This is a genomic window from Komagataeibacter saccharivorans (genome assembly GCF_003207825.1).
Lineage (GTDB): Bacteria > Pseudomonadota > Alphaproteobacteria > Acetobacterales > Acetobacteraceae > Komagataeibacter > Komagataeibacter saccharivorans.
Genome location: NZ_NKTY01000007.1, coordinates 53,804 through 111,474 on the forward strand (window position 1 = coordinate 53,804; position 57,671 = coordinate 111,474).

Sequence of the window (57,671 nt, forward strand, 5' to 3'; positions counted from 1 at the left end):
CGGAACTGGTCAGCCGCGCGGTGCAGGCATCCATCGGCATGCTGACCGCCGCCGTCATGTATGGTGCTGCCTATGGCGGTCTGTTTTCGCTGGTCTTTGCAACCGCTTATGGCCGGATTGGCCGTTTTTCGCCGCGCATGCTCGCTCTGCTTCTGGCCGGGGCGGGATTTCTGGCGGTGGTTGTCGTGCCCGATCTCAAATACCCGGCCAACCCGCCCGGCGTCGGCACGCCGGAGACGATCGGCCTGCGCACGGCCACCTATTTCGAGATGGTGGTCTTTTCGCTATGCGCGCTCGTTCTGGCGGTTCTTTCTGGCCGCGCGCTGGTGGCGCGGCTGGGTGAATGGAGTGCCTCGCTGTGCGGGGCGGCGGTGTTCGTGGTGCTGATCGCGCTGCTGCAATGGGTGCTGCCCGATGTGAACGAGGTGCCGGACAATTTCCCCGCCCTCGTGCTGTGGCGCTTCCGGGAGGCAGCACTGGGCATGCAGCTTGTTCTGTGGGGTAGTCTGGGGCTGATGTTCGGTGTTCTGGCCGAACGGCTGCTTACGCCCCAGGCCGTGCGTCACGGCTGAAATCAGGGACCGGCTGTGCCGTCATCCGCATTGTCTGTGACGGGCGTGACCGTGGTGGGCGTGACGGGAGTACTGTCCTTCATCACGCCGTCCCATAACGCATGCAGCCTGCCATCCATGGCCTCGTCAACGATGGGGTAGGGATGGCTTGCGGCGATATAGCCCGGCTGCTGGTCCCAGTGCAGCGCGGCACGGGCCGCATCATCCAGCGGGGCAAGTGGACTGGCGGGCATGCCCCAGTAACATGATGATGTGGCAAGCCGCGCCTGCGCGGCAGGCGTGCGCAGATACTGCGCGAATGCCAGCGCCAGCGCCTTGCGCTGCGATGTGGCGACAATCGAAATCCCGTGCTGCCAGCGTATGCCGCCCTGCCGGGGCACGGTAAAGGTCAGCTCCGGGCGCCGGGCTGTGGCGGGGGGCTGCGCATCGGCCGTCGCCACTGCGCCGCCTTCGCCCACGCCCGCCGTGGTCCATGCGCCACCGCCCACGACAATATCCACCTGACCATCCGCCAGCGCCTGCTGCACCGTGGCCATGTCCCCTACCAGTGTGGCGCTGGCACGCAGGGTGACAAGCCTGTCCCGCAGGGCGGGCAGGTCGGTATCGTGCAGGTGTGCGGGATCAAGGCCCATGGCCAGCGCGATATAGGACAGGACCGGCAGGTAGCTGTCATATATCGCGATCCGCCCGTGATGGCGTGGCTGCCAGATGGCGTTGATGTCCTCCATATCCGCAGGGTCTACCCGCGTGCGGTTGAAGGCTACGGCATTGAAGCCATATTTCTCCGCCACGGAATACAGCCTGCCGTCATAGGACCCGATTGCCGGATCGGCGATGGAGGCTGGCACTTCGGCTGCGGGAAAATCGGCGGGGTCCAGCGGCTGCAGCATTCCGGCCATGGCCAGACGGGGGGCATCCGTTTCATCCATGATCACCACGTCCCAGTCTCCCGGCCTGGACTGGCGCAGGATGGTGCGGGTGGCATCGCCGCTGTCGATGTCCTTGAAGTGGATGCGTACCCTGTTGGCCTGCTCGAAGGGGCCAAGCAGTTCAGGATCTTCATGATCGCACCATGTCAGCACGTTCAGTACATCATCCGCCGCCCGCGCGGGGCCGTGCGGGAGGGACGCAAGAAGGGTGAAGGCGGTCGTGGCGGCGAACAGGACGCCGCGACGGCTGCATGCGGACATGGGGAAAAACTCCTCAGGGATAAGTACCTAGCATGGACCGGTCATCACGTCCGGTCCAGCGGCCGACGGGACACAGGCCATCCGCGCCGGTCCGTATTCCTTGTCGCCGGGCAATATGACGGCACGATGACGGCGGGCGCGCACCGCGCGCGTTGCATGCATGACACGGCAGCCAGACTGTCCTGCCGCCCTATATTGTCGCGTGCCATGATGGCGGGCTATGGATAGGCGCATGATCGCCGATTTCATCCGCCGCTTTACCCGGCGTCGTTCCACACCACCTGTCCAGTCCCTGCCCGCGCGACGTGCCTCCCGGCAGGTGATCGCCCCTGAAGCGGGTTCGGATGCCGCGCGGGCCATCGCGACCATGTCCGTCACCCCGTCGGGCCGCCTGCGTGAATATGCCCGTACCGCCCGTGGCGTGGGACGGCTGGCCGCCATTACGGTGTGGGTGCCGCTTTCGGTCGGGTTCGAGGCGGTCCTGCTGCTGGTTCCCGGCACGGCCAAGATACGCTGGACGCGCATGGTCTGGGGCGGGCTGTGCCTGCTTCTGTCGCTGCGCATACGCGTGGTTGGCCGCAGGGCGGGCGGCGTGGGGGGCAGGCGTGCCCGGCGCGAAGGCGAACGGCCGGTCATTTACGTCTCCAACCATTCCACATGGCTTGACGTGCCGGTGCTGGGCACCGTGCTGCCATCCAATTTCGTGGCCAAGGGCGATATCGAGGGCTGGCCGATCATGGGGCTGGTGTCCCGCATCGGGCGGACCATATTCGTCAGCCGCCAGCGCAGCACCACGGGCCGCGAGCGGGACGAGATGCTGCACCGTCTGATGGTGGAAGGGGACAACCTGATCCTGTTCCCCGAGGGTACATCGTCGGACGGGTCACGGGTGCTGCCGTTCCTGTCGGCCTTTTTCGCCATCGCCAAGCCGCCGCGACTGCCCGCGGGGAAGGTGCCGGACGAACCGTTGAGCGAGGCCGCCACCATCGCCGCGAAGCCGGGCATGATCCCGCTGATCCAGCCGGTTTCGGTCGTGTACGACCAGCTTGAGGGCGTGCCGGTCAACCGCGCGCGCCGCCCGGTCTTTGCATGGTACGGGGACATGGACCTTGGCCCCCATGTATGGCAACTGGTCAAATGGCGTTCGATGCGCGCGACCGTGCTGCTGCACCCGCCGCTGGACCCGGCGGATTTCCCCAGCCGCAAGGCGCTGGCGCAGGCGGCGTGGCGTGCGGTTTCAGCAGGTGCTGCCGAGCTGCGCCAGAACATGCCCCAGCCGGAAGGCGAAAGTGCCTATGCCTGCCGCCCGCTGGCGGGCATGCTGCCACAGGATCTGGAACGCTGTCGTGACTGATGGATGGCTTATGGTCCTGTGCTGGCGGGGATGGACGTGATATGGCCACCACCCTTCGGATGCAGATGCAGCGGCACCGTACCGCCAGATCCATCATGCGTCTTACGCTTTGTTGCCCGACCATGACGGGACTGACGCAGCGGATGCGCATGTGGTATGGGCTGCCTGCCTGCCACAATTACGAAGCGTGGCTTTAAATGGTGCATCATGCGCCCCGACGATCTGGAGTTTATGGTGGATCAGCCCGAGATTAGCGCCGATGTCCTGCTTTCCGCCATGGAGCAGGCCATCGACCCCATGGTCGTGATTGATGAGCATAACAATATCATCTTCTTCAATCCCGCCGCCGAGGAGATATGGGGTCTTCCGCGTGAACAGGTCATGGGCCAGAACGTAAACTGCCTTGTACCATTACCGGAACGTGCGAAGCATAACGGCTATATCGACCGCAACCGGGAAACCGGAATAGGCCGGATTGTCGGAACATCCCGCGAAGTCGAGTTCCAGCGTTCCACTGGCGAATATGTATGCGGTGAGCTGTCGATTTCCCGCGTGCAACTGACCGGCAGCAGCAAGATCTATTACATCGCCGTCATGAAGGACGTGACGGAACAGAGCCGGCAGCGCAGGATACTCGTCCTGCAGAACGATGTGCTTCAGGCCCTGGCATCCGACCAGACGGTACGCGAAGTGGGCGAACTGCTGTGCCGCCGGGCCGACAGGTTCGTGCCCGATGGCATGGCCGCCCTTATCCTGATCGACAGCGCGCATGCGCTCAAGGTTCTTGCCGCCCCCGGCATGCCGGCCCGGTTCCGTGCCGGGCTCGACAGCATGGTGCTGACCGATGCGCAGGTGGGGGAACTGGGCAGCAGCCCGGCCACCAGCAACGCGGTGGTATGGGACAGCTACCAGTCGGTAGCCCGTTCGCTGGGGCTGGTGCGGTGCTGTTCATCCCCCGTTGTCTCGCGCACGGGAAAGGTGATGGGTATTTTCGCCATCTATCTGCGCGGGGGTGAGAAATCGCATGAATGGGCGGACCGGGTGGTGGCCGCCTGCATGCCGTTCTGCGCGCTGGCGATCGAACAGAACGAGACACGGCTGCATATTGCCCAGCTTTCCAATTTTGACCGCCTGACGGGCCTGCTGAACCGTTCGTCGCTGCATAATGTCATCGAACGTCTGATCCTGCGCGGCGGCAACAGCCGGTTTTCGCTGTTCATGGTCGATATTGACCGTTTCCGCGATATCAATGACGCGCTTGGCCATGTGAACGCCGACCGTTTCCTGATCGAGATCGGGCGGCGCATCCGATCGCAGGTGAAGGATGAATGCATCGTCAGCCGTTCGGGCGGGGATGAGTTCATCATCGTTATCCCCGACTGTTCGCATGAAAAGGCGGAAAAATTTGCCGAAGGGCTGATCAACGCCATCGCCAGGCCCCTGCAGGTGGGGGAAAATACGCTCAGCATTTCCTGCTGTGTGGGCATCAGCACCTTTCCCGAAAACGGGCCGGACAGTGAAACCCTGCTCAGCCTGGCCGACGTGGCCGCCCATCAGGCCAAGGAAGACGGGCGCGGCGTCTACCGCTTTGCGGGACGCGAGAAGAACCAGGTCGCGCAGGACCGGCTGATGCTGGGTTCGGCGCTGCGGGATTCCCTGGCGCGCGGCATGCTCAACCTGCATTACCAGCCGCAGGTGGAAACCATGACCGGCGGCCTGTACGGGGTGGAAGCCCTGTCGCGGTGGCATCATCCCAAGCTGGGCAACATCTATCCTTCCCGTTTCATCGCCGTGGCGGAAGAAACCGGCCAGATCGAGGCCATCGGCCGCTGGTCGCTGAAGGAAGCCTGCACGCAGATGATGAAATGGGATCAGGACGGCGTGCATGTGCCCACCGTTTCGGTCAATCTTTCAGCCGTGCATTTCCGCAATCGTGGCCTGCCCGAATATATCGCCAACCTGCTTCAGTACCATAACCTCACGCCCGATCGCCTGACGGTTGAAATTACCGAGAGCGTGATGATGGACAGCAGCGGTGATACGGAAGAGGTGCTGCACGCCATCCGCAGGCTGGATGTCGGGCTGTCTATGGATGATTTCGGTACCGGCTATTCTTCCCTGTCACGCCTGACGCGCCTGCCGCTGAGCGAAATCAAGATCGATCGCAGCTTCATAAATGATTTTGAACACGATACAAATGCGCAGGCCGTGACCATGGCGGTAATCGGCATTGGCAGCAGGCTTGGCCTGACGGTCGTGACCGAAGGGGTGGAGACGGTGCAGCAGCATAAACTGCTGGAAAAACTGCGTTGCGATGTGATGCAGGGCTACCTGTTCGCCAAGCCCCTTCCACCTGCGGCACTGGAAGAATGGTTCCGTGCGGGGCAGGAGCGTGGATCGTTCATTCTTCCCGGGCAATAGATGGTGCGCCTGCCGGGGTGGCGCATCCGGGTCAGGGGGCGCTACCCATTGTCAGTTGAATTTAATGGATAACGCCCCATTTTCTACTTTGGTTTTCAGACAGGAAGATGGCATTGCAACACGATGATCGGCTGCGGGCACTGACACGTCAGGATGTGGATTTCTGGGCTGATCTGGTTGACAATATCCTGATTGTCGCCATTACCGACAGGCAGGGCGTCATTACATATGCGAATGACCGTTTTTGTGAAATAAGCCAGTATTCGCGTGAGGAACTGATCGGTTCCACCCACAGTATTGTCAATTCCGGTTATCACGACGCCAACTTCTTTCGCGACATGTACCGCACGATCGGCGCGGGTGAACTGTGGCGTGGCAATATCTGCAACCGCGCCAGGGATGGCTCGCTTTACTGGGTCGCGACCACCATCATCCCCAAGATGGATGCGCACGGTCAGATACTGGGCTATGTGGCCAGCCGCTACGAAATTACCGAACTGATGAACACCCGCGACCGTCTGTGCGAACTGGCGGAAACGGATACGCTGACCGGGCTGCTCAACCGTGGGGGCTTCAATACGGCACTGGCCGATGAAATCGCGCATTGTCGGGAAGGCGGGGCGATCCAGCCCGCACTGGTCATGTTCGATCTGGACGGCTTCAAGCAGATCAATGACGTGCATGGCCATCATGCCGGCGATATCGTGCTGCGGGCCGTGGCCTCGCGCCTGATCGAACTGACGCATCCCGATGATCCGGTCAGCCGTCTGGGCGGGGACGAATTCGCCGTGATCCTGAACCGGACGCTGGAAGACATGCCGCTGGACCGCTACCTCGACCGGCTTCAGGCCGTTCTGGAACGCCCGATCGATATCGAGACGGTGACCGTATGCGTCGCGGGCAGTGTAGGTGCTGTGCTGCTTGACGGTAACGATACGATGGAGGACGTGCAGAAAAACGCCGATATGGCCATGTATGCCGCCAAGCGCGCGGGCGGCAAGCAGTCGCAGATGTTTACGCGGACCCTGCGCGAGCGCGCACAGGCGCGCATCACGATCCTGAGCGAGGCGCGCTGCGGGGTGGAACATGACCAGTTCGAGATCTATTACCAGCCCATCCTGAACTGCCGCACCCGGCAGATGGATCAGGTCGAGGCGCTGCTGCGCTGGCATCACCCCGAACGCGGGCTGCTGGCGGCGGAAGACTTTTCCGATGTGTTTACGGATGCGGGTCTGGCGCAGGCCATGGGGCCAAACATGATCGAAGCCTTCCGGCGCAATGTCGCCATGTGGAAGAGTCACGACCTGCCCCCGCGCCAGCTTGCCATCAACCTGTCGCGCATGGACCTGATCCGCGATGATTACGGGCGTGAGTTTGAAGCGGCGCTGCGCCATTCCGGCATGGCCCCGGACAGTTTCGTGCTGGAAGTGACAGAAGCCATGCTGCATGGTCGCCGGGCGGATCAGGGCATCCGCCATCTGCGCGAACTTGCGCAGGCCGGGTTCAATATTGCGCTTGATAATTTCGGCAGGGGGGCAACCGTTCTCAACCACCTGCGCGAACTGCCCTTTTCCCAGATCAAGATCGACCAGTCCATGGTCGCGAACATCGTGGATGACCGGGGCGCATGTATGGTCCTGTCCAGCCTGATCGAGATGGGGCAGGGACTGGATATGGAAGTGACGGTGGAAGGGATCGAGAACCGTGACCAGTTTGATCTGGTCATGGCCATGAAGCCGGAGCGGATACAGGGCTTTTTCATCTCCACCGCCCTGTCGGCCGCCGATATCGTGAAACTGCCCACATATTTTGACTGAACGGGATACCCATGACTGATACCCCCCGCACGGTTGCGGCCCGCATTGGCGATGACCTGCCCCGCATCGATGTTATCGGACTGGCCAATACAAGGCGCATCATGCACGCCGAACGTCATAATGATGGAACGCGCATGCCCCTGTTCATTCCATCGGCATCATGGGCACGCCTGCTGGAACTGCACTGCATGGGGAATGAGGCGCAGGATCGTCCCCGTCTTTCCCCTTCACGGGTGATGGAAGGGCTGGAACAGGCTCTGGGCCGGATCATGACGGAGATCGTCCACCATGACGCGCAGCATGATGAACCGCTGCGCCCGGCTTACAGTGTCGCATCGGACCTGTTCGGGGCGGAGGGACCGGTTGACATCCGCATGGTTGTGGATGGCGCTACGGGAGTAGCCTGCATGCTGGCGGGGCCACCGGCCGATATCGCGGGGCTTGGGCTGGATAACCCGGCGTAAGGTCAGGCGAATTTTTTGTCTGCTCTGGTTTTCCCATCGGCTTACAGCGCGTGCCCGCAATCCTGTTCCGTGGGCGCGGTAGCGGCGGGAACCCTGTAATAGTCCCTGTACCACGCAACGAATTCATCCACGCCCGCCTGCACGGGCGTGGCGGGGGCGAAGCCGGTCAGGGCCTGCAGGGCGGAACAGTCCGCCCATGTGCGCGGCATGTCACCGGGCTGCATGGGCAGGTTGTTGCGGATGGCGGTCCTGCCCAGCGCCTTCTCGATCGCCGCGATGAATGCCAGCAGGCTGACAGGCTGGCCGTTACCGATATTGATGACACGATAAGGTGCTACCGGACTGGCGCCGGGGTCGCTTTCACCGGCCTTGCAGGGTGGTTTCGTACAGAGCAGGCGCACCGCTTCGACCAGATCGTCAATATAGGTGAAGTCCCGCGCCATATCGCCGTTGTTATAAACGTCGATCGGCCTGTCATGCAGCATGCTGTCGGTAAACCGGAACAGGGCCATGTCCGGTCGGCCCCATGGGCCATAAACGGTAAAGAAACGGAATGCCGTGACCGGAATTTTCCACAGATAGGAATAGGAATGGGCCAGTTCCTCCGCCGCTTTCTTGGTGGCGGCGTAAAGGCTGAGCGGGTGGTCGCAGCGTTGGGATTCGACAAAGGGCAGATCCCGGTTCGCCCCGTAGACGGAAGACGTCGAAGCCATCATCAGGTGGTCGGGCGCATGCTGGCGGACCTGTTCCAGCACGTTGTAGGTACCGACAAGGTTGGCATTGATATAGGCGCCGGGGTTTTCCAGGCTGTACCGCACGCCCGCCTGCGCCGCCAGATGGATCACCAGTTCCGGCCTGCACCGTGCAAATGCGTCGCCGACGGCCTGCGCATCTTCCAGCATGAATTCGTTACAGGCAAAGGTGTCAAAGGCGCGTAGCATGGTGTGGCGCTGGCGTTTGAGCGTGACATCGTAATAAGGGGTCATGCCGTCGATGCCCGTTACCTTATGCCCGTCCGCCAGCAGGCGGCGTGCGATATGGTAGCCGATGAATCCGGCAGTGCCCGTAACAAGAATACGCATCCAAAACTCCAGCGGGTACATACGACCCGTGCTGCTTTACCCTGTCTGTTCCATATGTGGTGCTGTGCTGTTTACATTCCCGCCTGACGGTTGGCACGTCTGTAGCCTGAGGGGCAGACGTGCAAATCCCTGCGGTGCCTGTAGCGGCCCGCTTTTCCCGCGGTAGCGGTCACGACATGTTCTGACATACCAGTCCGGTCAGGGGCGGTCAGGTCTCTTCAGGAATATGTGATGGATGCGGGGGGCGGTGCATGCCTGTCGATATCGCGGGAAGCGGATCTGCGAGGATCAGGACCGTGTTCAGCAGGCCCGTCGCCAAAGTGGGCCTGAAGTATATGATGCCGCACATGCTACGCCATTGAATGGCGATGGCCGGGGTGTTTTTGCGATGGTCGCCATGATCGAACGGGTTTACGGACATCCGGTCCGGACTGGCGGAAAAAGGCTATCGACGCACTATCGGTATTCTCTGGTCCATATGGTCCAGACGACACGAAAATGCGGAGCAAAAAAATATAGGGAAATCATGGTGCTGCTGGACAGGATTGAACTGTCGACCTCTCCCTTACCAAGGGAGTGCTCTACCACTGAGCTACAGCAGCACTGTATGCGCGCTTCCTAACTTTTCCTGTCCCGGCTGGCAACCCCTTATTTGCCGTGTTCTGACTAATTGGGGCTGCTGGCCGGTTGGAAGGGCGTACTAGTCGTCGCGATGGATGCGTTCCATGCGTTCATGGCGTTCCTGCGCTTCGATCGACAGGGTGGCGATCGGGCGGGCTTCCAGCCGTTTCAGGCCGATGGGTTCGCCCGTTTCCTCGCAGTAGCCATAGGTGCCTGCCTCAACCCGCTGAAGGGCCTGGTTGATCTTGGAAATCAGCTTGCGTGCGCGATCACGCGTGCGCAGTTCCAGCGCCCGGTCGGTCTCGACGCTGGCGCGGTCGGTAATATCCGCTTCGTGAATACCGCCTTCAGACAGGCTGGCCAGCGTCTCATCCGCTTCCTTGAGCAGATCGGCCCGCCATCTCAACAGCTTCAGGCGGAAATATTCCACCTGCTGCGGGTTCATGAACTCCTCATCCTCCGAAGGGCGATAATCGGGGGGCAATGTAATCATTATGACAGATCCCTGCGCCGTGGTTCCACATGGCGGCCACTGGCCAGCCAGTCGGGAACGGGGCGGCTTATACTAGCAAGGGGCGTGCGCGCCAAGCCTTTAACGCAGTTTCATGCGGGTTGACGTGCAGTGGAAGGGGCGGGTGAAGCCGCCTGCGATCCGGTCGCAACCGGGGTTGGGGTGGTGCCAGTCTGCTTCGTGCGACGGACCGGTTCGGGGTAGGTCGTCTCCCATCCACCGCCCAACGCATTGTACAGGCGCACAAGATTGCCCGATATGGTGGCCCGGCTGGTGGTCAGGTCGGATTGCGCGGACAGATACTGGCGCTGTGTATCCAGCACGGTCAGGTACGTGACCATACCGTTACGATACTGGTCCTGTGCCAGTTGCAGGGCGTGACGGCTGGCATCGGCGCGCTGGGCCAGGTTGTCGTTGCGGATCTGCTCGTCCGTATAGGCGGTAAGGGCGTTGTCCACGTCGTGCCATGCACCCAGCACGGTCTGCTGGTACGAAATGGCGGCTTCCTTCTGCGCGGCCTTGCGCAGTTCAAGCTGTCCACGCAGCCTGCCACCCTGAAACAGGGGCAGCGTGATGGAGGGGCCGACATTCCACGCCTTGGCGTTCCAGAACCCCAGATCGCGGAAGGACAGGGACTCGAACCCAAAACCCGCATTGATGGTGACGCGGGGATAGAACTCGGCCACGGCCTCGCCCACCTGTGCGATGGCCGCGTGCAGGTTGGCTTCCGCGCGGCGGATATCGGGGCGGCGGCGGGCCAGTTCGGACGGTACGCCCACCGGCACGCGCGGCGGCACGGGGGGAATGGCCGATGCGGTCAGCAGTTCATCGGACAGGGCGCGCGGCGGCTCGCCCATAAGCAGGCTCAGCGCATTGACCTGCACGGTAAGCTGCTGCCCAAGCTGGGGGATCTGCGCCAGCGTATTTTCATACTGCGCGCGGGCCTGCTCCACTTCCAGATTGCTGGCCAGTCCCTTGCTGTAACGCTGCTGGTTCAGGTCCAGCATGGATTTCGCCACATCGCGGTTTTCCATCACGATGCGTAGCTGTTCCTGCGTGTTACGCAGTTCCATGTAATCGCGCGCCACTTCGGACTGGCGGGAAATCAGCATGCCGCGCCGGGCTTCGTTCGTGGCCTGCGTTTCGGCGGCGGCAGCTTCGTACTGGCGGCGCACGCGGCCCCACAGGTCAACTTCCCATGTGGCGTCGATGCTGTCGCGCCACTGGTTGAACAGGGGAATCTTGGCCTGGCCGGGAGAGGGCGCATACTGGGAAAATACAGGATTATTGCTTAGTTGCGGATCGCTTTCCACATCGGTCACGATACGCTGCAGCATCTTGGTGCTGTACTGCTGGCGCGCGTACGAACCGGTAGCCGACATGGCAGGGTAGCGTTCTGCACCGGCAATGCGCAGTTCCGCGCGGCTCTGGGCCATGCGGTACGCATAGCGGCGTACGTCAAGGTTGTCTGTCGCCACGCGCTGCTCAAGCTTTGTCAGCTCCGCATCGTGGAAAATATTCCACCATGCGGCATCCGGTTCGTCGGACGTGATCTGGCTTTCGACCTTGGGCGGCTGGCCTTTCGCGTCGGTTGCGGCCTGAATCCGGTCCGGGCCGCCATACTGTTTGGGCGTCCACGGTGTGGGTTTATGGAAATTCGGGCCGACCGCGCACCCGGCGGTCACGACCGACAACCCGACCACTGCCGTGCGCCATGAAATTCCCCTACCCACCAACGCGGCCCCCTGTTGTCCCTGTAACAGTTAATATAAATCTGTCCTGCACGGCATGGTTTCGCTACCATGGCATGAATGACCGATCAGTTCGGTCAGTCCCCTAGCCTATCGGCTTTCCTCACGGGGTCAATCGAAAGTACGCACCGACTTGGGAGCAGGATGATTTCAATGGGCGCTACGCCAGACCATTCAGGCCAGATGCAGGCGCAGGACTGCCCGCTTTCCGGTGCCTCCGCTGCCAAGCGCCAGCAGATACTGGCTGGTGCCGCCCGTGTTTTTGCCGAAAATGGATATGAAGGCGCCAGCATGTCCGGCATCGCGCGCGATGCCGGGGTATCGAAGGGGACGCTGTATAATTATTTCGACAGCAAGGCCACGCTCTTCTCCGCCTTTGTGGAAGAATGCGCGTGTGAAAAGATGCCGCTACTGTTCAGCCGGATTGACGAAGGGGCCAACCTTACGGAATCGCTGGAACATCTGGCGGTCGCCATGATCCGGCTGCTGACTTCGCCGCTGTCACTCATGCTCAACCGCATCATCATTTCCGAAGCGGGCAAGTTCCCCACACTGGCCGAAACCTTCTGGAAACATGGTCCGCAGAAGGCGATCAACATCCTGTCCGCATGGCTCATGCAGCATAACGATGCCGGTATCCTGAACATTCCCGACCCGGTTTTCGCCGCCGAACAGTTTTATGCCCTGTGCCAGACCCGCATTGCCGCGCGGGCGCGCCTGCAACTGCCGGTCAATACGGATCAGGCGCATATTGATTTCATCGCCCGTTCGGCCGTACGCACCTTCCTTAACGCCTATCTGCGCGAGGGGCCGCGCCTGCCGCCCGTCGTTATGGAAACGCCCCCGAGCGACTGAGCGCATACCAGTCCATCCGCCGGTACTTATGACAGTTCCAGCCTGAAAAGGGGGACGTTTTCCGGTGTGTACGTCTGCCGGCGTCGCCCCGTGCGGTGCGCGGCCCGGCGCGCCTGCGGGCGCAAGCGTGAAATGGTTTTCTCCCCTCCCGATCCTTCCTGACACTGTTCCCATCCGGGGCGACATGAGGCGCTTGCATGCCCGGTAGCGGGCGCGCGGATAGGCTGCCTGATTTTATGTTGCGAAAATACAACATGTGCCGATTGGCGGCGCATGGCCTGCATTTTCATATTGTTATGTTATATTGTACCAAATAAAGCTGCGCATCCCGAAATCTTCCCTCCGGATGCGAGCCCGTTTCACCATGATGCGCTTATGGTTTTCCTCCCGTTCCCTGCCCCCCGCCATGCTCGTGGCCATGACGGCGCTGACCCCGCCGGGTGCCGCCATCGCCCAGACCGTGACGGCCGCGACCCCGTCCGCCACCACCGGCACGCAGGCGGCGGATACCGGTGTCACGCACCTGTCCTCCGCCCCGGATACAATGACCGTGACCGCGAAACTGGATCGTGCCCGCGTGCAGTTGCAGCCTTCGACAGGGGCGACGGTACATGCCTTCAGCCGCAAGGCGCTTGAAACCATTCCCGGCGGCGACAATGCGGGGCTGAATTCCGTGCTGTTGCAGGCCCCCGGCGTGGCGCAGGACAGTTACGGGCAGATCCATGTGCGCGGCGACCATAACGAGGTGCAGTTCCGCCTTGATGGCGTCCAGTTGCCCGAAGGCATGAATGTATTCGGTCAGACGCTCATGACCCGTTTTGCCGACAACCTTTCCCTGACCACTGGCGCGCTACCGGTGGAATACGGCTTCCTTCAGGCCGGGGTGGTGGACATCACGACCAAGAATGGCTCAACCAACAAGGGGGGCAATGTCTCGATCTATGGCGGTGCGCGGGACTACTTTTTCCCTTCCGCCCAATATGGGGGACAGTTCGGGAAATGGGACTATTTCCTGACCGCCGATTACGTGCATGACCGTGTCGGGATCGAGAACACGACAGCCGCGTTCAACGCGCCGCATGACCTGAGCAACCAGTATCATTTTCTGGGCCATTTACGGTACACGGTGGATGAAAATACCCGTATCAGCCTGATTGCCGGTGTATCGAACGCGCAGTACCAGTTGCCCAATATTGCCGGCCAGCCGCTGTTTGGTGATGATTATACCCGGTTGCTGCCAGGCGCCCCGTCCAGCGGCAACCTGAATGAACGCCAGAAGGAAATCACCGATTTCGGTATCCTGTCCCTACAGAAGGATATCGGGGCGTTCAGCCTGCAGACATCGGTTTTCTCGCGCTACAGCAGCCTTGGCTACAGCCCCGACCCGAATATGGGTGATCTGGCCTATATGGGTATCAGCCAGCATGCCGAACGCTCGGTCATGTCCACCGGCACCCAGAGCGACGTGACATGGCGCGTCCGGCCTGACCATACCATCCGCTTCGGCTTTCAGGTCTTTGCGGAACGGAACATAACCAAGGCGGATGCAACGGTATTCGATGCAAATGACCAGCCCGTCAAAATCCATACCGGCAATGGCCGCACGGGCGACATATATGGCCTGTACGTGCAGGATGAATGGCAGCCCCTGCGCAACGTGACGGTCAATTACGGCCTGCGGTTCGATGGTGTGGGCGAATATACCAATGAACACCAGCTCAGCCCGCGCATAAACGTGGTCTGGCGCGCGTGGAAGGGGGCGACCCTGCATGCGGGATATTCGCGGTACTTCACGCCCCCGCCGTTTGAGGTCGTGGGCGGTGCGGACCTGCAGCAGTTCGCCAATACCTCCGCGGCGGCACCCTCAACGGGAAATGGCACGGTCAAGGCTGAACGCGATCATTACTTCGATGCCGGGATCGAACAGGTGATCGTGCCCGGGTTACGCGTCTCCTTCGACGCCTATTACAAGCTGGCCCATAACCTGATTGATGAAGGGCAGTTCGGCGCGCCCATCATCCTGACGGGGTTCAATTACCGGCGTGGACAGGTGAACGGATATGAGTTCGCCACGTCCTATGATCGCGGGCCGCTCTCGCTATACGGTAATCTCGCGTGGTCGCGCGCGATCGGGAAGGACATCACCAGCGCGCAGTTCAATTTCGACCCCGATGACCTAAACTATATCAGCCATCGCTGGGTACATCTGGATCATGACCAGCGTTGGACCGCATCGGCGGGGGGCGCGTACACGTTCTTCCACCGCACCGGCCATCCCACCCGGCTGTCGGCAACCATGGTCTATGGCAGCGGACTGCGGCAGGATACCGATATTCCCAATGGGGGTGTGGTGCCGCAATATGCGACGTTCAACATGTCGGTCGTGCAGTCCTTCCGCGATCTGTTCCACTCCCCCTTCTTCCGCACCACGCAGTTGCGGCTGGATGTGACGAACCTGTTCGACCATCCCTACATGCTGCGCAGCGGGACGGGCATCGGCGTGGGGGCACCGCAGTACGGGCTGCGCCGGACGATCCTGACGGGTATTTCACAGGCGTTCTGATCCACCGGCCACAGGCGCATTGCGCACGGCCTGCGGCATAATGACGGACATAAAAAAAGGGCGGCCCATCGGGGCCGCCCTTTCCATTCAGGGTCAGGGGAAAGAAGGGATCAGGAGTTGATCCGCTCGCCATGCAGGGCCATGTCGAGACCTTCCATTTCCTCATCCGTGGAAACCCGCAGTCCAACCGTCAGGTCCACGACCTTGAGGATGATGAATGTCAGCACCGCGCACCATGCGATGGTGACACCCACGGATTCCGCCTGCGCGATGAACTGCGCGAACGAACCGCTGACGCCTTCCGGGCTGGCGTCGGTGGCGGAAAGCGGTCCGTAGGCGAACACGCCCGTCAGCAGCGCGCCGACAATCCCGCCAATGCCATGCACGCCAAACGCGTCAAGGCTGTCGTCATAGCCCATCATGTGCTTCAGGCCGGTTGCACCCCAGAAGCAGATCACACCTGCCGCCAGGCCGATGACCAGCGCACCGCCCGGCAGCACGAAGCCCGATGCCGGGGTAATGGCCACAAGGCCGCCCACGGCACCCGAAATGATGCCCAGAACCGTCGGCTTGCCGGTCTTCATCCATTCGGCGCACATCCAGGACACGCCCGCGGCGGCGCTGGCGATCTGGGTCGTGGCCATGGCCATGCCCGCGCGGCCATTCGCCCCGGCGGCGGAACCCGCATTGAAGCCGAACCAGCCAACCCACAGCAGGGATGCACCGATGATGGCATAGGTCAGGTTGTAGGGAGACAGGTCATCGACGCCATAGCCCTTGCGCCGTCCGATCACCAGTGCCGCCACCAGACCGGCGATACCGGCATTGATATGCACGACCGTGCCACCGGCGAAGTCAATGGCCCCGATCCGGCTTGCGACCCAGCCATCCGGCCCCCAGACCCAGTGGGCGACGGGCACGTAAACCAGCAGCGACCACAGCACGGTGAACAGGCACAGCGCACTGAATTTCATCCGTTCGGCAAACGCACCCGCGATCAGGGCAGGGGTGATGATCGCGAACGTCATCTGGAACGTCATGAACACGCTTTCGGGGATGGTCATGGTCGTTGCGGCCGATGTGCCCGCCGCCATGGTGAACGGTACATCCGCCCCCTTGGAAATACCGGCCCCCAGACCGTTCAGCATCACGCGCGACAGGCCGCCGATGAAGGCGTTGCCGGAGGTGAAGGCCAGGCTGTAGCCCAGCACCATCCACACCACCGTCATGATGCAGCAGATCGCGAACGACTGCATGAGTGTGGCAAGGACGTTCTTCTTGCGGACCATGCCGGCATAGAACAGGCCCAGACCCGGAATGGTCATCATCAGCACAAGTGCGGTGCTGGTCAGCATCCATGCCGTGTCGCCGGTGTCGATCGCAGGGGCGGGCGCATCCGCCGCAAGGGCGGGCAGGCTGGTGGTCAGGGCGCCGATAACCGCTCCCGCCAGTGCGGCTTTCTTGCCAATCTTCGTGATCACAGTGCGTTTTCTCCGGTTTCCTGTGTTCTGATCCGTATTGCCTGTTCCAGATCCAGGACAAAAATCTTTCCATCGCCAATCTTGCCGGTGCAGGCAGCGCTCTGGATCACTTCGACCACCTTGTCGCACTGGCTGTCCGGCACCGCGATCTCAAGCTTGATCTTGGGCAGGAACTGGATGTTGTATTCAGCGCCGCGATAGATTTCGGTCTGGCCCTTCTGGCGGCCATATCCCTTCACTTCGGTTGCCGTCAGCGCGTCCACACCGATGGAGTGCAACCCCTCGCGTACCTCATCGAGCTTGAACGGCTTGATGATGGCAATTACGAATTTCATTGTGTTCCCTTCCTGCCTTGCCCCTGAAATTTTTTATTGTCTGTAATTCCGTACATGCAACTATATCTCGAAGCAATATGAAGTTGCTACAGTCTTTCAGGCAGGTCGTTCCTTTATCCATGTGTTGCCGTCCTGCACACCTTTTGGGGTGATCCGGGGTTGCGGCGGGGATAAATGCCGGTATTGGAAAGCATCCGTAACGAAAGGCTTCTTTTCAGCGTATGTCCGTACCTTCCGTCCTGCCCCGCAGGATGTTCGTCCCGTCCCACACCACAAGGGGATGCCTTGGCGCCCTGGCCTGCTGTGTGCCGGTTTCTTCCGCGCTGGCGTCGGTCAGCATCACGGCCCGTCCCGCGTCCGAAACCATTCAGGTTCATGCAGCCGCCACCGTGCCGCCCCCGGCCGAGTACCTGCCATCGCCCAGTCCGGTGGGCCAGCCCATCCGCCCCTCCGCCACGGCGTACCGCCATCCATCCGGCCACCGGTATGACTGGGGCGTGTTCAACCGTGACAACGCGGAGGATTCAGGCTTCGGCGCGGTGGGGCTGTACAGCGTCGCACGCTGGGCGGAGGACTGGAGCTTCCTGCGCAACGCAACGAAGCATGATGATCCGTTCGATGTGCTGAAATACGTCCCCATCACCGGGAGTGGCCAGGTATGGGTCAGTTTTTCGGGCGAGACGCGGGTGCGCAACTGGTTCGAGAACCGTCCCCTTATGGGAAGCGCGCATGTAACGGATTCCGGGCGTTTTGCGGTGCGTAACCTGTATGGGGCGGACGTGCATGTGGGCACGCATGTGCGGCTGTATGGCGAACTGGTCAATGCCGATGCCGGGGGATGGGCGGCTTACGGATACGGCAGCACGTACCGCAAGCATCTGGATGCACAGCAGGCGTTTGTTGAAGTAAAGGGACAGGTGGCCGGGGCAAAGGCGGGATTCCTGTTCGGGCGGCAGGCTTTCCTGGATATGCCATCCTATGTTCTGTACTACCGTATGTCTTCCAGCGTGCCGCTGGCGTGGAACGGGTTCAGGACATACGCGGTCTGGTCGCGTGTGCGCGTGGATGCGTGGGATTTCGTCGGCACCGACATCACGCCGCGCGGCATGTTTCATGATACGCAGGATTACGGCACGCGGCTGTACGGGGTGGCGACGACATGGGCGCCACCGGATTTCACCTTTGCCGGGCAGACGGGGTATTCGTTCCTCGACCTGTTCTATCTGGGCACCAAGGTGGGTGGCGCGCTGTCCGCCGTGTCCACTCCCGCCTTTACGGTGCAGTCGGGTTCGGCCACGCGTAACAATTTCGGTGGCCGCTGGCATGGCATTGCAGGCCCGATCGAATTTTCCACCGGAGGGATATGGCAGGGGGGCAGTTTCCGGGCCACCGGGCCGAACAGCCCCGCGCGACCCATCGATGCGTGGTCTGTCAACGCGACGGTGGGCTACCGCATCCCGCGTGACCGGTTCCACAGTTTCATCGCCATGCAGGCGGATGTGTTTTCAGGTGGTGACGCGCGGCGCAATACGATCGGCACCTACGTCCAGCCCTTCAACCCGCAACTGCCTTATGTCGATTCCTCGCTGACCGTATCCGAATCGAACATGATCGATATCGGGCCGGAACTGCGGATGACCTTCTACCGATCGCTCAGCGTGCAGGCGCGCTACCCGGTATACTGGCGGTATTCGACACAGGCGCCCGTGTCGCGACCGGGGTCGCAGTACGCGTTCCAGTATGCGGGGCGGTTTATCGGTTCTGCCCCGCAGGCGACGCTGACATGGACGATCGATCCCCATCTTTCATGGGCGCAGACACTGGCGCGGTTCATGACCTCATCCGCGCTGACGCGCGCAGGTGGCAGCAGCGGGACATATTACATGTCCAGCCTGTCATTGCGCTTCTGAAACCCACCTTGCGCCCCGGCCCTTATCCGGCATACCTGATGCAATCATGACAGCTTCCGCTTCTTCCCCGTCCGCTCCGGCTTCAACCTCGCCATGGCCCGCCATGATGGTGGCGGTCATCGGCACGGGTGTCCTGTCCGGGCTGGGGGGTATTGCGCTGTCCGTAATGCTGCACACGATCCAGCATCTGGCCTATGGCTACGGGCAGGTGGGTGGTCCGCACAACTTCGTACAGGGCGTGAGTGCGGCCCCGCCATGGCGGCGGTTTGCCGCGCTGTGCATGGCGGGCGTGGTGGCGGGTGTGGGCTGGTGGGCGCTGGGGCGTTTTGGCAGGCCACTGGTCAGCATCGCCGCAGCCGTTGGAAAGCAGCCCGGCAGCGGCAGGGTCATGCCGCCTTTGTCTACCGTGGTGCATGTCCTGCTGCAGATCGTGACGGTGGCGCTGGGTTCGCCACTGGGGCGGGAGGTTGCGCCGCGTGAACTCGGTGCCGTGCTGGCCACGGGCACGGGGCGGGTAATGGGCCTTACGGCCGAAGACCGGCGCATCATCATCGCCTGTGGCGCGGGGGCGGGGCTTTCGGCTGTCTATAATGTGCCGCTGGGTGGTGCGCTGTTCATACTGGAAGTGTTGCTGGCCAGTGTGGGGCAGCGCGCCGTGCTGTGCGCGGTTGCGACATCGGCCATCGGGGCGTTCGTGCCGTGGGCGGTGCTGGGCAACGTGCATCAGTATGCAATCGGCCCGATGGCGGTTACGGCCCCCGTGGTGCTGTGGGCGCTGTGCGCGGGGCCGGTCATCGGGATTGGCGCGCAGGGGGTCAAGCGGCTGGCGGGTGTGGCGCAGAATCGGGCGGCGAAAGGCCTTTCGCGCATAGGGTGGTGTCTGTTGGTGTTTCCCGCCCTTGGGGTGCTGACCTGCTTTTACCCGCAACTGCCCGGTAACGGGCGCGGGCCGATGCAACTGGCACTGTCGGCGCAACTCGGGCCTGGCCTTGCGGGTAGCCTGCTGGTGCTGAAGATCATCGTCATCATGGGCGCGTTGCGCGCTGGTGCGGCAGGTGGCCTGCTGACACCCAGCCTGACCATGGGTGCCCTGCTGGCGAGCGTGCTGGCATCGGTATGGAACCTGTGGCTGCCGCCGGTGGAAGTCGGCACCGTGGCCCTGCTGGGTGGTATCGCCTTTCTGGGCACGTTCATGTCCATGCCGCTGACCGCCGTTGCACTGGGTATCGAGTTCACACAGGTCGGGCATGACATGTGGATACCCATTTTCCTGACATCGGCGGGGGCAATGCTGGCCTTCCGCTTCAGTGCGCGGGCAAGGCGCCCGGTGGTGCAGGCGCAGCCCGATGCCCCCGGCAGCGTATCGGCGCGGTCCTGACGGTTACCGGATACAAATAAGGCGGCATCGTTGCCGATGCCGCCTTACCCTGAGGACAGTCGCCGTTTTCGTAATCAACGAACCGTCGCCCTGAATAATTCCACACGCCGCGCGCCCCCACAATCCGGGGGGCGGTCACGTTTCAATGACCGGGCGGCCCTGCGGGACCTGGGCGTATTACGCGGCAAACGGGTCGAAATCACCGTCGTTTTCGCGCACGCTCCACCAGCCTTTGTTCCATTCGGCGTAAGCGGGCAGGGTTTCATCAAACGGGTTTTCGATCAGCGGTTCACCCTTTGTCGCTGCGGCCTTGCCCTGTTCAAAGGCATCCTGCGTGTTCTGTTCGGTCATGTCTGTTCTTCCTGACGTGCGCTGTCTGGCAATGCTGCAGATTTACACCATGCACCCCGCACCGACAGCCCCACGGGGTGAACAGGCGTAATGCGCTATGTGCAGGTGTTCAGCTTATGGTGCCGTAGGTGACATTGCGGTCACGCACCCAGCGGCGGTAGGCGACCGACATGCGATCGGCCATTGTCGGCACCTCCGCCCCGCCGGAAAGCGGCAGGCGGCGTGGGCGCTGGTTTTCCAGGATGATGCGGTCCTGCAGGAAGATGGTCTGCTGGAATTCAACCAGACTATCCAGCGCCGAGACATCATCGATCAGGAACATGACCGGATGCGCGCGGCTGCATTCCTGCGTCATGGGCTGGACGAACAGGGTGATGACATCAAAGCGTTCGGGCTGCGCGGGGCAGGTCTTGTAAAGCAGGGTAATGAACGGTCCCGCCACGCGGTACAGGTATTCGGTCTCGATTCCACCCGTGGCCGAAAGGGCGGCCTGCGGCTGGTAGAAATGGCAGTCCGTGGCCCAGACCTCGTTGCCGTTTTCGCGCATTTCAATGGTGTAGCGCGCAACTTCCGTATTCGGTTCAGCGCCGAGGATGTTGGTATGCACAAACGGGAAATGCGCCATGTCGAGGAAGTTTTCGACAATGCGCGGCGCGGAGGTACGCACCGTGAACACCCCGCAATCCACCACCCTGCGGTCAGGCTCGTCCGCTTCCATAATGGCCGCGATATCGCCCTTTGGCGTGCCAAGGCAGGTCCACAGGCAGCCATAGCGCGCCTGCACCGGCAGCATGCGCTTTTCCGCTACGTCACAGGCAAACGGTTCGCCCCGGCTGTCATGGCCGAAGGTGATGTGCCGGTCCAGCAGCATGGTATCGGTCGGCGTGGTGCGCAGTTGCGACAGCGGGCTGATCACATGCCATTCGCCCAGAACGGTTTCGGCGGCAGAAGGGATTGATGTCATGGCCCGGTTCCTGTTGGGGGTGGATGATCCATTGCGCGGGGCGCATTGCCGTAACGACGGTGTAATGTTAGCTGCACCAGTGATGGCACGCCATATGGTTGCGTGAAAAGATGGGACGGTCGCGCCTGAACGCGCATGTACTGGCCGGGCCGGATGTATAGGGGGAGCGGAAACTGCATGGAAAGATGGCATTCGGTCAGTGTCCTGTCCGACATACGCCCCGGCGAGGTCGCGGGCGTGCGGATCGACGGGCATGAAGTCGTGCTGTGGCGTGAGGATACCCCCGCCGCCAGCCTGCATGCGTGGGAGGATCGCTGCCCCCATCGCGGCATGCGGCTCAGTTTCGGCTTCGTGCGCGGGGATGCGATGGGGTGCCTGTACCATGGCTGGCAGTTTGGTGCCGCCGGGCGGTGCAGGCTGATCCCGGCCCATCCGCAGGTGCGGGTTCCGGCTTCGATCCATGTGCGGGCCTATGGCGTGCGCGAACATGCCGGACTGGCATGGGTCAACATGGAAGGGACGGATGGCTTCCCCGACCATGCCACGCACTGGCCCGATGATGTGCAGCCGGTGCGCAGCGTGCATGTACGCCGTGGCGCCACGCAGTTGCGGCAGGCGATCGGCCTTGAGGCGGTGGATGGCATGGCCTGGCGCGGCTCCGTCGGCCTTGCGGTGCATGAACCCGTCGCGGGGCAGGCCATGCTGCATGTCGTATGCGCGCGGAGCGGGGAACCGGCCCCGACCCCGGTTGCGCTGTCGCACTGGGCGTCGCGCCTGCGCGATGCGGTGGAAAGCGGAAATCCGACCGCGACGATCATGGGAGAACTGGCATGAGCGCGGACAGGGTGCTGTATGACTGGACGCCGGATGTGCGCAGCTACGCCGTGCGTCTTGGTCTGTCGCTTATGGGTGTGGAATGCCGCATGCAGGCGGTGGATATGGACCTGCCCGCCCCGCACCATGCGGATGGCCTGCTGGCGGGGGAATGCCCGCCCGTGCTTGAATGCGCTGGCGTCAGGCTGACCCGGCCCGGCACGATCCTGCATTACATTGCCCGCCAGCCCGATGTGGCGCGGGCATGGCTTGATCCCGCGCATGAATGGGCCATTCTGAACTGGCTGGATTTTGGTGTCAGTGCGCTCGATACGCTGGCATCCGCCCGTGGCGCGGCGCTGGCCACCGCCATGCCGGTTCCGCCCGCGACCGGGGCGCTGGATGCCGTGCTGCGCCGGATGGAAGACCACATGGCCGTGCGTGCAATGGACGGACATGACTGGTTCGCGGCCCCTGCGGCCAGCATTGCCGATGTGATGCTGTTTGTCGTGTTCGCGCTGTCCGCCGATGTGGGGGTGGAGCGCGATACATGCCCGGCATTGCGGCGCTGGGCGCGTGGCCTGCGTGCCCTTCCGGGCTTTGCGGTCATGCCCGGCGTGCCGGATTACGCCTGACGCATGGGTGCCCCGCACGGTAACGGCTGGATATCTGTGCGTTGCCCTGCGTTACGGAATAGGGGAAGCTGGACCGGGTGTAACCCCGGTCACAGGGATTCGCATTCATTGATAATAAGGGAAGAAACCTGAAGTATGAATAAAAAGCTGTTTGCATCCCGTCGGGTTGCCGTGGCGCTGGCGACGGCTGTTGTGGGTGGGGCCGCCGGTCTGTCCGGTGTGGCCATGCCGGCCATGGCGCAGGCGCCGGTTATCGTGGGCAACCAGCTTGCGACCGCGACGGTCGAAAGTGTGGATCATGACGCCGGGATGATCCTGCTGCGGGACAAGGCGGGCAATCTGGACACCGTGCGCGTGGACCCCGATCTGCGCGCCAAGCTGCCGGTGCTGCATGCGGGCGACAAGATCGGCCTGCGTATCGTCCGCACCATTGACGCGTCCATCGCCGCCCCCGGTACGCCGGTGCCGGAATCGACCGAAAATGCAGCGGGCACCCGCACCGGCCAGCATCCGCATGGCATGATGATTTCCTTCAAGCGGGAACGTGTGAAGGTGACGGGCGTGGATACGGCCCGCAACCAGGTCACCTTTGTCGACCCCGATGAAATCACCCGCGTCGTGCTGGTGCGCCAGAAGCCGATGCAGGAATTCCTCAAGACCCTGAAGGTCGGCGATGAGGTCGATACAACCGTGATGGATGCGGTGTCGTTCTCGGTTCTCAGCCGGCTTCCGGCCTGACGGCGGCAAGGGGAGGGCGATGGGCCGCAGGGTAGTCCTCTCCCCATTGCAGCGGGCCGCGCTGGTCCAGAAAGCCCGGAATGTCATGGATGATCCGGGCGGCCTGTTCCAGACAGGCCATGGCTTCGACCTGTGCTGCGGGCCGCTGCGTTATCGCATCGGGCGGACAGAGCATCCCGGCGGCCCGCCGCAGCGCGTTCGCGGTCAGCAGCGGGTTGTGCGCCAGTTCGGAAAAGGCGTCGAGCGCGTCGTAAATCGCACCACGCTGGGCGGGGGTGACATCGGGGCTTGTGGCGATCATGCGCACACGCTCGATCAGCCGCCCCAGCGACAGGGTGGCCAGTGCCGCGTCGATATACTGGTGCATGGCCGCGGGCCTTGCGAAGAAGGACAGGCGCATCGCAAGACGCAGTACCTTCTGTAGCTGAAGATTTTCCCATACCAGCCATTCTTTTCCCTGCCTGCGCCCCGACAGCGCCAGCCTGCGCAGGCTGCGCGTCAGGGAACTGACAAGGCGGGCCGCGTCCAGCCGGTGGTTGGGCGGCAGGATCACACGGAACGACAGCACCAGCATGCCACAGCCCAGAAGCAGCGCCAGCCAGCCGTTCATCAGGCTTATGTCGTTGTAATAGTGGATCGGGTTGTTGATCTGCAGCATGATGGTCGAGAACACGCAGTAGCCGAACGCCCCGATCCCCACCTTGGGATGGAACTGCAGCCACACGCCGGGCAGCAGCATGATGCACAGCGTAAGCCAGAGCAGCGGATAGCCATCAATCTGCGGCAGCAGGTAGATATGGCATAACAGTCCTGCCGGTACCCCCAGCGCGGTGCCCGACGCCATAAGTCCCGCCGCGCGGGAAGCTGATGGCAGGGTGGACAGCAGGCTGGCCGCCGCCACGACATACAGCATCATGGTCGGCCCCGCCGTCCAGTGCAGCACGTACCAGATCAGCGCCGTCAGCATGGTCGTCGTTGCGCCCCGCGCGCCGTTACGCAGTGCGGTCGGCCATTCCAGATAGGGTTGCAGCCGCAGCCGTCGCCCGGCGCTGCCCCGGCGGGAAAGGTCCTGCAGCGCGGTTTCGATCTGGCCCAGCAGATCCTGAATATCGTCAAGGAACAGCAGCGACTGGGGCGAATGGCTGTCACGGGCCTGCGCGATCATGATGGCGCGCGTCTGGCTTATGCGTGCGCATCCCCGGGTCCAGATGGATTCCAGCGGGCTGTCGGCGGTAAGGTCCATGAGATATTGCAGCATGGATACGATTTCGCCATGCACCGCGCGGTCTTCCGCCGTGTTGGACGCCGTGACGGTGTGCGGGTGGTAGGACGCCACAATGCCGGACAGGCGGGCAAGCCCCGCGCGGATTTCGCGCTGGCGCACGCTGATGTCGTAATTGTCGGTCGCCGCGTATTCCACCGCGTCCGACAGCCGCCCGATGCGCGCCAGCATGGCGGCGCGGCTGTCATGGAAGGTGGCGGGCAGCGTGCGGAAAGTACTTGCAGGCGGGGCATCGGGGTTCTGCGCGGGGACCGTGCTGTAACCCTGATGGAAGGACAGGATGTAGCTGACCGTATCGCGGAACAGGTCATGGATCTGGACAAAAAGCGTGTCCGACCGGCGCGGCGATGTCACCATGAATACTGCCGCCGTGGTCACGATCCCCACCACCACCGCCGACAGGCGCGACATGGCGCTGAGGAAGATGCCGTCAGGGTCGTCAAACGCCGGGGCGGAAATGATGACGATGGTATAGCCCGTCAGCACGGCGGCGTAGGCGCGGAACAGCCGCAGGAAGGTCGCGGCCATGCAGGCCAGTCCCACCGTGACCGACAGCCCCATGAAATACAGCGTGGGTGACTGCACGAATACCGCCATGAGCCCCACGCTGATGGAGGCCCCGATAATGGTGCCGATCACACGCCATACGCTTTTGGATACCAGCGCGCCCACCGTGGGATTGGCCACGATCATGACGGTCGTGACCGAACTCATGGGGGACTGGAGCTGGAAGGTGAAGGCCAGGAACAGCGCAATACCGACAGACAGGAGCGCACGCGCACTGTAGGCCGCCGTGGTGCGCATGGCGGCCCATCGGGCGTCGTTCGAAAAACTGCGCATGAGGGTGGACAGCATCTGGGTGCAGGCTCCGGGCTGCGGCATGTGGGCATGGTGATAGAGCATGCCACGGGAAGATAAAGCGGTATGGCGGTCAATATCTATTGTATGACAATTAGTGCCATGTCAATTATAACGATAATATCCATATTATCCCCTCCGGGCAGCCATCACATAAATGGACCATGATCCGCCCCGGCGGGCATGCTATCGGGCGCGGAAGGACTTCCGCAGGGTCGATCATCAGCAGGAGACGCGCATGGCCGAACGTTCACCACTGCCCGATATCGAGGGTACAGGTTTTCAGGACATGCGCATGACGTTCCTGACCATGCGGCTGGCCAATACATGGCGGCTGCTGCTGGATCGCGCCCTGCGGACGGAGGGGATGAGCATGGCGATGATGCGCCCGCTCGCCTATCTCATGATGCTGCCCGCGGGGGTAAGCCAGCGCACGCTGGCGCATGCGATGAATACCGACAGTTCGGCGCTGGTGCGCGTACTGGACCTGCTTGAAAACGAGGGGCTGGTCGAACGCCATCCCGATCAGGATGACCGGCGGGCCAAGAATCTGGTCCTGACCCGGCGGGGCCGGCAGAAATGCGCCGTCCTGCATCAGATCTGTGCTGCGATGGAAACCCGCGTGCTGGAAGGCGTCACGCCGGAGCGGTCGCAGGCGATGATGGATGTGCTTGCGCTTGTCCTGCGCCGGGCCGAGGATGTGATGCAGCATGACGGGGCCTGCAACGACAGCACGCCCTAGCCGCATATCCCTTTCGGTGGGCAGGGCAGGTTTGCCGTGAAATGGGGCGTGTGGGTCAGCGCCCTGCTGTTTATAGGGCAAATTAAAGATACGATGCGGTATCGTTTCATGTTAGGGGTGCCGGATCGCATGCGAAGGAAAGGCTGTTGGGATGAAGTGGCGTGATGGGGCGATCGGTGCGGGACTGGCCGTACTGGTCGCGGCTGGCGGGGCCGGGTGGTACGTGGTCCAGCACCGCGGCGAACTGCCACCGGGGCTTGCGCGCGCCAACGGGCGGCTGGAGCTGGCCCGCATTGATGTGGCGGTAAAATATCCCGGCCGCATCACCGAACTGGATTTTAACGAAGGCGATACCGTCACCGCCGGGCAGGTTCTTGCGCGTGAGGATGACGCCAGCGCCCGCGCCCGCCTTGACGCTGCCCGCGCCCACCTGAACGCGGCCCTGGCCGATGTGGTCCGTGCGGGCGCGGAACGTGATGCGCGGCAGGCGGCGCGCCATCTGGCGCAGACGGATCTGGACCATGCGCGCACCATGTTCCGCCAGCATCTGGTGTCGGACATGGAACTGTCCCAGCGCCAGACGGGTCTGGACACCGCAACCGACGCTGCCGATGCGGCCGGTGGGGCGGCGGATGCGGCGCAGGCCATGGTGGAAGCTGCCCGCGCGCAGGTGGCGGAAGCGGCGGTGGCGGTGGATGACATGACCATTCATGCGCCCGTGGCCGGACGGATCGAATACCGTATCGTGGAAAAGGGCGCGGTCCTGCCCGGTGGGGGGCGGGTGGCCTCGCTGCTGGACCCCACGGATATGTACCTGACCATATTCTGCCCATCGCGGGAGGCGGGACGGCTGCATGTGGGCGATGAGGCGCGCATTGCCCTTGACGCCCTGCATGGGCAGGTGATCCCCGCCACCATTTCCTTCGTCTCGCCAGAGGCGCAGTTCACCCCCAAATATGTCGAGACCGCGACCGAGCGTGACAAGCTCGTCTACCGTATCAAGCTGCGCGTCGCCCCCGCCGTGGCGCAGCGGTATGGCACCATGCTCAAGGCGGGCATGACGGGTGATGGCTACGTCCGCACCGATTCCGCAATGCACTGGCCCGCGGGCCTTGATGTGGCTGACGCGGCGCAATGAGCGTGGAAGGCGCGCTGGACCCGACAGGCATCGCCATTACCGGCGTGACCCACCGCTATGGTCCGGTCCGCGCGCTGGATGATGTGACGCTTGACCTGCCCGGCGGCACGACCATCGGCCTTGTGGGGCCGGATGGCGTGGGCAAGTCCACCCTTCTGGGGCTGATTGCGGGCGTGCGGCGCCTCCAGTCCGGCAGGCTTGCGGTGCTGGGGGCGGACATGGCCGCGCGGCGCGCGCGTGAAGCCTTCCTGCCACGGGTCGCCTTCATGCCGCAGGGGCTGGGGCGCAACCTGTATCCGACCCTGTCAGTGTGGGAAAACATCGACTTTTTCGCCCGCCTGTTCGGCATGGACGCGCAGGCGCGCGATGCGCGTATCCAGCGCCTGCTGGACGCTACCGGCCTTGCCCCGTTCCCCGATCGCGCGGCGGGGCATCTGTCGGGTGGCATGAAACAGAAGGTCAGCCTGTGCTGCGCGCTGGTGCATGACCCGGACCTGCTGATCCTCGATGAACCGACAACCGGCGTCGATCCCCTCTCACGCCAGCAGTTCTGGACGCTGGTTGACCAGTTGCGCGCGGAACGCCCGTCCATGACGGTCATCGTCTCCACGGCGTATATGGAGGAAGCGGAGCGGTTTTCATGGCTGGTGGCGATGGATGAAGGCCGCGTCCTGATCAGTGACCGCACCCCCAACGTGCTGGCGCGCACCGGCACCGGATCGGTGGAGGCGGCGTATATCTCCCTTCTGCCTGAAGGCAAGCGCCAGCAGGCAAGCGGCTTTGTCATTCCGCCCTATGTCGATCCCGGCGGCCCCCCCGCCATCGAGGCCGAACACCTGACCCGCCGCTTTGGCAGTTTTACGGCGGTGAGCGATGTCAGCTTTACCATCAACCGGGGCGAGATTTTCGGTTTCCTCGGCTCCAACGGGTGCGGCAAGTCCACCACCATGAAGATGCTGACCGGACTGCTGGATGTCACCAGCGGCACGGCGGAACTGTTTGGCGAACAGATCACGGCGGGCGACATGAAAACCCGCATGCGCATTGGGTACATGTCGCAGGCGTTCTCGCTTTATGAAGAACTGACCGTGCGCCAGAACCTCATGCTTCAGGCGCGGCTGTACCGCATTCCACCGGCACAGGCCGTAAGCCGGGTCGAGGAATCGCTTGATTCGTTCGAATTGCGTGGCTGTGCCGATGTCAGCCCCGCATCCCTGCCGCTGGGTATCCGCCAGCGCCTGCAGCTTGCCGCCGCGTGCATCAACAATCCCGAAATCCTGATTCTGGATGAACCGACATCCGGCGTGGACCCCGCTGCGCGTGACATGTTCTGGCGGCACCTGATCCGCCTGTCACGGCAGGATCACGTGACCATTTTCGTATCCACCCATTTCATGAACGAAGCGGCGCGATGCGACCGGATATCGCTCATGCATCGCGGCCATGTCCTTGCGGTGGGCACGCCTGCCGAACTGGTGAAAAAGCGCAGTGCGCCGGATCTGGAAACCGCCTTCATCGCCTATCTGCAGGATGCGGAGGCGGTAACGGACGCGCAGGAAACCGCCACGGCGGCGGCCAGACCGGCTCCATCCGCGCGTGCGCGATGGTGGCATGCGGCAGTACGGAAATGGAGCGCGCTGGCAGGGCAGTGGGGTGGCGCGTGGCTGCCGCGCGCCTGGGCCTTCGCACGGCGTGAGGCAGTGGAACTGCTGCGCGACCGTCTGCGCCTCATGTTCGCGCTGGTGGGGCCGCTGATCCTGCTGGTGGTTGCCGCGTCAAGCATCTCCTTCGATGTGGAAGGGGTGGGCTTTACCGTCAGCGACCATGACCGCACCACGATCAGTCATGAACTGATCGACAGTTTCCGTGGCTCCCCCTATTTCCATGAACTGCCGCCCGTCGCTGATGCCGATACGCTGGACCGCACCATCCGTAACGGCCAGGCGCAGATGGCGCTGGATATTCCCGCCGGTTTCGCCCGTGACCTGGAAGCGGGGCGCAGGCCCGAAATCGGGGTGATCATTGACGGCGCGGTGCCGTTCCTCGCCGCCAATGTGCGTGCGTATGCGACCGGCGTGCTGATGGGTTACGCGGGTACGCTGGGGCGGGAAATGCCCGGCACGGCGGGCCTGCCGATTACGGTGGAGCCGCGCTTTTCCTACAATCAGGAATTCCGCAGCATCTATGCCATGACGCCGGGCGTGATCATGCTGGCCCTGATCCTGATTCCCACCATGCTGACCGCCCTTGGCGTGGTGCGCGAGAAGGAAGTGGGGTCCATCGTCAACCTGTATGCCTCCCCCGCGTCGGTGGGGCAGTATCTTATGGGCAAGCAGGCGCCTTATGCGGCGCTTGCGACCATAAGCTATGTCATGCTGGTCATCGTGGCGGTTGTGGTGATGGGGGTGCCGCTCAAGGGGTCGCTGCTGGCGCTGACGGTGGGCGGTGTGCTGTTCGTGCTGTCCGCCACGGGGCTGGGACTGCTGATTTCCACCTTTGTCAGTTCACAGGTGGCGGCCATTTTCGGCACGTCCATCATCTGCCTGATCCCGTCGGTCAATTTTTCCGGCCTGCTGTACCCGGCTTCGACGCTTACGGGCATAAGCCGGATGGTGGGGCTGGGTTTTCCGGCGGCGTGGTACCAGTTGATCAGCCTTGGCTGTTTTACCAAGGGGCTGGGGACCGGCAGTTTCGGGACCATGTACCTGGCCCTGGGCGGGTTCGCGGCCATCTATATGGTGGCTGCCCGCCTGCTGCTGAAAAAGCAGGAAGCCTGAGCCGATGATGCGCTGGCTGGTCAATGTCGGTCTGTTATGCGTCAAGGAACTGCGCAGTCTGGTCCATGACCGCGTGCTGCTGGGGCTGATCGTATTCGCCTTCAGCGCTGGCGTGCTGCTGGTGGCCAATGGCGTGAAGGTTGAAGTCTCCAACGCCACGGTCGCCTTTATTGATGAAGACCAGTCCCCCCTGTCACGCAGCATGCGCGACAGGGTCCTGCCGCCCTATTTCAAGCCGCCGGTCATGGTGGACCGCGCCGGGGCGCTGCGGGGCATGGATGAAGGCGACTACATATTCGTGGTCGATATTCCCCCACGGTTCGAAGCCGACGTGCTGGCCGGTCGCACGCCCGCCGTGCAGATCCGGGTGGATGCGACCGCCATGACGCAGGCGGGGCTGGGCACGGCGTATCTGAACGAGATCCTGCTCAACGCGGTGGCGGACATGCTGCATGCGCCATCCGTGGCCGATCAGGTGCCTTTCACGGCGCAGAGCCGCATCCGCTTCAATCCCAACAGTGAATCGAAGTGGTTCACCTCCGTCATGCAGATCGTGACCAACATCACCATCCTGTCCATCGTACTGGTGGGGGCCGCCGTGATCCGCGAGCGTGAACACGGCACGCTGGAGCACCTGCTGGTGATGCCGGTCACGGCCAGCGAGATCGCGGTCGCCAAGATCGTAACCAACGGTCTGGTCATTTTCGTCGGCGCCATGCTGTCACTGTGGCTGGTGGTGCATGTGTGGCTGGGGGTGCCGCTTGCGGGTTCGATCCTGCTGTTTGCGGTGTGTTCGCTCCTGTACCTGTTTTCGGCAACGGCGCTGGGCATCATGCTGGCGACGGTCGCCCCCACCATGCCGCAGTTCGGGCTGCTGGTGGTGCCGGTCTATGCGGTGGCTTACCTGCTGTCGGGGGCGGCGACGCCGGTGGAAAGCATGCCCGCCGCCATGCAGGTGGTGGTGCGCTTCCTGCCCACGACGCAGTTCGTCAACCTGTCGCAGGCCATCCTGTACCGGGGGGCCGGGCTGGGCGCGATCATGCTGCCGCTGCTCACCGTCAGTATTACGGGTATCGTTTTTCTTGTATTCGCGCTTGCGCGCTTCAGATCCATGTTGGCAAGGCAGGAATGATGGGGAACAGATTGGCGCGGCTGGCCCGTATGGGGGGCATCGCGATGGCGGTCGGACTGGTGGCGGGATGTTCCCCGTTTCACACGCGTGCGCCCGCATCGCGTGTAACGGTACCGGCACGGTTCACGCAGGCACCGGCAACGGCGCAGCCCGCGACGGACCTGACGCGCTGGTGGGAGGCATGGCGTGATCCGGGCCTGACGCAGGCGGTCGAGACGGCGCTTGCCGCCAGCCCGGACATCCGCATGGCGCGTGATCGCGTGCGTGAAGCCCGGGCGCTGCACACGGTGGCCCGGTCCGCGCTGTATCCCACAGTGGGGGCGACGGGTGACATGCTGGGTGGCGGCATGTACTGGCGCAATCCCGATAACCTGCCCGCCAATGATCCGGGTACGGACGGGCATCTGGCGGGTATCGGCGCATCGTGGGAACCGGACCTGTTCGGCGGCCGTCATGCCGATGTAAAAGCCGCCCGGGCGGGGATGCTGGCGCAGGAGGAATATTTCCACGGCGTGCAGATGGTCATCGCCGCCGATGCCGCGAATGACTACCTGCAGATCCGGGGCCTGCAACGCCAGATCGCCCTGACCGATCAGGCTCTCGCCACGCTGGGGCAGTTGCGGGCTTACGGTCAGGCCCGCTTTACGGCGGGACAGGCCACGACGGCGGATGTGACCGCCATTGACCGCAGGCTGTCGGACCTGCGCGCGCGCCGCCCCATGCTGGTGGCACAGCTTGACCTTGTGCGCAGGCGGCTGGCTGTCCTGTCGGGACAGACGCCGGAAGGGCTGCCCGAACTGCCGCCCCCACCCGCGTTTTTCGTGCCTGCCCCACCTGCGGGCCAGATGCCTGATACCGTGCTGGAGCGCAGGCCGGACATCCGTGCGCGCCGCGATCAGGTGGATGCCGCGCTGAACCGGCTGAAAAGTGCGAAAACGGATCTGCTGCCCCGCTTCGGGCTTGAGTTTTTTGGCGGTGACGGGCGGCTGCGTTTTGATGGCATCCCCGGCATTTCCGGCACGGGTGGCCTGATCGCGCTGACGTCCTACCTGCCCATTTTCACCGCCAACCGCATACAGGCGCGCATCCATGCCGCCGATGCCCGGCTGGATGCCGCCGTGGCCGGGTATGACCAGACCATCCTGCGTGCCCTGGCGGAGGTGGAGGACGGGTATGAAAACCGTCTGGCGCTGGATGGCCGCGATGTGGAACTGACCCGCGCCATGCGGCAGGCGGGGCAGGTTGCGCAGGAAATGGCCGGACTGTATGCCGGTGGGCAGCGCACGCTGGGCGATGTGCTTCAGGCGCGCGTGCAGGCGCTGGATGCGCAGGGCAGCGTGCTGGCCAATCAGGATGCCCGCACGGCGGCGACCATACAGCTTGCCCGCGCCCTTGGGGGGGGCTGGCAGCAGGCGACACCCGCCGCGCATTAGGGGTAGCCGCAGGAAAAGGGAAAAGCAGCGATGTCGGTCGGAATGGCCCTGTTACTGGCTGTTGTGGCCATATGTGTCGTTGTTTTCCTGATCGAGCGGGTCAAGCTCAACCCTTTCCTGTCCCTGTTCATCGCGTCCGTCCTGCTGGGTTTTGCCGCGGGCATGCCCGCCACAAAGGTCGTGACATCGTTCGAGAGCGGGGCAGGGGAAGTGCTTGGCCAGATTGCCTCCGTCATCGCGCTGGGCACCATGCTGGGCAAGATGCTGGAAGTTTCGGGTGGCGCGGACCGTATTGCCATGACCGTAGTGTCACTGGCCGGGGCAAGGCGGCTGGACTGGGCCATGATGCTGATCGGGCTGCTGGTCGGGCTTTCGGTCTTCTTTACCGTCGGCTTCGTCATTCTGGTGCCGCTGGCCTTTTCCATCGCGCGGCAGACAAAAATGCCCGTCCTGCATGTCGCCCTGCCGGTTACGGCGGCGCTATCGGTGGTGCAGGGCTACATGCCACCCCATCCCGGCACCATGTTTGCCGTTGCGGCCTATCATGCCGATGTGGGCCGCCTGATCTGGCTGGGCATGGTGGTCAGCGTGCCGGTGGCGATCATCGCGGGGCCGCTTTACACCCGTTTCATCGTGCCCCGCCTGCCTGCCGATGCAGGATCGGCGGTTGCGGGACAGCATGAGCGCGATGTGCCGCGCGATCCGGCCGCGCTGCCGGGTTTCGGGATCACGCTGTTTACCATCCTTGCCCCCATGGTGCTGATGCTGGCGGGATCGGCCGTGCGGTTCATGGGGCCGATGGCGGATGGCTGGGGCAGTGCGCTGCGTTTCGTGGGGGACGCCAATGTGGGGCTGGCGCTGGCGGCGCTCCTGTCCTTCTGGACGCTGGGGCTGCGGCGCGGGCTGTCGAAGGAAAAGATACTCGCCTGTTCCAATGAATGTCTTGGCCCGTTGGCCAGCCTGCTGCTGATGATCGGCGCGGGCGGCGGTTTTGGCGCGGAACTGATGGATAGCGGCATTTCGGATGCGATCGCGCGCGCGGCGGTGGACATGCATGTTCCCCTGCTGCTGCTGTCATGGGGGCTGGCTGCGGGCATGCGGGTGGCTGTGGGGTCCGCCACCGTGGCCATGAGCACCACTGCCGGGATCGTCGCGCCGATCATGGCGCATGCCCATGGTGTCTCGCCTGAACTGCTGGTGCTGGCCACGGGGGCGGGCGCGGTCATGTTCGGCCCGATGAACGATTCCGGCTTCTGGCAGGTGCGCGATACGCTGGGCCTGAGTGTGACGCAGACCGTATGGACGTGGTCGGTTATCGAAACCCTGATCGGGGTCGCGGGACTGGGGATGTGCCTGATTCTGGCATGGTGCGGGCTGTAGGCGGAACCGGGCCGGGCGACCCGCTTAATCCTTCATCAACGCAAGGCAGGGTATGGTCTGCCCGTTCGACCGGGATGCCTACGGAGTGGAAAGGCTCATATCCACAGGTGCGTGCATGGCGGAGAAAGAAAGGGGGAGTTTCAGCGTCACGCAGACATGACAGCACAAAGCGCCTGCCAGAGCGGGCAGTAGCGTGGATCAGTCATTCGAGGAAAAGTAGGTGGTGCCGACACTCGGAATTGAACCGAGGGCCTACTGATTACGAATCAGTTGCTCTACCCCTGAGCTATGTCGGCAAACCTGTGGCGTCTGATAAACGATGGTCTGGCATGATGCAATATCTCAAATGCGGCATTCCCCATTTTAATTTGATCTATATGCTAGAGATGGCATGAGCATGTCATCCTCCTCCCCGCAGTTGCGCTGCGATGATGCCGGGTTGAATCCCGTCCGCCATGTGCGGATTATCGGCGGCCTGTCGGAATGTCCCGGCTGCGGGCTGTACCAGCGCATACCCGACCTGGAACCGGGGCAGCAGGCGTCATGCGTGCGCTGTGGGCAGAAACTGGCGCGCAGGCGGCGCACGGCCCCGCTGGCCGCCCCGCTGGCGTTCTGTATCAGTTCGGCCGCCTTCTATTTCGCGGCACTCGCCTCCTCGCTCATGACGCTGGATGTTTACGGCAGGCAGCGCACGGTCGACCTGCTGACCGGTCCGATGGAACTCATGCACGAAGGCTGGGGGGAAGCGGGCATCCTTGTCGGCGCGGTGACCATACTGGCCCCGGCTGTGGCCATCGGCTTCATGTTCGCCATCCTGTATGCCGGGTCGCGCGCACAGTTGCCGGACTGGGGGCCACGCATCCTTGTCTGGTATGACAAGCTGCGCCCCTGGTCGATGGTGGAGGTGTATATCCTTGGCATCTTCGTCGCCTATACCAAGCTGACGGACATGGCCCATGTCGATGTGGGGCCTGCGGTGTACCTGATCGGCGCGCTGATGCTGACCATGGCGGCCACGGATTCGACGCTGGATACGGAAATGATCTGGCGGCACCGCCGGATCGATTCCCTTACCCGCGCCGAAGGCGACCGGATGGTGGCGGTCGATTATACCCATATTGATGACATTCCCATGCCACCGGTGGACCATCTGGTGGCCTGTAGCGCCTGCGGGCTGGTGGGCGAGCTTGCGCACCCGGTGTCCAACCTGTCCTGCGTGGGGATCTGTCCACGCTGCGAACACAGGGTCTGGCGTCGTCTGCCGCAGACGCTGACGCGCACCACCGCCTTCCTGATCGCGGCCATCGTGTTCTACATTCCCGCCAACCTGTACCCGGTCATGACTTTCATGCGCATGGGCGGCGGTGGCGGGCATACCATCATCGAAGGGGCGATCGAACTGTGGGTGGACGGCATGATCCCGCTTTCGCTGCTGGTGTTCTTCGCCTCCATCACCGTGCCCATGCTCAAGATCCTCAGTCTGGGGTGGATGATCGGGCAGACATGGCGGGGTGCGCGGGGTCATCTGGTCGCCCGCACGCGGCTGTTCCGTCTGGTCGACATGGTGGGCCGGTGGTCCATGATCGACGTGTTCATGATTTCCATTCTGGTCGCCGTCGTGCGTTTCAACGCGATGGCCAGCGTCACGGCCAATGCCGGGATGGTGGCGTTCGCCGCCGTTGTGGTGCTGACCCTGCTGGCGGCCTGGAGTTTCGACCCACGCATCATGTGGGATGCGGCAGGGCGCAACGGTCCCGTAACCGATGGCCTGCCGCCTGCCGTGCTGCGCGCGCGAAAAATGCGTGACGGCACTGCTGCTACATCTTCCCTTTCCCCGGTCGGCCCCGCGCCGGTCAGCATGGAGCCAGATCAGGCGTGAACGACGATTTCCTTTCAAATGACCAGCAGGCCTCCCCGCCACAGGCCCGGACGCGGCGGTACCGTTTCTCGGTTGTCTGGCTGGTGCCGATCGTCGCTATCCTGATCGCGGGCTATCTGGGCTGGCGCGGGCTTACGGGCCGCGGGCCGCTGGTGGTCATAACCTTCGATACGGCGGACGGCCTGACCAGTGGCCAGACCGAGGTGAAGAACAAGGCGGTTCCGCTGGGCACGGTTGATTCCATCCGGCTTAGCGACGACCTGCATCATGTGGAAGTCCGCGTGCGCATGACCTCGGCCGCGGGGCGCATGCTGACGGATCACGCCCGGTTCTGGGTGGTGCGTCCGCGCATCAACGGCGCCAGCATCACCGGGCTGGAGACCGTCATGTCCGGTGCCTATATCGCCATGGATGCGGGCGAACCGGGCGGACGCTACACGACGCATTTCACCGGGCTTGAAGCGCCGCCGGGGGTACGTTCGGACCAGCCGGGACATACCTATACGCTGACTACCCAGTCGCTTGGCTCACTGGGGCAGGGTGCGCCTATCTTCTTCCGTGATGTGGTGGTGGGTGAAGTGCTGGGCTACACCATGCCACCCGAAGGACGCGGGCCGATCCGGGTGCAGATTTTCATCCGCGCCCCGTATGACCATTACCTGCGCACCAATACACGGTTCTGGAACGTATCGGGCGTGCAGGTGGGCCTTGGTCCGGGTGGGCTGAAGGTCAAGCTCCAGTCGCTTCAGGCGCTGCTGTCCGGTGGTGTTGCCTTTGACCCGCCTGATGCGCGCAATGAAAAGAATACCCTGCCTGTCAATCCGGGGGCCGACCCGGTCTTCCAGCTTTATGACAGTGCGGAAGAAGCCAACAGCGCCGGGTATCGCGAACGCATCCCGCTTGTAACCTATCTGACCAGTTCCGTATCCGGCCTGACCAAGGGCGGGCGGCTGACCATGTTCGGTATCCAGGTGGGCATGATCGATGATGTCCGGCTGCAGGTCGATCCCGCCACGGGCCGGGCGCATGTGCGGGTGGCCATGGAACTCCAGCCCGAACGCGTGCTGGATAATCAGGAAGTGCCGCCCGAAGCCATGACCGGACTGCTGCGCATGCAGGTCGCGGCGGGGCTGCGGGCCACGGTGCAGAGCACCAGCATGCTGACCGGTGAATCCGAAATCGCGCTGACCTTCGTGAAGAATGCGTCACCGGAACAGATTTCGATGGAAGACAACGCCATTGTCCTGCCCGGACAGGCGGGCGGCATGGCCGGTATCATGGATTCGCTGTCGGTCATAAGCGACAAGATCGCCGCGATGCCGCTGACGCAGGTTGGTGAAAACCTGAACAACCTGCTGGCCCATGCCGATGCACGCATCAACAGCCCCGATACGAAACAGGCGCTGACGGCGCTGCGTGGTTCGCTTCAGAACCTTCAGGCCATATCGCATGACGCGCGCGCCCACATGCCGCAACTGCTCAATGGCATGGACAGCACGCTGAAGAACGCGAATGCGGTTCTGTCCAGCTATGGCGGCGATACCGATTTCCATCGCAACCTGCAGCAGATGATGCTGCAGCTTAACGAGGCCGCGCGCTCGCTGCGCTTCCTGTCCGACTTCCTGACCCGCCATCCCTCGGCACTGATTACGGGACGATAAGACATGCAACGCCCCATCCGGCATTTCATACATTCCGCGCGGCATCATATGGCGGTGGGGGTCACCACCGCCTGTCTGCTGGCGCTGGGCGGTTGCGGGTCGTCCGATCCGACGCTGTATTCCCTTGCCCCCGTCGCCACCACGCAGCCGGTCATGGCTGTCGCAACGGTGCCCGATGTGATCGAGGTCCGCACCCCCGGCATTCCGCCGTCACTGGACCGGCAGAATATCGTGGGGGTGCAGGATGATTATTCCCTCTCCACCCTGCCTGCTGCGGCGTGGAGCGAACCGCTGGCGCCCATGGTGGGCCATGTGCTGGCAGCCGACCTGCAGCAGCGCCTGCCCGGACGGACCGTGTTTGCCCAGAACGATGCGACAAGCGTTCCCGCGCAGGCATTTGTGGAAGTCGAGATCAGCCGGTTTGCAAGGGATTCGGCGGGGCTGGTCCATCTGACCGGCAGCCTGTCCGTGCATCGGGCGGGCGATGCGGCGCAGGTCCTGTCCGTGCCGCTGGCCCTGACGGCCTCGCCCACGGGGGCTGGCACGCGCGCCATGGTCGCAGCACTGAGCCAGTTGACGGGGCAGGTGGCGGATATGGCGACGGAGCGGTTGCAGGCCCTTCCGCCCGCGCCATCCACGGATACCCGCCCGCAGCCGCATCGTTCCCGATAAGGCGCGTCGTTGTTGGGCCGGGGCAGGGATGCGCCGGTCCACCATCGGCAGGCAATAAAAAAGGCACCCGAAGGTGCCTTTAATCAATTGGATATGGGAAGGATCAGACCTTCTCGACCTGATTGTATTCCAGATCGACCGGCGTGGAGCGACCGAAGATGGAGACGCTGACCTTCAGGCGGCCACGTTCCTCATCGACTTCCTCGATCGTGCCGTTAAAGGACGTGAACGGCCCGTCAGCCACGCGGATCTGCTCGCCCACCTCGAAGGTGACGGAGGGACGGACCCGTTCCACACCTTCCTGCGCCTGCTTCATGATCCGTTCGGCTTCCACCTTGGGGATGGGGGAAGGACGGGTCTTGCTGCCCAGGAAGCCGGTGACCTTGGGCGTATCCTTGACAAGGTGCCATGCCTCGTCGGTCAGTTCCATGTTGACCAGAACATAACCGGGGAAGAACTTGCGCTCCGCATTGACCTTCTGGCCACGGCGCACTTCCGTCACTTCTTCCGACGGGACAAGGATTTCACCAAAATGGTCAGCCAGCCCTTTCTGGGCCGCCTGTTCCGTAATGTGCTGGGCTATCTTTTTCTCGAAGCCCGAATAGACGTGGATGACATACCACCGCTTGGCCATGGCTGAACTCAGCCTCCCAGTCCGAAGAGTTTCCGTACGCCAAGGCCGATCACCTCGTCGACGAGGAAGAAGAATACCGACGCAAGACCGGCCATGGCCAGCACCGCACCCGTTGTCATGAGGGTGGCGCGCCGCGTTGGCCAGGTAATCTTTCTGGCTTCGGCACGGACGTCTTCAACAAATTTCGCGGGACCGACCGACACGAAATACCCTTCCTGCAACGCCACGGCGCACCAACCGGAAATTTCCAGCCGATGCGGGGCCTTAGAACCGGTGCGGACCATTGTGGCCCGACCCATCGGGTGCCAGGCCGGAAGGGGAATGCCCGACCGGAGAATGGCAGGGGTGGAGGGTCTCGAACCCGCAACCTCCGGTTTTGGAGACCGGCGCTCTAGCCAATTGAGCTACACCCCTGCAAAGCCGCCTGCGAATGCCCGAAACATGTGGTGCGGCTTGCGCCGCGCCGTTTCGGGTCGTCCATGCGAACCCGGCACAGGAAGCGGAAAAAAGTATGACTCGCGTCCAAAGTCAAGGGGGCATGAAGGAAAAAGAGAAGTTTTATGTGTTTGCGTCCCGCCGGTGGTTTATGGGCTTGCAAGGCAGGCGGCTGAAACGGTATAGGTCGGGCAACCTTATGAGCGGGCGTAGCATAGTGGTAATGCAGTAGCCTTCCAAGCTTCTGAGGAGGGTTCGATTCCCTTCGCCCGCTCCATATCGCCCTGTATGAAAAACTCTTCCAGTCATGGCTGGAATTTGGACGGTACCCGCCTTGTCGGGCAGTCCGGCACGGTCAGGGGCGATCCTTCATGGTAAAAACCACTTCTTCCGCCGTCCATCCGCGTGTGGTGCTGGGTACCTGCTGCCTCAGCCTGCTGCTGGTCATGATGGACGTAACGGTCGTCAATGTCGTCCTTCCTTCCATCCGCGCGCAGTTGCATGGCAGTTTTTCCACCCTGCAATGGGTGGTGGACGCCTATACCCTCATGGTCGCCAGCCTCATGCTGCTGGTGGGATCGCTTGCGGACCGCTTCGGGCGGCGGCGGATGTTCCTGCTGGGGATAGGTCTGTTCTGTACCGGCTCCGCGCTGTGCGGTCTGGCGCGCAGTGTGGAAATGCTGGTCATGGCGCGTGCGGTGCAGGGAATCGGCGGGTCTATGCTCAATCCCGTGGCCCTGTCGATTCTGACCAATGTCTATGTCGAGCCTCGTGCCCGGGCGCAGGCCATCGGGATATGGGGGGCGACTTCCGGCGTGGCGCTGGCGCTGGGTCCGGTTGTGGGTGGCATTCTGGTGCACTGGGTCGGCTGGCAGGCGGTGTTCTGGGTCAATGTGCCGATCGGGCTGATCGCGATCGGGCTGACGCTGCGCTTCATACCCGAATCCTCTGGCAGCAGGGGGCGCAGCATCGACGCGCCGGGTCAGCTTCTGGCGATCGTGGCGCTGGCCATGGTGACGTCGGGGCTGATCGAAGCGCATAATTACGGCTGGTCATCGCCTACCATTTCCGGATTCCTCGGGTTCGGGCTGTTGTCCATCGCGGGCTTCCTGATCGTGGAGCAGCGTGCGACCTCGCCCCTGATCGACCTGCGGTTCTTCCGTGCATGGCCGTTTTCCGGCGCGATCGTGACCGCCGTGCTGGCCTTTGCCATTTTCAGCGCCTTCCTGTTCCTCAATACGCTCTATCTTCAGGATGTGCGGGGCCTGCCCGCGCTTCAGGCCGGTCTGTGCACCCTGCCATTCGCTTTTGGCAGCATGCTGTGCGCCCCGGTTTCGGGGCGGCTGACGGGGCGCTATGGCGCGCGCCTGCCGCTGCTGCTTTCGGCTGTTGGATTCGGGTCGAGCGCGGTGCTGCTGACCGGGCTGGATGCGCTCACGCCGCTGCCTCTGTTGCTTGTATCCTATGGGCTGTGTGGATGCGGCTTTGGTCTGTGCAACGCACCCATTACCAATTCCGCCATTGCCGGGATGCCCCGGACGCAGGCTGGAGTGGCCGCGGCCATCGCTTCCGCCAGTCGGCAGGTCGGCGCGCTGCTGGGGATTGCGCTGGGAGGCGCGCTGACGGCGACGAGCATCCATTCCGGCGCGGTGCAGTGGGCCAGTTTCCCGCAGGCGACCCATGCGGTGTGGTGGAGCATGATCGTGGCCGCGCTGGCGATTGGCCTGCTGGGGTTTGTGTCCACCGGAGTCCGTGCCCGGCGCAGCGCGCAGGCGGTTGCCGCACTGCTCGATTCAAACTGACGCATTATCACTATGCATAATTTGCATAACTTGAGCGCCATCATTCCAATGCGCTGATTTCTGTTTGTGCGCCATAAAAAACGGGGCTTTGCCTGTTTCCGAAATGCCGTGGCGCATGTATGATCCCGCCAGTCTTCAGCCGGTGGTTGTGGATGTGCATCAAAACGGGCGGTTCCGCGGCATTGGACGATGCTGTTGTATTGCCTGCTCTGTTGCGTGTGCATGCGCTGCGTGCTAGAGCCGCGCCAGCAGCGCACGGGACCGGGGTTTCCGGGCAGGCGGCTGGTGTTTGAATCAAGATTCTGGATTGGAAAAGCGGACAGTGGATTCGGGTGGAACGACCTCAATACCGATCGCCTCCATTGCCAATGGCCTTCCCGGTCGTTACGCGACGGCGCTTTATGAGCTTGCGGCTGAACGCCAGCAGCTTGACCCTGTTCTGGAGCAGGCTTCGCGTCTTGTCGCGATGATTGACGGCAGCGCCGACCTGCGCACCGTCCTGACGGACCGGACGCTGGATATCCGTATCAGCCGCCGTGCGGTTGAGGCGGTGCTGGATGCCGAAGGTTTCAGTCCCCTTATGCGTGATTTTGTTGGCGTGGTGGCGAATAACCGCCGCCTTCCGCGCCTGCGTGACATTCTTGCCGCGCTGGCGGCCATCGCTGCCGGTCGGCGCGGGGAAGTGGTGGCGGATGTCGTCTCTGCCCATCCCCTGACCGACCTGCAGCGTATCCAGCTTCGCAGCCGCCTTGCCGAGGCCGGCTATTCCAAAGTCAATATCCAGGAGCGTGTTGACGCGGCCCTGCTGGGCGGTCTGGTCGTGCGCGTAGGCGCCCGCCTGTATGATACCAGCCTCAGATCCCGCCTTACCCGCCTGCACCATGCCATGAAGGGAGCCGCGTGATGGAAATCCGCCCCTCCGAGATTTCGGATATCCTCAAGCAGCAGATCGCTACGTTCGACAAGGAAGCTGACATTGCCGAGACAGGAACCATCCTGTCGGTGGGTGACGGCATCGCCCGTGTGTACGGCCTGCAGAATGTCGAAGCCGGCGAAATGCTGGACTTCCCCGCCAGCGGCCAGAAGGGCATGGCCCTGAACCTTGAGAATGACAACGTCGGTGTTGTCATTTTCGGTGATGACAGCGCCATGCGTGAAGGCGATACCGTCGCCCGTACCGGCAAGGTGGTTGAAGTGCCCACCGGCAAGGCGCTGCTGGGTCGCGTGGTTGACGGTCTGGGCAACCCGATCGACGGCAAGGGCCCGCTGGTTGGCGATGTCATCCACAAGCGCGCTGAAATCAAGGCCCCCGGCATCATGCCGCGCCAGTCCGTCAGCGAGCCGATGCAGACCGGCATCAAGGCCATTGACGCGCTCGTGCCCATCGGGCGTGGCCAGCGTGAGCTGATCATTGGTGACCGCCAGACCGGCAAGACCGCCATCCTGATCGACACCATCGTCAACCAGAAGGGCGTCAACGCGCTGGGTGACGAAAGCAAGTCGCTTTACTGCATCTATGTTGCGATCGGGCAGAAGCGTTCGACCGTGGCGCAGCTGGTGCGCACGCTGGAAGAAACCGGCGCGATGGAATACTCCATCGTCGTGGCGGCAACCGCGTCTGACCCGGCCCCGATGCAGTATCTGGCTCCCTACGCCGCATGCTCCATGGGTGAATATTTCCGCGATAACGGCATGCATGCCCTGATCGTGTATGATGACCTGTCCAAGCAGGCCGTCGCTTACCGTCAGATGTCGCTGCTGCTGCGTCGTCCGCCGGGACGTGAAGCCTATCCGGGTGATGTGTTCTACCTGCATTCGCGCCTGCTGGAACGCGCGGCGAAGATGTCCGACAAGTTCGGCGCCGGTTCGCTGACGGCCCTGCCGGTGATCGAGACGCAGGCTGGTGACGTGTCCGCCTATATCCCGACCAACGTGATTTCCATCACCGATGGTCAGGTCTTCCTTGAAACCGACCTGTTCTACCGCGGCATCCGCCCGGCGGTGAACGTGGGCGGCTCGGTGTCGCGTGTTGGTTCCGCAGCCCAGATCAAGGCGATGAAGCAGGTTGCCGGCAAGATCAAGCTGGAACTGGCGCAGTATCGTGAAATGGCGGCCTTCTCGCAGTTCGCGTCCGATCTGGACCCGGCCACGCAGAAGCAGCTTGCCCGTGGCGCGCGTCTGGTCGAACTGCTGAAGCAGCCCGAAACCTCCCCGCTTTCGGTTGAAGAGCAGGTTGTGGTGCTGTTCGCTGGCACGCGTGGCTATATCGACGCCGTGGCGGTCGATCAGGTCACGACGTACGAGAAGCGCCTGCTGGATGATGTCCGCACGTCGGGCAAGGACATTCTCGAATCGATCCGGACGCAGCGCCAGCTGACGAAGGATATCGAAAGCCGTCTGAATGATTTCCTGACGACATTCGGCCGTCAGTTCGTCAACTGAGGAAGATCGGGCAACCATGGCTTCCCTGAAGGAACTGCGCGCACGGATTGGCAGCGTCAAATCGACGCGCAAGATCACCAGCGCAATGAAAATGGTCGCTGCGGCCAAGCTGCGTCGGGCGGAAACCCGCGCAGCCGCCGCACGGCCATATGCCGACGCAATGCGCCGCATGCTGGCCGAAGTCGCGCGTAGCGTGGCAGGTGAAGGCGGGCAGCCCGCACTGCTGACCGGAACGGGTCAGGACAAGGTGCATCTGCTGGTCCCCATGTCCAGCGACCGTGGCCTTGCGGGTGCGTTCAACTCCAACATCAACCGTACGACGCGCAATCTGGTGCTCAGGCTCCAGGCTGAAGGCAAAACGGTCAAGCTGCTGCCGGTCGGGCGCAAGACACACGACTTTCTTGAGCGTGAGTTTTCCGATCTCATCATCGGGCACCGTCATCTGGCCGCGGGCAAGGAAATCCCCTTTTCCGCTGCTTCTGAACTGGGTGAACAGATTTCGTCCCTGCTGGACAAAGGCGAATTCGATGTCTGCACGCTGGTTTATAACCAGTTCCGCAATGTCATGACCCAGACGCCGACGGAAATGCAGCTTATCCCGCTGGCGCTGCCGGAAAACGACAATGCCGAACAGGCGGATGTCGCGAGCTACGAGTTCGAGCCGGATGAAGCGACGCTTCTGTCCAGCCTGCTGCCGCGTAACCTGCAGGTCCAGCTTTATGCGACCATGCTGGAAACCGCTGCGGGCGAAAATGGCGCGCGGATGACGGCCATGGATAATGCGACCCGGAATGCCGGCAAGGCCATCGACCGCCTGACCCTGACCTACAACCGTACGCGTCAGACCAATATTACCAATGAACTGATCGAGATCATCTCGGGCGCCCAGGCTGTCTGAGGACCGATCTTCACGCTCACAGGAGCTGTCCCATGTCGGAAACCACAACTCAAGAGGCTCCTGTCTCCACGCAGGCGCAGAAAAGCAATGTCGTTGGTCGCGTAACGCAGATCCGCGGCGCCGTCGTTGACGTGCAGTTCGAAGGTGTGCTGCCGCATATCCTCGAAGCGCTGCACGTCGAGCTGAACGGCCAGACCCTGGTGCTGGAAGTGGCGCAGGAAATCGGCGAGCATGAAGTCCGCTGCATCGCCATGGATACGACCGATGGTCTGTCCCGCGGCACGGAAGTCACCGCCACCGGCAACCAGATCACCGTGCCGGTCGGACCGGGAACGCTGGGCCGTATCCTGAACGTGATCGGTGAGCCGATTGACGATCGTGGTCCGGTGAAGGCTGAAGGCCGTTCGCCCATCCACCGTGCCGCCCCCGCTTTTGACGAGCAGGCCGCCGCAACCGAAATCCTGCCCACGGGCATCAAGGTTGTCGATCTGCTGTGCCCGTACCTCAAGGGCGGTAAGGTCGGTCTGTTCGGTGGCGCCGGTGTCGGCAAGACCGTCATCATTCAGGAACTGATCAACAACATCGCCAAGGCGCATGGTGGCGTGTCGGTCTTCGCGGGTGTTGGTGAACGTACGCGTGAAGGTAACGACCTGTATTACGAAATGCAGGATGCGGGCGTTATCAAGATCGATGGCGACTCGACCGACGGGTCCAAGGTGGCGCTGGTCTATGGCCAGATGAACGAGCCGCCGGGTGCGCGTGCCCGTGTCGCCCTGTCCGGCGTGACCGTTGCGGAATACTTCCGTGATGTCGAAGGCCAGGACGTGCTGTTCTTCGTCGATAACATCTTCCGCTTCACGCAGGCTGGTGCCGAAGTGTCGGCGCTGCTGGGCCGTATTCCGTCCGCCGTTGGTTACCAGCCCACACTGGCGACCGAAATGGGCGCGCTGCAGGAACGCATCACCTCCACCAAGAAGGGCTCGATCACGTCCGTGCAGGCCGTGTACGTGCCGGCCGATGACCTGACCGATCCGGCGCCCGCCGCGACCTTTGCCCATCTTGACGCGACCACGGTGCTGAACCGTTCCATCGCGGAAATGGGCATCTACCCGGCCGTGGACCCGCTGGACTCCACATCCCGCTCGCTCGATCCGAAGATCGTCGGTGACGAGCATTATCAGGTGGCCCGTGACGTGCAGCGCATCCTGCAGACCTACAAGTCCCTGCAGGACATCATCGCCATCCTCGGCATGGACGAACTGTCGGAAGACGACAAGCTGGTCGTTGCCCGCGCCCGTCGTATCCAGCGTTTCCTGTCCCAGCCGTTCCATGTGGCCGAAGTGTTCACCGGCGCGCCGGGCAAGCTGGTTTCGCTGGAAGACACGGTCCGTTCGTTCAAGGCGATCGTGGCTGGTGAATACGATCACCTGCCCGAAGGTGCCTTCTACATGGTCGGTGCGATCGAGGAAGCGGTGGCCAAGGCCGAAAAGATGAAGGAATCGGCCTGACACCACCCCTGACGCAAGGAAGATAGACCATGTCCATTAAGGTCAAGATTGTCAGTCCGGAGAAGGTGCTGTTCGCCCATGACGCCGATATGGTTGTCATGCCGGGGGCCGAAGGCGACATCGCGGCCATGCCGGAACACGCGCCACTCATGCTGACGCTGCGCGGTGGCGTGGTTGATGTTTACGAAGACGGTGCCGTGACGCACCGCTTCTTCGTGGCTGGTGGGTTTGCTGATATCGCGCCGACCCACTGCACCATCCTTGCCGACCGGGCGACCGGACTGGCGGAGCTTTCGGTTGACGACGCCGAAGCCCGTCTGGCGGCACTTGAGAAATCCTATGAGGAAGCGGACAAGATGAACGTGCCCGCGCTGGATATTCTCATGGGCAAGATGCAGTCCGCCCGCGCCGAAATCGACGCGGCGCAGTCTGCCGTTCCGGCCATGTCCATCTGATGGTTTCCCCCGCGCCTTCGGGCGCGGACAGAACCAGTAAAAAAGCGCCCTGTCCGGGGCGCTTTTTTTATGTCCGGATCAGCCGCGCCCGCGATAGCCGGGCACGTCCTGCGCAGGTATCCACACACCTTCCGGCGGTGCGCCGGTCTGCCAGAACACATCGATGGGCATGCCGCCGCGTGGGTACCAGTAGGCACCGATCCGCAGCCAGACAGGCTTCAGCAGGTCAACCAGTGTGGTTGCGATCTGCACGGAGCATTTTTCATGAAATGCACCATGGTTGCGGAAGCTGGTCAGGAACAGCTTGAGCGACTTGCTTTCCACGATCCATTCGTCTGGGATGTAGTCGATGACGATATGGGCGAAATCCGGCTGGCCGGTCACGGGGCAGAGAGACGTGAACTCGGGTGCGGTGAACCGCACGACATAATGCCGCCCGCGTTCGGGGGCGGGAACACGTTCCAGCCGTGCTTCCTCGGGGCTTGCGGGCTGTGTCGTGTTCTGGCCGAGCTGGGTCAGGAACTGGCTGCCATCGTCGGTGGTGGGGCGGGTGTTCATGGGGCATCCGTCAGCAGGGGGAAGGAGATGTGTGGCTGATGCCGTAAGGTCCGGTCTGGCGTCAACGGAAATGCGGGTGGGCGGCATGTGATTTTCCCCGCTTTTGCAAATTGGCGGAGGCATGATAACTGCTCCTCATGGCACGTGTATCCCGACCCGCATTCCCCGCTCCCGCGCAGGTTACCACCACGGCGGAGCTTGAGGCTGTAACCGCGCGACTGCGGCTTGAGCCGTTTGTGACAATCGACACCGAGTTCGTGCGCGAGCGTACGTACTGGCCGGAACTGTGTCTGGTGCAGTTGGCGGGGAAAAACGATGTCGTGGTGATCGACACGCTGGCGCCAGGGCTGGATCTGTCGTCCCTCGGGGCGTTGCTGGATGATGCTGGCGTGGTCAAGGTCTTTCACGCGGCACGGCAGGATCTGGAAATCTTCCTGCATCTGTTCGACCGCCTGCCCACCGCCCTGTTTGATACGCAGGTGGCGGCCATGGTGGCGGGATATGGCGATCAGGTGGGGTACGATAACCTCGTTTCCTCCCTGCTGGGGGTACAGATCGATAAATCCCACCGTTTTTCCGACTGGTCGGCCCGTCCGCTTTCCCCAGCGCAGATCGGTTACGCGGCGGCGGATGTCACCTATCTGCGTCTGGTCTATGGCAGGCTGCTCGAACAGCTTGAAAAGGAAGGGCGGCTTGACTGGGTGGCAGCAGAACTGGATATCCTGAACAATCCCGCAACCTTCCGTCCTGATCCGCTGACATTGTGGGAAAAGATGCGCCCGCGCACGAATAACCGGCGTATGCTGGGTATCCTGCGCGCGGTTACCGCATGGCGGGAAGGCGAGGCGCAGCGTGTCAACGTGCCACGGCAGCGTCTTCTGAAAGACGAGAGCCTGATGGAAATCGCAGCCACGGCTCCCGTTACGGTGGAGGCACTGGCCCGCGTGCGGGGCGTGTCCCGCGGCTTTGCTGAAGGGCGTAGCGGGCAGTCCCTGCTGGAAACCGTGACGGGTGCCATGGCGGAACCGGAAGCGGACCTGCCGCGCATGCCAAAGGGGCGGGGAAAGGATGCGCAGCGCCCGTCGCCCGCGCTGATCGCCCTGCTCAAGGTATTGCTGGCTGCCTGCTGCGAAACCCATCGCGTCGCCCCGAAACTGGTTGCCTCATCCGAGGATCTGGACCGTTTTGCGCTTGATGACGATGCGGATATTCCTGCCTTCCACGGCTGGCGCAATACCGTATTTGGCAAGCTGGCGCGTGAACTCAAGGCGGGCAGACTTATAATGGGCGTCGAGGGCGGTAAGGTAAAACTGATCCACGATTAGGCGTTTATTAACCGGGTTACGGTTTTACCGGGGTTGCGAACAGGTTATGCTCAGAACTGTCCACAAGATTCTGTGGCATGGTAGTTGAGCCGGGCACAGTATAAGCTTAGTTTCGCACCATTCCGCGTAAGGAGTGCAGAACGATGGCGATGGAATGGACCGAGGAGACGATCGCGCGCTTGCGTGATCTGTGGCAGCAGGGTTTGTCGACCGCAGAAATCGGGCGCCAGCTTTCTGTCACGAAGAACGCAGTGGTGGGCAAGGCGCACCGTTTGGGCCTCAAGCCCCGTCCGTCACCCATCCGCCGCGCACCCAAGGGCGCACCCGCCGAAGCTGTGGCCGATACGTCGGCACCCGCCGCTGTAACGGAGAGCGCGCCCGTTGCGCCGTCCGTAGCGAAAGAGGAAACGGTTTCCGCCCCGGTCGTGTCCAGGGCCCCTGCGCCCCAGCCGGAAAAAGCCCCCGCGCCATCCACTGTCGCCCCCACCATATCAACCGCCACGCAGGCCACGTCCCCGGCATCCGCAGGGGATGCACTGACGAGTGAGCCGGAACCCGCAGCCCGCCCCCCGGCGCGCAGTCAGGCCCGCGCCTCGCGTTCGGCCCTGCGTCCGGTCAGCGAACCGCGCCGCCGCAGCAGCCAGTCCTGCTGCTGGCCGCTGGGCGATCCGGGCACGCCCGGTTTCCATTTCTGCGGGGCAACACCCCTGCCGGGCAAGCCATACTGCGCCGAACATGCGCAGCTTGCCTACGTCAAGCTGCGTGACCGCCGCGATAACGTGGCCTGATCCGGACTACCTTTTTACGGGTCTATTAAAAAACGCCAGGGCATTGCTGCCACTGGCGTTTTTTGTCCCTGCCCGGCAGGCGGGCAGGGGAGGCGTATCCTATTCGGGCTTGGGGGCCGCAGGCTCGGGAGCCGGGGTGGTGATCATCTCAAGCTGGCCGGTGATCTGGCCGCCATCTTCCACCTTCAGGCGGCGGCACTTGGCCTTGCCCAGCAGGCGACCGGTGGAGCGGATGGTCAGGCCACCACGCACCGTCAGCGTACCGTCGATGGTGCCCGCCAGTTCAGCGTCCTCGACCTCGACTTCGCCCTTGAACACGCCGCCCTGAGCGATCTGGAGTTCGGAGGCGTTGATCATGGAGGATTCAACCGTCCCTTCCACAACCAGCCGTTCGGCGTCCTGAATGGTGCCCTGCACGCTGATGCCACGACCCACGACCAGCGTCCGGCGGTCATTTTCCTTCTTCGCGGCCTGACCTGCAGGCGCACCGGGACGTACGCCACCGGGTGCGGGCGAAGGGTTGGGCGTGGGCGGGAAGGGCGGACGGGCCATGGATGTGTTTTCCTTGCTGGCAGGGTTGGAAGTGGACGGAGCGCCACCGGCTGCTGTCGCCGGACGGCCCGGCTGCTGCACGGGGGATGGAGCTGGGGCGGGTGGCTGGGTTTCTGCTGGCTTGCGTCGTCTGAACAATAGTTACCCCGCTTTGGATTTATGCTGCGCCGGAACGCGGACGTTCCGGTTGGAGGAGGTTACGCTTTCGGGCTGGTTGCAGGCTGCAGCCCCCTTAACGGTTATACGCCCCCCGATCAGGTCGACAAGGGCGTTCGAAGGGGAGGCGCGTGAAAACATCACGCATTGCGCCGGTTAACCGCCGATGATAGCGATACGGGCCTCATGCAGGAAAAAAGAGGTTATTTCGTGGCGTTCAGGCGCTGCGGCTGCATGCGCGACGGATTAACGACGGTAGTGGAACAGAATATGGAAAATTCGGGACGGGCGGCGGAATGCCGGTTTGATCTGCTGGGTATCGGCAATGCGATTGTCGATGTGCTGGCACCGGTGGAAGCTGACTTCCCGCAGCGCAATGGCATGGTACCCGGCAGCATGGCGCTGATTGACGGCCAGCGCGCACAGACGCTGTACAACCAGATCCGCAGGGAAAAGGAAATGGGGGGCGGCTCGGCTGCCAATACCTGTGTCGTCGCGTCCAACATGGGCGCGCGCGTGGCGTATCTGGGCAAGGTCGCCGATGATGCCCCCGGTCAGGCCTTTGGCGCGGACCTGCAGGCGGCGGGGGTGTATTTTCCTTCCGTGCCGCTGCAGGGCGATGAGGGCGACCACAATCCCACCGCGCGCTGCATCATTCTGGTCACCCCCGATGGCCAGCGTACGATGAACACCTATCTGGGGGCCTGCGTCACCTTCAGCCCCGAGGATGTGCTGGCTGATGTCGTGCAGGCTTCCAAGGTGATCTATATGGAAGGCTACCTGTTCGATCCGCCGGCAGCGCAGGAAGCCTTCCGCACCGCAGCCCGCATCGCGCATGAGGCCGGGCGCAAGGTTGCGCTGTCCCTTTCGGACCGTTTCTGCGTCGATCGCCACCGCGCGGCGTTTCATGATCTCGTGCGCGGGCATGTGGACATCCTCTTCGCCAACGAGGATGAGATCTGCGCGCTGTACCAGACCGATGATTTTGATGAAGCCGCCCGCCGTGTCGCGGCGGAGACGCATTTCGCCGTGTTGACCCGTTCCGAACGGGGCAGCGTCATCATACAGGACCAGAAGCGCATCGTGATCGAGAGCGTGCGCACGCAGGTCATCGACACCACCGGCGCGGGCGATGCCTATGCCGCGGGATTCCTCGCGGGCTGGACATCGGACCGGACGCTCGCCGAATGCGGGCGTCTGGGCAGTGTCGCGGCATCGGAAGTGATTTCCCATTACGGTGCGCGCCCGCTGATCAACATGCGACAGGACATGGATTTCTGATCCACGGGGCGCGTCGTGCCGGGCGTGTGATGGGGTTGTGCGCGAAGTTTCGCGTGCAATCCGCGCCCGTCCGCTTTATCTACGCATCCAGCAGCCACCCAATCCGCCGCCGCACGGGCGCCCAGCGCCGGTGCCGCCGCGTCCCTTATGGCGTCCCCGCCAAGGAAAGTCAGGTCAAGAGCAGTTATGGATATCCGCAATATCGCCATTATCGCGCACGTCGATCATGGCAAGACCACACTGGTCGATCAGCTTCTTAAACAGTCCGGCTCCTTCCGTGAGAACCAGCACGTCGCCGAGCGCGCGATGGACAGCAACGACCTGGAGCGTGAGCGTGGCATCACCATCCTGGCGAAGTGCACGTCCGTGGTGTGGAAAGATACCCGCATCAACATCATCGACACCCCGGGCCACGCCGATTTCGGTGGCGAGGTCGAGCGTATCCTGAGCATGGTCGATGGCGCCGTGGTGCTGGTCGACTCCGCCGAAGGCGCGCTGCCGCAGACGAAGTTCGTGGTGGGCAAGGCGCTGGCGCGCGGCCTGAAGCCGATTGTGGTCGTCAACAAGATCGACCGTGGCGATGCCCGTCCCGATGAAGTGCATAACGAGATTTTCGACCTGTTCGCAGCCCTTGGCGCCAATGACGAACAGCTTGATTTCCCGATGCTGTACGCTTCTGGCCGTCAGGGCTGGGCGGATACGGAAATCGACGGTCCGCGCAAGGACCTCTCGCCCATGTTCGACCTGATCCTGCGCCACGTTCCGGCCCCGAAAGTGAACAAGGACGCGCCGTTCGCGATGGTCGCCACCATCCTCGAGAACGACAACTTCCTTGGCCGCGTGCTGACCGGCCGTGTCGAGCAGGGCACGGCGAAGATGAACATGCCGGTGCATGTGCTGCGTCCCGACGGATCGGTTGTGGAAACGGGCCGCCTGACCAAGCTGCTGTCCTTCCGTGGTCTTGACCGCGTGCCGGTGGAAGAAGTCGAAGCCGGTGACATCGTGGCCGTGGCCGGTCTGTCGGACGCGACGATTCCGGAAACGATCGCAGCCCCTGAAGTTAAAGAGCCGCTGCCCTCCACCCCCGTTGATCCGCCGACGCTGTCCATGACCTTCCGCCTGAACGATGGCCCGCTGGGTGGCCGTGAAGGCAAGAAGGTCACGTCGCGCCAGATCCGTGACCGTCTGTTCAAGGAAACGGAAGGCAACATCGCCATCCGTGTATCCGAAAGCCCCGAGAGCGAGGCCTTCGAGGTCGCGGGCCGTGGCGAACTCCAGCTTGGCGTGCTGATCGAACAGATGCGCCGTGAAGGGTTCGAGCTGACCATCGGTCGTCCCCGCGTGCTGTTCCGCACCAACGAGGAAACCGGTGAGCGCGAAGAACCGTTCGAGGAAGTCCTGATCGACGTGGACGAGCCGTATTCGGGCGTCGTGGTTGAAAAGATGGCGCTGCGTAAGGGCATCATGCAGGACATGCAGCCTTCGGGCGGCGGCAAGGTGCGCCTGAGCTTCCTGATCCCGTCGCGCGGGCTGATCGGCTACCATGGCGAATTCCTGACCGATACCCGTGGTTCGGGCATCATGAACCGCCTGTTCTCGGGCTATCAGCCCTATGTCGGCCCGATTGCCGGCCGTCGTAACGGTTCGCTGATCTCGTCCGAAGATGGTGCGACCACGCAGTATTCGCTGTTCTCGCTGCAGGACCGTGGCACGCTGTTCGTCGATGCGGGCGAAAAGGTCTATGTCGGCATGATCATCGGTGAGCATTCGCGTGAGAATGATCTCGAAGTGAACCCGATCCGTGAAAAGAAGCTGACCAACATCCGTGCCGCTGGCAAGGACGAGGCCCTGCTGCTGATCCCGCCGCGCAAGATGAACCTGGAACAGGCCATCGCCTATATCGAGGACGATGAACTGGTTGAGGTCACGCCGTCCGCCGTGCGTATCCGCAAGCGCTACCTCGACCCGCACGAGCGCAAGAAGCGTGAGCGTTCGGGTTCGGTCGACTGATTCCGACTGCCGCAGGACCGGCTGCAATCTTTAGTAATGTTTCAGTTCTTGAGATTGCGGTCATCTTGCGGCAAAAACGGTTCACTCTCCATATATTTAAGAATTTTAATCCGAGACGGCTTTCCTGCGGCATGTTACAGCAGGGAAGTCAGATCGGGTGTGCCGATTCGCCACCTGATAGGCGCATTGGGATAGAAAATCCTGACTTGTGGAGTATTTTCATATGACCGTTTCCCCCCGCCGTTTCCTCGCCGCGCTGTCTGCTGTTGCCGTTATGGGTGTTGCCGCTCCCGTCATGGCCCAGACGCCTGAACCCACCACCCCGTCTGTTTCTGCTCCGCAGCACGCTCCCGACGCTTCCGAAGGTGTCGCTGGCGCCGAAGCGGGTGCGAAGAAGGAAAAGCACCACGGCAGCCATCACGGCAGCCACCATCACGGTGCCAAGAAGGACGAAACGAAGGAAGCCGCTCCGGCTGCGCAGTAATTACTGCTGCGTCAACGCTGGCTTCCCCGCGATGCCAGCGTTGCACTTCCAGAAAAAAGCCCGGCTCACGCCGGGCTTTTTTTATGCCTCAGTTCGGGATGTACCGGTCAAGGGACAGGTCAAGGCAGGGGATGTCGGTGCGCTTGCCGCTGATCCGGTCGGCCAGCAGGCGGCCTGAACCGCAGGCCATGGTCCAGCCCAGCGTGCCATGGCCCGTATTGAGCCACAGGTTGCCAAAGCGTCCCGCTGGACCAATGATTGGCGTGCCATCAGGCGTACTGGGGCGCAGGCCCGTCCAGTACGCGCCCTGCGACAGGTCCCCACCCGCCCCGAACAGTTCCGAAAAGGACAGTTCCAGCACGCGCCGCCGGTCACGGCTCAGCCGCAGGTTGTAGCCCGTCAGTTCGGCAGTCCCCCCGATACGGATACGATCCCCCAGCCGCGTGATGGCGACCTTGTGGGTGGCGTCGCTTATGGTGGACAGGGGGGCCCGCGCCGGATCGGTTACGGGCAGGGTCAGCGAATAGCCCTTGGTGGGGTAAACCGGCAGCCTTACGCCAAGCGGGCGCAGCAGCAGCGGGGAATAGCTGCCCATGGCGACCACATACGCATCGGCCACCATCCTGCCTGCGGTGGTACGGACGCCCACGATATCGGTGGCGGTCGCGTCCAGTGCCTCGACCGCCGTTTCGTAATGGAAGGTGACGCCCAGTTCCGCTTCCGCCTTCTGCGCCAGACGCTGGGTGAACATGTGGCAGTCGCCGGATTCGTCACCCGGCAGGCGCAGCCCGCCACGGAGCAGATGCCGGTTTTCCGCCAGTCCGGGTTCGTGGCGGATGATGTCGTCGGGACTGAGGAATTCGTAAGCGATGCCAGCCTGTTCCAGCAGCCGCATGTCATGCGCGCAGTGGTCCACCTGTTTTTGCGTACGGAAAAGCTCGATCAGGCCGCGCTGTTCATCGTCATAGGTAATGCCCGTATCGCGGCGCAGGGTATCGAGACAGTCGCGGCTGTATTCCGCCACGCGCAGCATGCGGGATTTGTTGATGTCATAGTCATGGGCGTTGCAGTTGGCCATCATCTGCCCCAGCCACCGCATCATGGCGAAATCGATGCGCGGGCGGATGGCGATCGGCGCATCCCGGCTGAACATCCACCGCATGACCTTGAACGGCAGGGCAGGTTCTGCCCACGGGGCGGAATAGCCCGGTGAAATCTGACCGGCATTGGCGAAGGAGGTTTCCATCGCCGCGGCGGGCTGGCGGTCTATGACCGTGACGTCATGGCCTTCCTTTGCCAGGTACCATGCCGTGGTGACCCCGACCACACCCGCGCCCAGAACGATAACTTTCACAGTCTCATCCTTATTTCCGTCATCAACACAACCGGGGATGCGCCAGAGCGGGGGAATGGTCAACCGTTTCTGTTATGACAGGAACGGGTGGCAGGAATCAGGCTGCGGGCACCCCCTTGGATGTCGAATATTCAAAATGCAGCGCCGTATCGGGATGCACGATGGGATGAATGGCATGGGCCGCCATCGCCCCTTCGGTAAAGCCCTGCAGGATCAGCTTCAGCTTGCCGGGATAGGTTGCGACATCGCCCACGGCAAAAATGCCGGGCTGACTGCTTTCACAGGTGGACGGGGTTACGGGAATGGTGCCGCGTATGGTGTCCAGCCCCCATTGTGCGATCGGTCCCAGATCGGTCGCCAGCCCGAAGAAGGGCAGCAGGTGATCGCATGCGACATGGCGGATGCTGTTGTCCATGGTAGCCAGATCCACGCCGCGCAACTGCCCGTCCGTTCCGTGCAGGCCATGAAGCTGGTAGCCGATGATCTTTTCGATCTGGCCACACGCCACGGCCTCATCAAGCTGGCGCAGGCTTTCGGGGGCCGCGCGGAAACGGTCGCGCCGGTGCACCAGCCGCACGCTGCGCGCGATATCACGAAGCGACAGCGCCCAGTCCACCGCTGAATCCCCGCCACCGGCGATCAGGACATCCCTGTCCGCAAAATCGGCGCGACGGCGGACGAAATACTGCACGCCGCCCGTGCGCTCGAATGCCTCCAGCCCTTCCAGCGGGGGGCGGTTGGGGCCAAACGCGCCAGCACCCGCCGCGATGATGACGGCGTGCGCATGGATGACATCACCCTGCGTGGTGCCAAGGCGGAAGGCGCCGCGTGTTCCCTCCAGGCTTTCCACCCGGCGGCCGAGCAGGCGGGGCACGTCAAAGGGGGCGATCTGGCGGTCAAGGGCCTCGATCAGCGCGCCGCCTTCGATCGCGGGGTGGGCGGGAATGTCATAGATCGGTTTTTCGGGATACAGGGCGGCGCACTGGCCCCCGATTTCGTCAAGCGCGTCGATCAGCACGCATGACAGCTTGAGCATGCCACATTCAAAAGCGGCAAACAGCCCGGCAGGGCCCGCGCCGATAATGGCGACATCGACGGTAAGGGGGGAAGATGGCGTGGTCATGTCCGGCTCTGGTGTCCCGTAATCCATGGTCTGGTCAAAGGCATAGGCTGCATGCGGTTTTGCGTTGTTGTCCGCATCGGTGCAAGCCTCAAGCGTGCCCATGCCGTCGCCCCTTGTGCGCGCATGCCCGGTGGGGGCACAATCATTGCATGAAATACAACCACGTAAGGGCCGGGAATCATGACGGGCATGCGTGACATTCCCCTGCCTGACGAACAGGCCACGGCAGCCCTTGGCCGCATGCTGGCGGCCCATCTGCACGCGGGCGACGCCGTGCTGCTGGAGGGGGATCTGGGCGCGGGCAAGACCACGCTTGCCCGCGCGCTGCTGCGCGCGTTGTGCGGGGATGCGACAATGGAGGTGCCCAGCCCGTCCTATACGCTGGTACAGGTCTATGAGGCCGCCGGGACCGAAATCTCGCATTTCGACCTGTGGCGTCTTGATGGTCCCGATGCGTTGCATGAACTGGGATGGGACGATGCGTGTGAAGGCGTCGTCCTTGTCGAATGGCCGGACCGTCTGGGCGCGCTGAAGCCTGATGGCGCGCTGCACATCCATCTGCTGCATGATGGAGCAGGCGGGCGCATCGCGCGGCTGGGCGGATGGGACGGGCGGCTTGCATCGCTGGAAGCCCCACGGACAGGAGAGGCATCATGAGCGTGAACATTCCGGCCACCGCCATGGTCTTTGCCGCCGGTATGGGCCGGCGGATGCGACCGCTGAGCGAATCGGTCCCCAAGCCGCTGTTGCGGGTGGGCGGACAGCCGATTCTCGATCATACGCTTGACCGGCTGGAAAACGCAGGTGTGAAGCAGGTGGTGGTCAACGCCCACTGGCAGCCCGATGCGATCCACAGGGCGCTGGCGGATCGCGCGGCCAGTGGCCGTGGCCCGCTGACGGTCGAACAGCCTGAACCCACCTTGCTGGAAACCGGGGGAAGTGCTGCCGCCGCCCTGCGTGCGGGGCGGCTGGGGCCGGATGCGTTTTACCTGATCAATGGCGATGTCATGTGGCTTAACGGCCCGGTTCCCGCCCTGCGGCGGCTGGCAGCGGCGTTCGATCCCGACACGATGGACGCCATGCTGCTGCTGGGCGCGATGACGCGC

General features: G+C 62.9%; 50 protein-coding genes and 4 tRNA genes (2 of these 54 running past the window's edge). 36 read left to right on the plus strand and 18 right to left on the minus strand.

The genetic code is table 11. The features are described from left to right. Window positions 1-572 carry the 3' portion of a CbtA family protein gene (locus tag CFR79_RS06400; protein ID WP_110547325.1) on the plus strand. 154 nt of this gene lie to the left of the window's left edge, so 572 of the gene's 726 nt are visible here — the last part of the coding sequence; its start codon lies off the left edge, out of view; its stop codon occupies window positions 570-572. Window positions 573-574: 2 nt separating this feature from the next. On the opposite strand, the gene CFR79_RS06405 is transcribed toward CFR79_RS06400, so the two are convergent. Next, window positions 575-1,762 carry an extracellular solute-binding protein gene (locus CFR79_RS06405; protein WP_110547288.1) on the minus strand — a complete coding sequence of 396 codons (1,188 nt, stop codon included), beginning with the start codon at window positions 1,760-1,762 and terminating at the stop codon, window positions 575-577. Between the two features lie 232 nt (window positions 1,763-1,994). On the opposite strand from CFR79_RS06405, the gene CFR79_RS06410 reads away from it, so the two are divergent. The 5 genes from CFR79_RS06410 (at window position 1,995) to CFR79_RS06430 (ending at window position 7,818) form a co-directional block, all read left to right on the plus strand. Then, entirely contained in the window at window positions 1,995-3,116 is a 1,122-nt protein-coding gene (locus tag CFR79_RS06410; protein ID WP_258373435.1) for a lysophospholipid acyltransferase family protein, read from the plus strand. A gap of 41 nt (window positions 3,117-3,157) precedes the next feature. After that, complete coding sequence (locus CFR79_RS15830; RefSeq protein WP_181417373.1) at window positions 3,158-3,313, plus strand: hypothetical protein; 156 nt, start codon at window positions 3,158-3,160, stop codon at window positions 3,311-3,313. Between the two features lie 10 nt (window positions 3,314-3,323). Further along, entirely contained in the window at window positions 3,324-5,537 is a 2,214-nt protein-coding gene (locus CFR79_RS06420) for an EAL domain-containing protein (RefSeq protein ID WP_110547290.1), read from the plus strand. A 107-nt stretch (window positions 5,538-5,644) separates the two neighbouring features. After that, window positions 5,645-7,354: a putative bifunctional diguanylate cyclase/phosphodiesterase gene (locus CFR79_RS06425; RefSeq protein WP_110547291.1), complete on the plus strand. Its 1,710-nt coding sequence runs from the start codon at window positions 5,645-5,647 to the stop codon at window positions 7,352-7,354. An 11-nt stretch (window positions 7,355-7,365) separates the two neighbouring features. Further along, a complete protein-coding gene (locus tag CFR79_RS06430) occupies window positions 7,366-7,818 on the plus strand; it encodes a hypothetical protein (protein WP_110547292.1) in 453 nt (150 codons plus the stop codon). Between the two features lie 41 nt (window positions 7,819-7,859). Here the strand turns inward: CFR79_RS06430 and CFR79_RS06435 are convergent, their stop codons facing one another. The 4 genes from CFR79_RS06435 to CFR79_RS06455 form a co-directional block, all read right to left on the minus strand. Beyond that, window positions 7,860-8,900 carry an NAD-dependent epimerase/dehydratase family protein gene (locus CFR79_RS06435; protein ID WP_110547326.1) on the minus strand — a complete coding sequence of 347 codons (1,041 nt, stop codon included), beginning with the start codon at window positions 8,898-8,900 and terminating at the stop codon, window positions 7,860-7,862. A gap of 527 nt (window positions 8,901-9,427) precedes the next feature. Then, window positions 9,428-9,502 (minus strand) — tRNA-Thr (locus tag CFR79_RS06445). 98 nt (window positions 9,503-9,600) lie between these two features. Then, window positions 9,601-10,014, minus strand: coding sequence for an RNA polymerase-binding protein DksA (gene dksA, locus CFR79_RS06450; RefSeq protein ID WP_102325402.1), 414 nt, complete (start codon window positions 10,012-10,014; stop codon window positions 9,601-9,603). A 110-nt stretch (window positions 10,015-10,124) separates the two neighbouring features. After that, entirely contained in the window at window positions 10,125-11,765 is a 1,641-nt protein-coding gene (locus CFR79_RS06455; RefSeq protein ID WP_258373436.1) for an efflux transporter outer membrane subunit, read from the minus strand. Window positions 11,766-11,936: 171 nt separating this feature from the next. Here CFR79_RS06455 and CFR79_RS06460 point away from each other — a divergent pair, with 171 nt between their 5' ends. Then, a complete protein-coding gene (locus tag CFR79_RS06460; RefSeq protein ID WP_102325404.1) occupies window positions 11,937-12,638 on the plus strand; it encodes a TetR/AcrR family transcriptional regulator in 702 nt (233 codons plus the stop codon). Window positions 12,639-13,002: 364 nt separating this feature from the next. Beyond that, entirely contained in the window at window positions 13,003-15,201 is a 2,199-nt protein-coding gene (locus tag CFR79_RS06465) for a TonB-dependent receptor (RefSeq protein WP_110547294.1), read from the plus strand. Window positions 15,202-15,311: 110 nt separating this feature from the next. Here the strand turns inward: CFR79_RS06465 and CFR79_RS06470 are convergent, their stop codons facing one another. Next, a complete protein-coding gene (locus CFR79_RS06470; RefSeq protein ID WP_371207733.1) occupies window positions 15,312-16,652 on the minus strand; it encodes an ammonium transporter in 1,341 nt (446 codons plus the stop codon). Window positions 16,653-16,678: 26 nt separating this feature from the next. After that, complete coding sequence (locus CFR79_RS06475) at window positions 16,679-17,017, minus strand: P-II family nitrogen regulator (RefSeq protein WP_102325407.1); 339 nt, start codon at window positions 17,015-17,017, stop codon at window positions 16,679-16,681. A gap of 221 nt (window positions 17,018-17,238) precedes the next feature. On the opposite strand from CFR79_RS06475, the gene CFR79_RS06480 reads away from it, so the two are divergent. Together CFR79_RS06480 and CFR79_RS06485 are read left to right on the plus strand one after the other, a co-directional pair. Next, a complete protein-coding gene (locus CFR79_RS06480) occupies window positions 17,239-18,927 on the plus strand; it encodes an alginate export family protein (protein ID WP_110547295.1) in 1,689 nt (562 codons plus the stop codon). Window positions 18,928-19,030: 103 nt separating this feature from the next. Then, window positions 19,031-20,305 carry a chloride channel protein gene (locus tag CFR79_RS06485; protein ID WP_110547296.1) on the plus strand — a complete coding sequence of 425 codons (1,275 nt, stop codon included), beginning with the start codon at window positions 19,031-19,033 and terminating at the stop codon, window positions 20,303-20,305. Between the two features lie 177 nt (window positions 20,306-20,482). Here CFR79_RS06485 and CFR79_RS15835 read toward each other — a convergent pair whose 3' ends face one another. After that, the gene (locus CFR79_RS15835; protein ID WP_162900425.1) at window positions 20,483-20,656 is read right to left on the minus strand and encodes a hypothetical protein; all 174 of its coding nucleotides are present in this window, start codon (window positions 20,654-20,656) and stop codon (window positions 20,483-20,485) included. 109 nt (window positions 20,657-20,765) lie between these two features. Then, window positions 20,766-21,620, minus strand: a complete 855-nt coding sequence (locus tag CFR79_RS06490) for an aromatic ring-hydroxylating oxygenase subunit alpha (protein WP_110547297.1) — start codon at window positions 21,618-21,620, stop codon at window positions 20,766-20,768. A 177-nt stretch (window positions 21,621-21,797) separates the two neighbouring features. Here CFR79_RS06490 and CFR79_RS06495 point away from each other — a divergent pair, with 177 nt between their 5' ends. The 3 genes from CFR79_RS06495 to CFR79_RS06505 all read left to right on the plus strand — a co-directional run bounded on the left by CFR79_RS06495 (window position 21,798) and on the right by CFR79_RS06505 (window position 23,806). Next, window positions 21,798-22,454 (plus strand): Rieske (2Fe-2S) protein, encoded by a 657-nt coding sequence (locus CFR79_RS06495; protein WP_110547298.1) that lies wholly within the window; start codon window positions 21,798-21,800, stop codon window positions 22,452-22,454. Further along, on the plus strand, window positions 22,451-23,068 hold the full coding sequence (locus CFR79_RS06500) for a glutathione S-transferase family protein (protein WP_110547299.1): 618 nt from the start codon (window positions 22,451-22,453) through the stop codon (window positions 23,066-23,068). The genes CFR79_RS06495 and CFR79_RS06500 overlap by 4 nt, the downstream gene beginning before the upstream one ends. A 135-nt stretch (window positions 23,069-23,203) precedes the next feature. Next, a complete protein-coding gene (locus CFR79_RS06505; protein WP_102325413.1) occupies window positions 23,204-23,806 on the plus strand; it encodes a preprotein translocase subunit YajC in 603 nt (200 codons plus the stop codon). Here the strand turns inward: CFR79_RS06505 and CFR79_RS06510 are convergent. Continuing rightward, on the minus strand, window positions 23,787-25,943 hold the full coding sequence (locus CFR79_RS06510) for an FUSC family protein (protein ID WP_181417375.1): 2,157 nt from the start codon (window positions 25,941-25,943) through the stop codon (window positions 23,787-23,789). The two genes, CFR79_RS06505 and CFR79_RS06510, sit on opposite strands and share 20 nt — an antisense overlap. 241 nt (window positions 25,944-26,184) lie before the next feature. Between CFR79_RS06510 and CFR79_RS06515 the strand changes: the two genes are divergently transcribed. From CFR79_RS06515 to CFR79_RS06540, 6 genes are all read left to right on the plus strand, one after another. Further along, window positions 26,185-26,688, plus strand: coding sequence for a MarR family winged helix-turn-helix transcriptional regulator (locus tag CFR79_RS06515; RefSeq protein WP_371207715.1), 504 nt, complete (start codon window positions 26,185-26,187; stop codon window positions 26,686-26,688). A gap of 151 nt (window positions 26,689-26,839) precedes the next feature. After that, the gene (locus CFR79_RS06520) at window positions 26,840-27,826 is read left to right on the plus strand and encodes an HlyD family secretion protein (protein WP_110547301.1); all 987 of its coding nucleotides are present in this window, start codon (window positions 26,840-26,842) and stop codon (window positions 27,824-27,826) included. After that, window positions 27,823-30,603: a ribosome-associated ATPase/putative transporter RbbA gene (gene rbbA, locus CFR79_RS06525; RefSeq protein ID WP_110547302.1), complete on the plus strand. Its 2,781-nt coding sequence runs from the start codon at window positions 27,823-27,825 to the stop codon at window positions 30,601-30,603. The genes CFR79_RS06520 and rbbA overlap by 4 nt, the downstream gene beginning before the upstream one ends. 4 nt (window positions 30,604-30,607) lie before the next feature. Beyond that, entirely contained in the window at window positions 30,608-31,735 is a 1,128-nt protein-coding gene (locus CFR79_RS06530; RefSeq protein WP_110547303.1) for an ABC transporter permease, read from the plus strand. Next, entirely contained in the window at window positions 31,735-33,168 is a 1,434-nt protein-coding gene (locus CFR79_RS06535) for a TolC family protein (protein ID WP_110547304.1), read from the plus strand. The genes CFR79_RS06530 and CFR79_RS06535 overlap by 1 nt, the downstream gene beginning before the upstream one ends. 30 nt (window positions 33,169-33,198) lie before the next feature. Beyond that, the gene (locus tag CFR79_RS06540) at window positions 33,199-34,548 is read left to right on the plus strand and encodes a GntT/GntP/DsdX family permease (RefSeq protein WP_110547305.1); all 1,350 of its coding nucleotides are present in this window, start codon (window positions 33,199-33,201) and stop codon (window positions 34,546-34,548) included. Window positions 34,549-34,769: 221 nt separating this feature from the next. Here the strand turns inward: CFR79_RS06540 and CFR79_RS06545 are convergent. Beyond that, a tRNA-Thr gene (locus CFR79_RS06545) sits at window positions 34,770-34,844 on the minus strand. A 95-nt stretch (window positions 34,845-34,939) separates the two neighbouring features. Here CFR79_RS06545 and CFR79_RS06550 point away from each other — a divergent pair. Genes CFR79_RS06550 through CFR79_RS06560 form a run of 3 tightly spaced genes read left to right on the plus strand, consistent with a single transcriptional unit; the run spans window position 34,940 to window position 38,760 of the window. Further along, complete coding sequence (locus CFR79_RS06550; RefSeq protein ID WP_102325421.1) at window positions 34,940-36,427, plus strand: paraquat-inducible protein A; 1,488 nt, start codon at window positions 34,940-34,942, stop codon at window positions 36,425-36,427. Next, complete coding sequence (locus CFR79_RS06555; protein ID WP_102325422.1) at window positions 36,424-38,088, plus strand: PqiB family protein; 1,665 nt, start codon at window positions 36,424-36,426, stop codon at window positions 38,086-38,088. Before CFR79_RS06550 ends, CFR79_RS06555 begins: the two co-directional genes overlap by 4 nt. Window positions 38,089-38,091: 3 nt before the next feature. Continuing rightward, window positions 38,092-38,760 (plus strand): PqiC family protein, encoded by a 669-nt coding sequence (locus CFR79_RS06560; protein ID WP_110547306.1) that lies wholly within the window; start codon window positions 38,092-38,094, stop codon window positions 38,758-38,760. Window positions 38,761-38,863: 103 nt separating this feature from the next. Here the strand turns inward: CFR79_RS06560 and nusG are convergent, their stop codons facing one another. From nusG to CFR79_RS06575, 3 genes are all read right to left on the minus strand, one after another. Next, window positions 38,864-39,394 (minus strand): transcription termination/antitermination protein NusG, encoded by a 531-nt coding sequence (gene nusG / locus CFR79_RS06565; RefSeq protein WP_102325424.1) that lies wholly within the window; start codon window positions 39,392-39,394, stop codon window positions 38,864-38,866. An 8-nt stretch (window positions 39,395-39,402) separates the two neighbouring features. Further along, window positions 39,403-39,597, minus strand: a complete 195-nt coding sequence (gene secE, locus CFR79_RS06570) for a preprotein translocase subunit SecE (RefSeq protein ID WP_174234146.1) — start codon at window positions 39,595-39,597, stop codon at window positions 39,403-39,405. Between the two features lie 134 nt (window positions 39,598-39,731). Next, window positions 39,732-39,808, minus strand: a tRNA-Trp gene (locus CFR79_RS06575). 224 nt (window positions 39,809-40,032) lie between these two features. Here CFR79_RS06575 and CFR79_RS06580 point away from each other — a divergent pair. The 7 genes from CFR79_RS06580 to atpC all read left to right on the plus strand — a co-directional run bounded on the left by CFR79_RS06580 (window position 40,033) and on the right by atpC (window position 46,934). Continuing rightward, window positions 40,033-40,106: transfer RNA gene (locus CFR79_RS06580), tRNA-Gly, on the plus strand. 94 nt (window positions 40,107-40,200) lie between these two features. Beyond that, entirely contained in the window at window positions 40,201-41,631 is a 1,431-nt protein-coding gene (locus tag CFR79_RS06585; protein WP_102325425.1) for an MFS transporter, read from the plus strand. Window positions 41,632-41,938: 307 nt separating this feature from the next. Next, window positions 41,939-42,535 (plus strand): F0F1 ATP synthase subunit delta, encoded by a 597-nt coding sequence (locus CFR79_RS06590; RefSeq protein ID WP_102325426.1) that lies wholly within the window; start codon window positions 41,939-41,941, stop codon window positions 42,533-42,535. Further along, window positions 42,535-44,073 (plus strand): F0F1 ATP synthase subunit alpha, encoded by a 1,539-nt coding sequence (atpA, locus tag CFR79_RS06595; RefSeq protein WP_102325427.1) that lies wholly within the window; start codon window positions 42,535-42,537, stop codon window positions 44,071-44,073. The genes CFR79_RS06590 and atpA overlap by 1 nt, the downstream gene beginning before the upstream one ends. A 16-nt stretch (window positions 44,074-44,089) precedes the next feature. Beyond that, window positions 44,090-44,971: a F0F1 ATP synthase subunit gamma gene (locus CFR79_RS06600; RefSeq protein ID WP_102325428.1), complete on the plus strand. Its 882-nt coding sequence runs from the start codon at window positions 44,090-44,092 to the stop codon at window positions 44,969-44,971. A 32-nt stretch (window positions 44,972-45,003) separates the two neighbouring features. Further along, window positions 45,004-46,479, plus strand: coding sequence for a F0F1 ATP synthase subunit beta (gene atpD / locus CFR79_RS06605; protein WP_102325429.1), 1,476 nt, complete (start codon window positions 45,004-45,006; stop codon window positions 46,477-46,479). Window positions 46,480-46,508: 29 nt separating this feature from the next. Continuing rightward, window positions 46,509-46,934, plus strand: coding sequence for an ATP synthase F1 subunit epsilon (gene atpC / locus CFR79_RS06610; RefSeq protein WP_102325430.1), 426 nt, complete (start codon window positions 46,509-46,511; stop codon window positions 46,932-46,934). 78 nt (window positions 46,935-47,012) lie between these two features. Here the strand turns inward: atpC and queF are convergent, their stop codons facing one another. Beyond that, entirely contained in the window at window positions 47,013-47,492 is a 480-nt protein-coding gene (gene queF / locus CFR79_RS06615) for a preQ(1) synthase (RefSeq protein ID WP_102325431.1), read from the minus strand. Between the two features lie 137 nt (window positions 47,493-47,629). On the opposite strand from queF, the gene rnd reads away from it, so the two are divergent. Next, complete coding sequence (rnd, locus tag CFR79_RS06620) at window positions 47,630-48,817, plus strand: ribonuclease D (RefSeq protein ID WP_110547307.1); 1,188 nt, start codon at window positions 47,630-47,632, stop codon at window positions 48,815-48,817. A 149-nt stretch (window positions 48,818-48,966) separates the two neighbouring features. Next, the gene (locus tag CFR79_RS06625) at window positions 48,967-49,605 is read left to right on the plus strand and encodes a GcrA family cell cycle regulator (protein ID WP_408884562.1); all 639 of its coding nucleotides are present in this window, start codon (window positions 48,967-48,969) and stop codon (window positions 49,603-49,605) included. Window positions 49,606-49,704: 99 nt separating this feature from the next. Here the strand turns inward: CFR79_RS06625 and CFR79_RS06630 are convergent, their stop codons facing one another. Continuing rightward, window positions 49,705-50,157, minus strand: coding sequence for a bactofilin family protein (locus CFR79_RS06630; protein ID WP_102325434.1), 453 nt, complete (start codon window positions 50,155-50,157; stop codon window positions 49,705-49,707). A gap of 426 nt (window positions 50,158-50,583) precedes the next feature. On the opposite strand from CFR79_RS06630, the gene CFR79_RS06635 reads away from it, so the two are divergent. The 3 genes from CFR79_RS06635 (at window position 50,584) to CFR79_RS06645 (ending at window position 54,088) form a co-directional block, all read left to right on the plus strand. Continuing rightward, window positions 50,584-51,594, plus strand: a complete 1,011-nt coding sequence (locus CFR79_RS06635; protein WP_102325670.1) for an adenosine kinase — start codon at window positions 50,584-50,586, stop codon at window positions 51,592-51,594. Window positions 51,595-51,780: 186 nt separating this feature from the next. Then, complete coding sequence (typA, locus tag CFR79_RS06640) at window positions 51,781-53,604, plus strand: translational GTPase TypA (RefSeq protein ID WP_102325435.1); 1,824 nt, start codon at window positions 51,781-51,783, stop codon at window positions 53,602-53,604. Between the two features lie 223 nt (window positions 53,605-53,827). Continuing rightward, window positions 53,828-54,088 carry a hypothetical protein gene (locus CFR79_RS06645; RefSeq protein ID WP_102325436.1) on the plus strand — a complete coding sequence of 87 codons (261 nt, stop codon included), beginning with the start codon at window positions 53,828-53,830 and terminating at the stop codon, window positions 54,086-54,088. 88 nt (window positions 54,089-54,176) lie between these two features. Here CFR79_RS06645 and CFR79_RS06650 read toward each other — a convergent pair whose 3' ends face one another. Further along, a complete protein-coding gene (locus CFR79_RS06650; protein WP_110547309.1) occupies window positions 54,177-55,442 on the minus strand; it encodes a D-amino acid dehydrogenase in 1,266 nt (421 codons plus the stop codon). A 97-nt stretch (window positions 55,443-55,539) separates the two neighbouring features. Beyond that, window positions 55,540-56,565, minus strand: a complete 1,026-nt coding sequence (locus tag CFR79_RS06655) for an NAD(P)/FAD-dependent oxidoreductase (protein WP_110547328.1) — start codon at window positions 56,563-56,565, stop codon at window positions 55,540-55,542. A 189-nt stretch (window positions 56,566-56,754) separates the two neighbouring features. On the opposite strand from CFR79_RS06655, the gene tsaE reads away from it, so the two are divergent. Both tsaE and CFR79_RS06665 read left to right on the plus strand, forming a co-directional pair. Then, window positions 56,755-57,222 carry a tRNA (adenosine(37)-N6)-threonylcarbamoyltransferase complex ATPase subunit type 1 TsaE gene (tsaE, locus tag CFR79_RS06660; RefSeq protein WP_102325672.1) on the plus strand — a complete coding sequence of 156 codons (468 nt, stop codon included), beginning with the start codon at window positions 56,755-56,757 and terminating at the stop codon, window positions 57,220-57,222. Further along, on the plus strand, window positions 57,219-57,671 hold the 5' portion of the coding sequence (locus tag CFR79_RS06665; RefSeq protein ID WP_110547310.1) for a nucleotidyltransferase family protein. Its footprint extends 309 nt past the window's final position; 453 of the gene's 762 nt are visible here — the first part of the coding sequence; the start codon lies at window positions 57,219-57,221; its stop codon lies off the right edge, out of view. The genes tsaE and CFR79_RS06665 overlap by 4 nt, the downstream gene beginning before the upstream one ends.

Coding starts and splice junctions, on each gene's coding strand:
- dksA (WP_102325402.1), bottom strand. CDS start 10,014: ATGATTACATTGCCCCCCGATTATCGCCCTTCGGAGGATGAGGAGTTC.
- CFR79_RS06635 (WP_102325670.1), top strand. CDS start 50,584: ATGGAAAATTCGGGACGGGCGGCGGAATGCCGGTTTGATCTGCTGGGT.
- CFR79_RS06510 (WP_181417375.1), bottom strand. CDS start 25,943: ATGCTGTCCACCCTCATGCGCAGTTTTTCGAACGACGCCCGATGGGCC.
- CFR79_RS06420 (WP_110547290.1), top strand. CDS start 3,324: ATGCGCCCCGACGATCTGGAGTTTATGGTGGATCAGCCCGAGATTAGC.
- CFR79_RS06475 (WP_102325407.1), bottom strand. CDS start 17,017: ATGAAATTCGTAATTGCCATCATCAAGCCGTTCAAGCTCGATGAGGTA.
- CFR79_RS06500 (WP_110547299.1), top strand. CDS start 22,451: ATGAGCGCGGACAGGGTGCTGTATGACTGGACGCCGGATGTGCGCAGC.
- CFR79_RS06485 (WP_110547296.1), top strand. CDS start 19,031: ATGATGGTGGCGGTCATCGGCACGGGTGTCCTGTCCGGGCTGGGGGGT.
- CFR79_RS06655 (WP_110547328.1), bottom strand. CDS start 56,565: ATGACCACGCCATCTTCCCCCCTTACCGTCGATGTCGCCATTATCGGC.
- CFR79_RS06515 (WP_371207715.1), top strand. CDS start 26,185: ATGGCCGAACGTTCACCACTGCCCGATATCGAGGGTACAGGTTTTCAG.
- CFR79_RS06550 (WP_102325421.1), top strand. CDS start 34,940: ATGAGCATGTCATCCTCCTCCCCGCAGTTGCGCTGCGATGATGCCGGG.
- CFR79_RS06560 (WP_110547306.1), top strand. CDS start 38,092: ATGCAACGCCCCATCCGGCATTTCATACATTCCGCGCGGCATCATATG.
- CFR79_RS06435 (WP_110547326.1), bottom strand. CDS start 8,900: ATGCGTATTCTTGTTACGGGCACTGCCGGATTCATCGGCTACCATATC.
- CFR79_RS06630 (WP_102325434.1), bottom strand. CDS start 50,157: ATGGCCCGTCCGCCCTTCCCGCCCACGCCCAACCCTTCGCCCGCACCC.
- CFR79_RS06490 (WP_110547297.1), bottom strand. CDS start 21,620: ATGACATCAATCCCTTCTGCCGCCGAAACCGTTCTGGGCGAATGGCAT.
- atpC (WP_102325430.1), top strand. CDS start 46,509: ATGTCCATTAAGGTCAAGATTGTCAGTCCGGAGAAGGTGCTGTTCGCC.
- CFR79_RS15835 (WP_162900425.1), bottom strand. CDS start 20,656: ATGACCGAACAGAACACGCAGGATGCCTTTGAACAGGGCAAGGCCGCA.
- tsaE (WP_102325672.1), top strand. CDS start 56,755: ATGCGTGACATTCCCCTGCCTGACGAACAGGCCACGGCAGCCCTTGGC.
- rbbA (WP_110547302.1), top strand. CDS start 27,823: ATGAGCGTGGAAGGCGCGCTGGACCCGACAGGCATCGCCATTACCGGC.
- queF (WP_102325431.1), bottom strand. CDS start 47,492: ATGAACACCCGCCCCACCACCGACGATGGCAGCCAGTTCCTGACCCAG.
- CFR79_RS06535 (WP_110547304.1), top strand. CDS start 31,735: ATGGGGAACAGATTGGCGCGGCTGGCCCGTATGGGGGGCATCGCGATG.
- rnd (WP_110547307.1), top strand. CDS start 47,630: ATGGCACGTGTATCCCGACCCGCATTCCCCGCTCCCGCGCAGGTTACC.
- CFR79_RS06425 (WP_110547291.1), top strand. CDS start 5,645: ATGGCATTGCAACACGATGATCGGCTGCGGGCACTGACACGTCAGGAT.
- CFR79_RS06520 (WP_110547301.1), top strand. CDS start 26,840: ATGAAGTGGCGTGATGGGGCGATCGGTGCGGGACTGGCCGTACTGGTC.
- CFR79_RS06430 (WP_110547292.1), top strand. CDS start 7,366: ATGACTGATACCCCCCGCACGGTTGCGGCCCGCATTGGCGATGACCTG.
- CFR79_RS06480 (WP_110547295.1), top strand. CDS start 17,239: ATGTCCGTACCTTCCGTCCTGCCCCGCAGGATGTTCGTCCCGTCCCAC.
- CFR79_RS06540 (WP_110547305.1), top strand. CDS start 33,199: ATGTCGGTCGGAATGGCCCTGTTACTGGCTGTTGTGGCCATATGTGTC.
- CFR79_RS06530 (WP_110547303.1), top strand. CDS start 30,608: ATGATGCGCTGGCTGGTCAATGTCGGTCTGTTATGCGTCAAGGAACTG.
- typA (WP_102325435.1), top strand. CDS start 51,781: ATGGATATCCGCAATATCGCCATTATCGCGCACGTCGATCATGGCAAG.
- CFR79_RS06465 (WP_110547294.1), top strand. CDS start 13,003: ATGATGCGCTTATGGTTTTCCTCCCGTTCCCTGCCCCCCGCCATGCTC.
- CFR79_RS06585 (WP_102325425.1), top strand. CDS start 40,201: ATGGTAAAAACCACTTCTTCCGCCGTCCATCCGCGTGTGGTGCTGGGT.
- CFR79_RS06625 (WP_408884562.1), top strand. CDS start 48,967: ATGGAATGGACCGAGGAGACGATCGCGCGCTTGCGTGATCTGTGGCAG.
- CFR79_RS06600 (WP_102325428.1), top strand. CDS start 44,090: ATGGCTTCCCTGAAGGAACTGCGCGCACGGATTGGCAGCGTCAAATCG.
- CFR79_RS06495 (WP_110547298.1), top strand. CDS start 21,798: ATGGAAAGATGGCATTCGGTCAGTGTCCTGTCCGACATACGCCCCGGC.
- CFR79_RS06505 (WP_102325413.1), top strand. CDS start 23,204: ATGAATAAAAAGCTGTTTGCATCCCGTCGGGTTGCCGTGGCGCTGGCG.
- atpA (WP_102325427.1), top strand. CDS start 42,535: ATGGAAATCCGCCCCTCCGAGATTTCGGATATCCTCAAGCAGCAGATC.
- CFR79_RS06460 (WP_102325404.1), top strand. CDS start 11,937: ATGGGCGCTACGCCAGACCATTCAGGCCAGATGCAGGCGCAGGACTGC.
- nusG (WP_102325424.1), bottom strand. CDS start 39,394: ATGGCCAAGCGGTGGTATGTCATCCACGTCTATTCGGGCTTCGAGAAA.
- atpD (WP_102325429.1), top strand. CDS start 45,004: ATGTCGGAAACCACAACTCAAGAGGCTCCTGTCTCCACGCAGGCGCAG.
- CFR79_RS06645 (WP_102325436.1), top strand. CDS start 53,828: ATGACCGTTTCCCCCCGCCGTTTCCTCGCCGCGCTGTCTGCTGTTGCC.
- CFR79_RS06410 (WP_258373435.1), top strand. CDS start 1,995: ATGATCGCCGATTTCATCCGCCGCTTTACCCGGCGTCGTTCCACACCA.
- CFR79_RS06405 (WP_110547288.1), bottom strand. CDS start 1,762: ATGTCCGCATGCAGCCGTCGCGGCGTCCTGTTCGCCGCCACGACCGCC.
- CFR79_RS15830 (WP_181417373.1), top strand. CDS start 3,158: ATGGCCACCACCCTTCGGATGCAGATGCAGCGGCACCGTACCGCCAGA.